Consider the following 55,020-nt stretch of genomic DNA (forward strand, 5'->3'; position numbering starts at 1 on the left):
CGCCCTGATAGTCGCCTGTGAGTTCTGCTCCCTGTGCTATCAGCCGAGCGACCTGGAGGTGGGAAATCTCCTCTCGAACGGCCTGTTCGGTGACGGTGTGGCCGCCGCCGTCGTCCGGGGGCGCGGCGGCATCGGCATCGAACTGCGGCGCAACGGCTCGTACATCATTCCCAGGACGGAGGACTGGATCGCGTACGAGGTCAAGGCCACCGGGTTCCACTTCAGGCTCGACCGACGCGTTCCCGGCACCATGGAGCCGCTCGCCCCGGTGCTGAAGCAGCTGGCCCACGCACATGGCTGGGACGCCTCCGCCTTGGATTTCTACATCATCCATGCCGGTGGCCCGCGGATCCTCGACGACCTCAGCAAGTACCTCGGTGTGGCACCCGAAGCATTCCGCTTCAGCCGGGCCACACTGACCGAGTACGGCAACATCGCGAGCGCCGTCGTCCTGGACGCGTTGCGCCGGCTCTTCGACGACAACGGCACCCCCGACACCGCGCGAGGTCTCCTGGCGGGGTTCGGCCCGGGCATCACCGCCGAGGTCTCCCTGGGCAACTGGAGCACGGGGCGAGAGACCGCATAGGCAAGGCCACTCAGGCGAGAGACCGCGTCACGGAGGAATCGGAACGATGCTGAGGGACGGCCCCGACACCTCGCAGCCACCCATCACGCAGTGGCCCGCCCTGGACCTGGACGGGGTCGACTTCGACCCCGTCCTCGCCGGACTGATGCGGGAGGGGCCGGTGACACGCATCAAGCTTCCCAACGGAAGCGGGTGGGCCTGGCTCGTCTGCCGGTACGACGACGTGCGGATGGTGACCAACGACCCCCGGTTCAGCCGCAAGCTGGTCGTCGAGCACGACGTCACCCGTTTGGCCCCTCACTTCATCCCCGCCCCCGGCGCGGTCGGCTTCGAGGACCCGCCCGACCACACACGACTGCGTCGCGCCGTCGCCGGGGCCTTCACCGCCGGCGGTGTGGAGCGCCTTCGTACGCGGGCGCGGGAGATTCTCGGCGAACTCGTCGACGGGATGCTGCGCGACGGACCGCCCGCGGACCTGACCGAGCGCCTGCTCGCACCCTTCCCCCTCGCCGTCGTATGCGAGCTGATGGGCATCCCGGAGGCCGACCGTCCCACGGTGCACGCGTGGACCGCCCTGATCCTGTCATCGGCCAAAGGCGCGCAACGCAGCGAGCAGGCCAAGACGGAGATGCTGGCCTACCTCGGCGAACGCCTGCGCGAGGGGCGCGGAACGGGCGGTGACACCGTCATCGGGCTCCTCGTCAAGGCCGTCGAAAGCGGAGAGGTCACCGCGGAGGAAGCCACCGGCCTTGCCCTGCTCATCCAGATCGGTGGCGAGGCCGTCACCAACAACGTGGGCAACATGGTCTACATCCTGCTCACCCGGCCCGACCTGCTCGAGCGGCTGCGGAACACACCCGAGCTGCGGCCCTCGGCGCTCAACGAACTCCTGCGCTACATCCCGCACCGCAACGCCGTCGGGCTCTCCCGGATCGCCCTCGAAGACGTCACGATCGCCGGCCACCGCATCCGCGCGGGTGAAGCGGTCTACGTCTCCTACCTCGCCGCCAACCGCGACGCGGAGGTCTTCCCCGACCCCGACGAGCTGCGGCTCGACCGCAGCCCCAACCCGCACGTCTCCTTCGGGTACGGACCGCACTACTGCCCCGGCGCCGTGCTGGCCCGCCTGGAGTCCGAACTGCTCATGGACGCGGTGCTCGACCGCTTCGCGGAGCTGCGGTTCACCATCCCCCCGGACGAACTGCGCTGGCGCCCCGGAGCGCTCATCCGAGGGCCCGAGGGTCTCCCCGTGACCTGGTCATGACCGCGCACCTGGCCCGTCCGGGACTGCTCGTACCCCCTGGCCACGGCCGGACCCTGATCACCGCCGCCCAGCAGGTCACGTTCAAGGTCACCGGGGAGCACTCCCGGGTGAGCTCCAGCTTCGAGGTCGTCGTACCGCCCGGCTTCGACGTCGGGGCGCACCTGCACACGCGCAGCGAGGAGCTGTTCTACGTCCTCGAAGGCGAACTCGACGTGATGGCGTTCGAGCCGCGCGTCCGCACCGGGGACGACTGGCGGCACTGGCGGGCACTCGACGGCCGCCGGGTCGTCCGTGCGACTCCCGGAACCGTCATCGTGGTTCCGCCCGGCTGCCCGCACGCCTTCGCGAACCCCACGGGCGAACCGGCCCGCATGTTCTTCCAGGCCTCACCGCCACCGGATCACGAGCGGTACTTCGAGGAGCTCCTCACCCTGCTCGACTACGGCGACCCACCGGACCCCGCGGCGATCCAAGAACTGCGGGCCCGCTACGACATCGAGCAGCTCACTCCGCTGCGCCACGGCCTGTCCTGACCACCGGGACACCCTCTTCACGACGACAAGATCACCACGGGCGCCGTGCAGGGCCGGCCCGGCACGTACCAGCGCGGCGGAGGCCAGGTGTTCGGCAACGACGGCATCCGCCGGTCGACGCGTGCTTTTCCGCCCGTGGGTTCCGTTGTCATGGTGGTACTCCGTGATGTGCGCGGGCTCGGCCTGAGACCCATCTGACCTGCTGCGACGGCGCACCGCATCTCGGCGCCCGTGGCCACGGAGTGCGCGCAGGGCCGCGTCAGGGCCGCGCCCGGCGCAGGCGGTGGCGGAACGCACGCTGGGCCAGCGGGCCCAGGTCCTCAACTGCCGTCACCAGGAGGGACAGTTGCTCCAAAGCATCCAGCGCCCTGTTCGCCCCATCGGGATCCACACCTTCGTACAGCTCGATCCCCACGAAGGACGCCGCCAGCGCCTTGGCAAGACCGGACGGATCGGTGAACTCCCCCAGGGGGGTTGCAGAAAGGACCCGGGTCAGGACCTTCTCGATCTCCTCGATCCACAGGGCCAGGCCCGCCGCCGTGGCGGGGGCGAGGCGGGGCTGCGTCTGGGCCCCGGCAAGGAGCTGGCCAAGCACGGCGACATGACCGGCGGCCCGCTCCTCCACGTGCATCTCCCGCCCGAACTCCAGGAGTTCGGAGAGGGAGGACACCTCCGCCAGGCGGTCCCGGTAGCGGGACACCCGCTGCTCCGCCCCGTGCCGGCACGCCGCCGCCAGCAACTCGTCCACCGACCCGAAGTGGTAGAAGACCAGCGCCTGATTCACCCCGGCGGCAGCCGCGATCGTGCGCGCCGACGTCTTGGCGATGCCCTGTTCGATGAGGGTGCGCAAGGTGCCCTCGAGCAGCTTCGTCTTGGTGTCGGCGCTCACGCCCGCGCCTCCTCGCGGACAGGCCGAAGGCCCGCCCGTACACCGCGGGCGCGGACATCGGCGTACGTGGCCGTGAAGGAACCCTCGTACCCGAAGAGCGGCCCGAAGTACCGGTTCACCACCCGGACTTGGATGCGGAAGCGGCCCGTCCTGTCGTCGAAGGACTCCCGGACCTCGGCGTCGCCGCCGATCAGCGGGGCAACGCGGACGTCCACCGGCCCCTCCCGGAAGCGGTGCTCTCCGGAGCGGATGAGCAGCGAGCCGTCCGGCTCCACCCGGGGATGGAGGTCGCTCGCGAGGTGCTGGTGGGTTCCCAAGTAGTCGAGGATCCGGTCCCGGCTCGGCGCGAGGACCATCTGGGCGTCGAAGCGCCGGGAGCGGCCCGGCAGGTCGAAGGTGCGCACAAAGGTCACCGTCTCACGGCCGAACGAGTCGGTGTACGGCACGTTCTCGATGGTGAAGGGGACGTTCCGGCCCGCCCTCGGGACGAGGATGTTGCGCGTGCCGCCGACGGCCAGGAAGGGCTTCACGAAATCCCTGCCGTGCCAGATGCGGTCCATCACCCCTCGGCCCGTGCACGCCTCACCGCTCGCGAGGCCCACGGAGAAGCGGCGCTGGAGCTGCGGGTGCAGCCGGTCGAAGTCGGGGCCGAGCACGGTGCGGAAGATCGACGGCGTCATGACGGCTGCTCCTGGAGGGTGGTCAGAATGCGGGGTGCACGCGTGCGTGGCGGTGGCGTACGAAGGCACCGGCGCGCCGCCGGCGTCACGGGCAGCGGCGGCACGAGGAACGCGAGGGCCAGCACCGCAAGGGCCACCACGGGCGCGGCGAGCACCGCCGCGAGCACGCAGCCGGCCCGGAAGCCGACCTCGCCGAGCGCGTGCAGCAGCTGCCGCTCGGGGGTGATCCCCCGCTCAAGCCACAGCCGCAGCCGGTCGAAGGACCAGGCCGTGGCCCAGCCCATCAGCGGCCGGAAGAGGGCCCGGTCGGCACAGGCACCGAAGCGGCCCCAGCGCGACCGGTAGTCGTACCCGGTGAGGAAGCGGACGCCGCCGTCCGGGGCGGGTACGTAGCGCCAGTAGCCCGAGCCCTCCTCCAGCAGCGACAGCGGATGCGGCGATGCGAACCGCAGCGCCGACGTCCTGGTGCCGTCGGGGCGGCGCTTCTCGCCCGCGGAGATCCCGGTGCCCGCGATGGTGAGGAAGGGCAGTACGCGCGTGCCGTACCGGAAGTGCTGCGGCTCCCCCGCCACCTGCGGCAGGTAGTCGATCTCGGTGAAGCGCAGGTCCCAGCGCTGGTGCTGGGAGGGCTCCTGCGTACGCGTCCAGAGCTCGTCGAGGTCGGCGGCTATGTGCGCTTCGACGTACAGGCTCACGGCGTATCCCCCAAGTCAGTGCATGCATGTCTGGCATGTTTGAGCGACTGCCCAAACAGACGGTACGGGGATTTGAGCAGTCGCTCAAGTCCGTCGCGTCGACCACGGAGACACAAGAAAGCCCCCGCCGTTGCCGGCGGGGGCTCTCAGAAATCGCGGGGCGTCACTGCGAAAGGTGGCGCTCCACCGTCTCGACCTTCGACGTCATGCCGTCCGTCACCCCGGGGCGGATGTCCGCCTTCATGACGACGGAGACGCGCGGCGCACGCGCCTCGACCGCCGCGACGGCGCGCTTGACGACGTCCATCACCTCGTCCCACTCGCCCTCGACGGAGGTGAACATCGCGTCCGTCCGGTTGGGCAGCCCTGATTCGCGGACGACGCGGACCGCGTCGGCGACGTACTCGCCCACGTCCTCGCCGACGCCGAGCGGCGTCACGGAGAAGGCGACGATCATGCGCCGACGACCCCCTCGCGGCGGGCGCGCGACGCGATCACGGCGGCCTCGGCCTCACGCTTCAGCTTGCGTTCGGCGAAGAAACCGCCGGTCGGCAGGACGGAGAGGACGAAGTAGAGGGCGGCCGTCTTCGCGTTCCACTTCGTGCGGTTCCAGGCGTCGAGCCAGAAGAGCACGTAGAGGACGAAGAGCACGCCGTGGATCATGCCCATGGCCGGCACGGCGTTGAAGTCCGTGGTCCGCTTGAGCACCGAGCAGACGAGCAGCAGCAGGAAGGAGACGGCTTCGGGGGCCGAGACCAGGCGGAGGCGGCGGAGTGCGGATGCGGTCTTGATGTCCACGGATCACCTTCGGGGGAGGACGGAGGGGGTGAGGGCGGGCCGCTCGCCGCGATCTTGTGAATGCGCGCACAAGCGACCCCCATTGTGACATCGGGGTGTTCTCGGGGTTCGCTCAGGGGCCGTTGCCCTGTTCCGGGCGCATATCCGACGGCTACCGTCGATACGTGGCAACGTTCCGACTGCAAGGCAGCAGGGTGCTCGCCGTGGACATGTCCGGCGACGCCGTCAAGGCGAAGAACGGCTCGATGGTCGCGTACGACGGCCAGATGGCCTTCAAAAAGATGTCCGGCGGCGGCGAGGGCATACGGGGCATGGTGACCCGCCGCCTCACCGGCGAGCAGATGACGGTGATGGAGGTGAAGGGGCACGGCACCTGCTGGTTCGCCGACCGCGCCACGGAGATCAACCTCGTGGAGCTGCGCGGCGAGAAGCTCTTCGTCGAGTCGAGCAACCTGCTCTGCACCGACGCGGGCCTGCACACGGGCACCAGCTTCACCGGGCTGCGCGGCGCCTCACAGGGCAACGGCCTGTTCACGACGACGGTCGAGGGCTCGGGCCAGGCGGCGATCATGTCCGACGGGCCCGCGGTGGTCCTGCGCGTCAGTCAGCAGTACCCCCTGACCGTGGATCCCGGGGCGTACATCGCCCATCAGGGAAACCTCCGCCAGAACCTCCAGTCGGGCGTCACGTTCCGTACGTTCATGGGCGAGGGCGGCGGCGAGGCCTTCCAGATCCGCTTCGAGGGCGACGGCCTGGTCTACGTCCAGCCCAGCGAGCGGACCACGATGGCGGGGGACGTCTGACATGCCCTTCCGAGAGATCAACTCGAAGGTGGTCGAGGCGACGGTCCTGCCGGGCCAGAAGCTGTTCAGCCAGCGCGGCGCCATGCTCGCCTACAAGGGGGACGTCTCCTTCACGCCCAACATCCAGGGCGGGCAGGGCGGCCTCGCGTCCATGATCGGGCGACGGGTGGCGAACGAGGCGACGCCGCTGATGACCGTCGAGGGCAGCGGCACCGTCCTCTTCGGGCACGGCGGGCATCACATCCAGGTGATCGCCCTCTCCGGAGACACCCTCTATGTGGAGGCGGACCGGCTGCTCGCGTTCGACGGCACCCTCCAGCAGGGCACGATGTTCATGGGCTCGCAGGGCGGCGTGATGGGCATGGTGCGCGGCCAGGTCACCGGGCAGGGACTGTTCACGACCACCCTCAAGGGACAGGGCGCGGTCGCCGTCATGGCGCACGGCGGGGTCGTCGAGGTGCCGATCACCCCGCAGCGCCCGGTGCACGTGGACCCGCAGGCCTATGTCGCGCACCACGGCGACGTGCGCAACAAACTCTCCACGGCGCTCGGCTGGCGCGACATGGTGGGGCGGGGCTCGGGCGAGGCGTTCCAGCTGGAGCTGTCAGGGAGCGGTGCGGTGTTCGTCCAGGCGTCGGAGGAGAAGCTGTGACCCCCTCAATGCCCGCGGGCGGACCCGCGGTGTTCGACCCGATGACGCTGCCGAGCGACGACAGCGTGAACGCGTACACGTTCTGCGTGGAGCTCAAGGGAAGCCAGTGGTTCCTGCAGAAGGGGAAGATGATCGCCTACTACGGGTCGATCGACTTCAACGGCATCGGGCACGGCCGTCTGGACCGCCTGGTGCGCACGAGTTTCCATTCGCCGCTGCACGCGAGCGACTGGGTCGTGGCGGAGGGCCAGGGCAAGATGCTCCTCGCCGACCGGGCCTTCGATGTGAATTCGTACGACCTCGATGACGGCAACCTGACCATTCGCTCGGGCAACCTCCTCGCTTTTCAGCCAACTCTCGCCCTGAAGCAATCAATTGTTCCGGGCTTTCTGACCCTGATCGGAACCGGGAAGTTCGTGGCCGCGTCGAACGGTCCGGTGGTGTTCATGGAGCCGCCGATCCGCGTCGATCCGCAGGCCCTCGTGGGCTGGGCGGACTGCCCGTCGCCCTGCCATCACTACGACCACGGATACCTGACGGGGGTCATCGGGGGCGTGCGGGCACTGACCGGGATCGGCGGAACCTCGGGCGAGGAGCACCAGTTCGAGTTCGTGGGGGCGGGGACGGTGCTGCTGCAATCCTCGGAGATGCTCATGGCAGACCAGGCGACGGGTGCGGTGCCGCAACAGGCGGGGGTGCCGGGCACCGGGGGTGCGCCCGGTCAACACGGACAGCAGCCGGGACAACCACGCCTTCCCGGACAACTGGGGGACCTCCAGCGTCGCTTCGGCCTGTGAGCGGTAGTCTGCGGAGTGTGACGACGAACGTCTGTGCCCCTCCGTGACATGGAGGGTGAGAGGCGCGTGTCACACGCCCACATTCGTTCACCTTTCAACTTCTTAGGTAGAATCGATTTCATGGAGACCGATACGGCCCCGCAGTGGCTGACCAACGAGGAACAGTGCGCCTGGCGCACCCACGTGGAGGTCAACAGGATGCTGACATACCAGCTCGAGAAAGACCTCCAGCCGTTCAACCTGACCATGAACGACTACGACATCCTCGTACATCTCTCCGAGTCGGACGAGAAGCGGATGCGTATGAGCGATCTCGCGGCCGCCACGCTGCAGTCCAAGAGCCGCCTGTCCCATCAGATCACCCGCATGGAGAACGCGGGCCTGGTCCGCCGGGAGAACTGTGAGTCCGACCGGCGCGGCCTCTACACCGTGCTCACCGACGAGGGCATGGAGACCATGAAGAAGGTCGCCCCGCACCACGTGACCTCGGTCCGCCGGCACTTCATCGATCTGATCTCGCCCGAGGCGCTCGGCGAGCTCCACAAGGCACTGACCCCGATCGCGGAGCACCTGCGCGCGCAACGGGGCAAGCCCTGACGCTCAGCCGGACCGCGGCACGAGGGGCACCCTGAGTTCGAAGAGCGCTCCCCCGCCGGGAGCCTCCTGGACCGTGAGCGTGCCGCCGTGCCGTTCGGCCACGTCGCGCGCGATGGCGAGGCCAAGACCGGCCCCGCCGTCATCACGGGCGCGTGCGTCGTCGAGCCGTACGAAGCGCTCGAAGACGTGCTCGCGCTCGCTCTCCGGCACACCGGCCCCGTCGTCGGAGACCGCGAGGACCGCCCAGGCCCCTTCGGCTCGGGTGGCGACCGTGACGTGGGTACGGGCGTGGCGCTGCGCGTTGTTCACGAGGTTGCCGAGCACGCGCGCCAACTGGCCGCGCGATCCGGCGACTTCGGCGCCCTTCAGGTCGCTCCGCACCTCGACGCGGTCCCTCGTGCGCTGGGACAGCTCCTCGCGGGCGAGGGCCGCCAGGTCCACCCGCGTCGCGCCGGGCTTCTCCCCGGCGTCCAGGCGGGCGAGCAGGAGCAGGTCGGCGGCCAGCTCCTGAAGGCGCACGGTGTCCTCGACGGCGCCGTCCACATCCAGCAACTCCGGGTGTGCCGCGCCCACTTCGAGCTGGGTGCGCAGGGACGCGATGGGGCTGCGCAGTTCGTGCGACGCGTCGGCGACGAAGCGGCGCTGGCGTTCCACCGACGTCTGCAGGGCGGCCAGCGTCTCGTTCGTGGTCCGGGCCAGGCGGGCGACCTCGTCATGCGTGTCCGGCTCGGGCACGCGCCGCGCGAGGTCCTCGGAGGCGGTGATCGCCGCCATCTCGGAGCGGATCGCGTCCACCGGGCGCAGGGCGCGCCGCGTGACCAGCCAGGTCACCGCGGCGATCACGGCGAGCAGCAGCGGGAAGCCGATGAGCAGCGATGTCAACGCCGTTGACATCGCGCTCTGTTCGGACTCGAGCGAACCGCCCGCGTACACGGTGAGATCGCCCTTCCCCTCGACGCTCACCTCGACCGCGGCGAAGCGGTAGTCCGCCGTCTCGCCGTCGACGGTCGCCGAGCCGTCGGTGAACTTCTTGTCGTCGGACAGCTCACCCTGTTCGAGCGGGTCCTCCGCACTGTCGTCGTCATCGTCGTCATCGTCGCCGCCGGGCGCGGGGGACGCCTGCTCGGGCTTGACCGCGGCGGTGCCCGTGCCGCTGATGCGCTCCAGGTCCTCGCTGGCCGCGACCAGCCGGCCGTCGGCGTCGACGATCTGCACGGGGTTGTCCTCACCCTCGGGCAGATCCAGCTTGTCGTACGCGATGGTCGGGTCAATCTGCGAGGCCACCCGCCGGGCGGCCGAATCGGCGTCGGCCTCCGCCTCGCCGATGAGGCTGAACCGCAGCGAGAGCAGCACGGCGGCGCCCGCCGCGACCAGCGCGACCGCGACGACGAGGCTCGCGCCGAGGGTGGCTCTGGCCCGGACCGAACTGAACAAGCGGCTCATCGGGGGGCCTCCAGGCGGTAGCCGGCGCCGCGCACCGTCTTGATCAGCCGCGCCCCCAGCTTGCGCCGCAGGGCGCTCACGTACACCTCGACGATGTTGGGGTCGCCCTCGTACGCGAAGTCCCAGACGTGCTCCAGGATCTCGCCCTTGGAGACCACCTCGCCCCGGCGCAGGACGAGCTGCTCCAGGACGGCGAACTCCTTGGCGGTGAGGGTCACTTCATCGCCGTCGTCGTTGCCGTCGCCACCACGGAAGACGCGGCGCGCGGCGGTGTCGACCTTCAGGTCGCCGAGGGTGTGGACCGGGGACGGGCCCGCGTTGCCGCGGCGGCGCAGCAGCGCCTTCACGCGGGCCACGAGCACGACGTACGAGAAGGGCTTGGTGAGGTAGTCGTCGGCGCCCGTGTCGAGCCCCTCGGCCTCGTCGTACTCGCCGTCCTTCGCGGTGAGCATCAGGATCGGTACGTCGTGACCGGCCGCGCGCAGGGTGGCGCAGACGCGGTAGCCGTTCATGCCCGGGAGCATGATGTCGAGGATGACCAGGTCGTACGTTCCCTCGCTCGCGCGGTGCAGTCCGTCGACGCCGTCGTGGACGACGTCTACGGCGTAGCCCTCGGCGGTCAGGCCCTTGGCGAGCGACAGGGCAAGCCGCTTCTCGTCCTCCACGATCAACAAACGCATGCGCTCAGGGTCGCAGAGCCAACCTGAAGAGTTCTTCAGGCACCTTCAGGCTGGCTTCAGCATCACTCAGCCAGATTGTTCCTCGTCGAAAGCGAACGGCCGCAGAGCGGTCGGACCGACTCGGGAGGAACCCTCATGAAGCGCAACATCGTCATCGCCACCGTCGCCGCCGTGGCCCTGATCGGAGGCGGCACTGCGACAGCCATGGCCGTCACCGGCGACGACGAGTCGACCGCCGCCAAGCAGTCCAGTGTCCAGGTCAAGGACGACGACCGGCAGGACGACGCCGCGGAGAACAAGGCGGAGACGAAGGCCGCGAAGGTGACCGCCGCCGACGCGATCAAGGCGGCGCTCGCGAAGCAGTCCGGTACGGCGGTCTCCGCCGAGCTGGACGACGAGGACGGCGGCAGCCTGTACTGGGACGTCGACGTGCTCGGCAAGGACGGCAGCTGGCACAGCGTCCAGGTCGACCCCGGCACCGGCAAGGTGCTCGGCTCGCACACCGAGCGGGACGAGGACGGCGACGCCGAGCGGGTGGCCGCCGTCCTGAAGGACGCCTCCACCACGGCCGAGGACGCGGCGAAGGCCGCGGCGGCCAAGGGCACGGTGACGTCCGTGGACCTGGATGACGACGGGACGGCTACCGCCTGGGACGCGGAGACGGTCGCCTCCGGCGGGGTTGAGTCGGACTGGCAGGTGGACCTGCGGTCGGCCGCGGTGACCGCTGACCGCGGTGACAGCGCCGACCACGACGACAGCGACGACTCGGCGCACGACGACCACGACGGCCAGGACGACTGACGTCACACCTGCCGCTTGAACCACGGGGCCCGCGCTCTCTCCCCCGGAGGGCGGGCCCCGTTTGCGTCGCGGAGGGCTGGCCCCGTTTGCGTCGCGGAGGGCGGGCCCCGTTTGCGTCGCGGAGGACGGGCCCGTTCCTGCGCCTTCGCGCCGGAGCCCAGGCCGCCGCTCCGCGGCGGATCTTTCCCACCCACCCACCCGATCACCCCGCAGGGCAACGGGTGGGTGGGTGGGAGACCGACCGCGGAGCGGGAAAACCCCCGGCACCCGCCCGGCTCAGGGGCAGCCCCAGCCTGCGTTGCCGGCACCGCGGGATCAGCCCAAGCCCAGCCGGGCGCCCACGCCGGCACCCTCAGCCCGAGGTCAGCCCCGCGACCAGCTCGTCCGCCGCCGCATAGGGATCCAGCTCGCCCGCGACAATCCGCTCCGCCAGCGCCGAGAGACGCCGGTCGCCGTGCAGATCCGCGATCCGCTCCCGCAGGGCCGTCACCGCGATGGTCTCCACCTCACGGGCGGCCCGCGCCGCCCGGCGCTCCGCGAGGACCCCCCGTTCCTCCATCCACGCCCGGTGCTTCTCCAGGGCCTCGACGACCTCGTCGATCCCCTCGCCCCGCGCGGCCACCGACTTCACGATGGGCGGGCGCCAGTCCCCCGCGCCGCGGGACTCCCCGAGGCCCAGCATGTGGTTCAGCTCGCGCGCCGTCGCGTCCGCGCCGTCGCGGTCCGCCTTGTTCACGACGTACACATCGCCGATCTCCAGGATTCCGGCCTTCGCCGCCTGGATTCCGTCGCCCATGCCGGGTGCGAGCAGCACCACCGACGTGTCCGCCTGCGAGGCGATCTCCACCTCGGACTGGCCGACGCCCACCGTCTCGACCAGGATCACGTCGCAGCCCGCCGCGTCCAGGACGCGGATCGCCTGCGGCGCCGACCACGCGAGGCCGCCGAGGTGGCCCCGCGTCGCCATCGAGCGGATGTAGACGCCGGGGTCGGACGCGTGCTCCGACATGCGGACCCGGTCGCCGAGCAGGGCGCCCCCGGAGAAGGGGGAGGAAGGGTCGACGGCCAGGACGCCGACCCGCTTCCCCGCCCGCCGGTACGCCGACACCAGCGCCGACGTCGAAGTCGACTTGCCGACACCCGGCGAACCGGTGAGGCCCACCACGTACGCATGGCCCGCCAGCGGAGCCAGCGCCGCCATGACCTCACGGAGCTGCGGTGACGCCCCCTCGACCAGTGAGATCAGCCGGGCCACGGCACGCGGCCTGCCCTCGCGGGCCTGCGCCACCAGGGAGGGGACGTCCTGCATGTCAGACAGCTCCGTTCCAAGACGTAGGGAAGGTGTGCACGCGCAAACGCGTCAGGCCTTGGCCACCTTCACGATCAGCGCGTCGCCCTGACCGCCGCCACCACACAGCGCGGCCGCACCCACGCCGCCGCCGCGCCGCTTCAGCTCCAGGGCGAGGTGCAGCACGACCCGCGCGCCGGACATCCCGATCGGATGACCCAGCGCAATGGCCCCGCCGTTGACGTTCACCTTTTCCGAGGACACCCCGAGGTCCTTCATTGACTGCACCGCGACCGCGGCGAAGGCCTCGTTGATCTCGATCAGGTCCAGGTCCTCGACCGCCAGGCCCTCCTTCTTCAGGGCGTGCTGGATGGCGTTGGACGGCTGCGACTGGAGCGAGTTGTCCGGGCCGGCCACGTTGCCGTGCGCCCCGATCTCGGCGATCCAGTCAAGGCCGAGCTCCTCGGCCTTGGCCTTGGACATGACCACGACCGCGGCCGCGCCGTCGGAGATCTGCGAGGACGTGCCCGCGGTGATCGTGCCGTCCTTGGCGAAGGCGGGGCGCAGCTTGCCCAGGGACTCGGTGGTCGTCTCGGCGCGGATGCCCTCGTCCTTGGCGAAGAGGACCGGGTCGCCCTTGCGCTGCGGGATCTCGACCGGGGTGATCTCGGCCTCGAAGATGCCGTTCTTCTGGGCGGCCGCGGCGCGCTGGTGGGAGGCGGCGGCGATCGCGTCCTGCTCGGGGCGTGCGATGCCAAGGCGGGTGTTGTGCTTCTCCGTGGACTCGCCCATGGCGACGTTCTCGAAGGAGTCGGTCAGACCGTCGAACGCCATCGAGTCGAGCATCTCGATCGCGCCGTACTTGTAGCCCTCGCGGGACTTGGGGAGCAGGTGCGGCGCGTTGGTCATCGACTCCTGGCCGCCGGCGACGACGATGTCGAACTCGCCGGCGCGGATCAGCTGGTCGGCGAGCGCGATCGCGTCGAGCCCGGAGAGACACACCTTGTTGACGGTGAGTGCGGGGACGTTCATGGGGATGCCCGCCTTGACGGCGGCCTGGCGCGCCGGGATCTGCCCTGCCCCGGCCTGGAGCACCTGGCCCATGATCACGTACTGCACCTGGTCACCGCTGATGCCGGCCCGGTGGAGCGCGGCCTCGATGGCGAAGCCGCCCAGGTCGGCGCCGGAGAAGGACTTCAGGGAGCCGAGCAGGCGGCCCATGGGCGTGCGCGCGCCCGCGACGATCACTGAGGTGGTACCGGTCGTTCCAGACATGTGAACGGCCCCTTGGGAGGAGAGGTTAATGAGGGTTTACTTGAATGTACTGAGCGGTACGCCGTGCGTCATCGGGCGTTGGGTGTGATCGCGCGCACGTTGCGTAATCGCCGCCGGAAGGGCTGCACTTAAACCATGCTGACGCGAATCGATCACATCGGGATCGCCTGTTTCGACCTCGACAAGACCGTCGAGTTCTACCGGGAGACTTACGGCTTCACGGTGTTCCACACCGAAGTCAACGAAGAGCAGGGCGTACGCGAGGCCATGCTCAAGATCAATGAGACGAGTGACGGCGGGGCTTCCTACCTGCAACTCCTCGAACCCACCCGCGACGACTCCGCCGTGGGCAAGTGGCTGGCCAAGAACGGCGAGGGCGTGCACCACATCGCCTTCGGCACCGCCGACGTGGACGGCGACGCCGCGGCCATCAAGGACAAGGGCGTACGGGTCCTCTATCAGGAGCCCCGGATCGGGTCGATGGGGTCGCGCATCACCTTCCTGCACCCCAAGGACTGCCACGGCGTGCTGACCGAACTCGTCACCTCGGCAGCTCAGGAGTCACCGGAGCACTGACCTCCGCATACTTGGGCCGGTAGGGTTGGGGTCGGCCGTCCGAAATCTGGGCGGCCGGTCGTCCGTACGCTGGGCGGCCGCGTGCCGGGGTCCGGGTTTCGGGGGACGAGCGTCGGGGCAGCAGCCCATGCTCCGCTGTTGATCTGACACCATTCCCCCGGGGGCCCCGTTCGGCGGATGGACAGGGCTCGTACTTCAGAGACTTGCGACCAGGGGACGGATGGGACCGCGCAGTGCGGGGCTACGAACGCCAAGAGAGCTCGCGGGCTGAGACGGACCATCTTTCGCGGTTCGAGGCCGAGATGGACCGGCTGAAGACCGAACGAGAGAAGGCTGTTCAGCACGCCGAGGACCTCGGCTACCAGGTCGAGGTGTTGCGCGCCAAGCTGCACGAGGCGCGCCGCAACCTCGCGTCCCGCCCTGCCTACGACGGCGCGGACATCGGCTACCAGGCCGAGCAGTTGCTCCGTAACGCCCAGATCCAGGCCGATCAGCTGCGCCAGGACGCCGAGCGCGAGCTGCGGGACGCCAGGGCGCAGACCCAGCGCATCCTCCAGGAGCACGCCGAGCAGCAGGCCCGGCTCCAGTCGGAGCTGCACTCCGAGGCGGTGTCGCGCCGTCAGCAGCTCGACCAGGAGCTGTCGGAGCGCCGCCAGACCGTCGAGTCGCACGTCAACGAGAACGTGGCGTGGGCCGAGCAGCTGCGCGCGCGTACGGAGCAGCAGGCACGCCGTCTGCTCGACGAGTCCCGCGCCGAGGCCGAGCAGTCGCTCGCCGCCGCCCGCGCCGAGGCCGAGCGCGTCGCCGAAGAGGCACGCCAGCGCATGTCGAGCGACGCCGAGTCCGCCCGCGCGGAGGCCGAGTCGATCCTGCGCCGGGCCCGCACGGACGCCGAGCGTCTCCTGAACGCCGCGTCGACGCAGGCCCAGGAGGCCACCGACCACGCGGAGAGCCTGCGCTCGACCACGGCCACCGAGTCCGAGCAGGCGCGCCGCCAGGCCGCCGAGGCGAGCCGGGCCGCCGAGCAGCGGATGGCGGAGGCCGAGACGGCGCTGCGCGAGGCGCGCACGGAGGCGGAGAAGCTCGTCGCCGAGGCGAAGGAAGCCGCGGCCAAGCAGCTGTCGGCCGCCGAGGGCGCCAACGAACAGCGCACGCGTACGGCCAAGGAGCAGGTCGCCCGCTTGGTCGGCGAGGCCACCAAGGAAGCCGAGGCCACGAAGGCCGAGGCCGAGCAGGTCGTCGCCGACGCCCGCGCCGAGGCCGAGAAGCTGATCAAGGACGCCGCCGAGAAGGCGCGCACGATCACCGCCGAGGAGACCGCGGGCCAGCTCGCCAAGGCGGCCCGTACAGCGGAGGACGTACTCGACAAGGCTTCGAAGGACGCCAAGGAGACGACGAAGGCCGCCACCGAGGAGGCCGAGCGGATCCGCTCGGAGGCCGAGGCCGAGGCGGACCGTCTTCGCGGCGAGGCGCACGACATCGCCGAGCAGCTCAAGGGCACGGCGAAGGACGACACCAAGGAGTACCGCGCCAAGACGGTCGAGCTGCAGGAAGAGGCGCGCAGGCTGCGCGGCGAGGCCGAGCAGCTGCGGGCCGACGCGGTCACCGAGGGCGAGCGGATCCGGGGCGAGGCCCGGCGCGAGGCCGTCCAGAAGATCGAGGAGGCGGCCAAGTCCGCCGAGGAGCTGCTCGCCAAGGCGAAGGCCGACGCGGACGAGCTGAAGACGGCCGCGACCGCCGAGAGCGAGCGGGTCCGCACCGAGGCCATCGAGCGCGCCACGACCCTGCGCAAGCAGGCCGAGGAGACGCTCGAGCGCACCCGCGCGGAGGCCGAGCGGCACCGCGAGGAGGCCGCCGAGCAGGCCGAGGCCACGAAGTCCGAGGCCGAGGAGGCCGCTCGGGCGCTGCACGACGAGACCGAGCGGGCGATAGCGGCACGGAAGTCCGAGGCCGCCGACGAGCTGACGCGCCTTCACACGGAGGCCGAAGAGCGCCTGGCCGCCGCCGAGCAGGCGCTGACCGACGCCCGCGCGGAGGCCGAGCGCATCCGCAAGGAGGCCGCCGACGAGACGGACCGGCTCCGCACGGAGGCCGCCGAGCGGATCCGCACCCTGCAGGCGCAGGCCGAGACCGAGGCCGAGCGGCTGCGCACCGAGGCCGCTTCGGACGCCTCGCAGGCGCGCGCCGAGGGCGAGAGCGTCGCCGTACGGCTGCGTTCGGAGGCCGCCGCCGAGGCGGAGCGGCTCAAGTCGGAGGCCCAGGAGTCCGCGGACCGGGTCCGCGCGGAGGCCGCCACCGCCGCCGAGCGCATCTCCACCGAGGCCGCGGAGGCGCTCTCCGCCGCCCAGGAGGAGGCCGCGCGGCGCCACCGCGAGGCCGAGGAGACCCTCAGCTCCGCGCGCGGCGAGGCCGACCAGGAGCGCGAGCGGGCCCGCGAGCAGAGCGAGGAGCTGCTCGCCTCCGCCCGCAAGCGCGTCGAGGAGGCCCAGGCCGAGGCCGTCCGCCTGGTCGAGGAGGCCGACCGCAGGGCGACCGAAATGGTGTCCAGCGCCGAGCAGACCGCCCAGTCCGTACGGGACTCCGTGGCCGGCCTGCACGAGAGCGCGCAGGACGAGGTCGCGGGCCTGCGCAGCGCCGCCGAGCACGCGGCTGAGCGTACGAAGACCGAGGCGCAGGAGGAGGCCGACCGCGTCCGCGCGGACGCCTACGCCGAGCGTGAGCGCGCCACGGAGGACGCCAACCGCACCCGGCGCGAGGCGAACGAGGAGGCCGAGGCCGCCAAGTCCCTTGCGGAGCGCACGGTTTCGGACGCGATCGCGGAGGCCGAGCGGCTGCGTTCGGACGCCACCGAGCACGCCCAGCGGTCGCGTACGGAAGCGTCGGACGCGATCGCCTCGGCCGAGCAGGACGCCTCACGCACGCGTGCCGATGCCCGCGAGGACGCCAACCGCATCCGCAGCGACGCCGCGAGCCAGGCCGACCAGCTGATCGGCGAGGCGCGCAGCGAGGCCGAGCGGCTGCAGACGGAGACGACCGCCGAGGCCGACCGGCAGCGCACGGAGTCCGTGGCGAAGGCCGAGAAGCTCATCTCGGACGCCACGGGCGACGCCGAGCGGCTTCGTGCGGACGCCGCCGAGACGGTGGGCTCGGCCCAGCAGCACGCCGAGCGCATCCGGTCCGAGTCCGAGCGCGTCAAGGCGGAGGCCGCGGCCGAGGCCGAGCGGCTCACCTCGCAGGCGCGGGAGGAGGCGGAGCGCACCCTGGACGAGGCGCGTCAGGCGGCCAACAAGCGCCGCTCGGAGGCCGCCGAGCAGGTCGACACGCTCATCACGGAGGCGGCGGCCGAGGCCGAGAAGCTGACGTCCGACGCCCAGGAGAAGGCGCTCAAGGCGACCACGGACGCGGAGGCGCAGGCCGACACGATGGTCGGCGCGGCCCGCACGGAGGCCGACCGCCTTGTCTCCGAGGCGACGGTGGAGGGCAACTCCCTGGTGGAGAAGGCCCGTACGGACGCGGACGAACTGCTCGTCGGCGCCCGCCGCGACGCGACCGCCATAAGGGAGCGCTCCGAGGAGCAGCGCGACCGTCTGACCGCCGAGATCGAGGAGCTGCACGAGCGTGCGCGCCGCGAGTCCGCCGAGGCGATGAAGTCCGCTGGCGAGCGCTGCGACGCCCTTGTGAAGGCTGCCGAGGAGCAGCGTGCGGAGGCCGAGGCGAAGGCCAAGGAGCTGGTGTCGGACGCGAGTTCCGAGGCCGCCAAGGTGCGTATCTCCGCCGTGAAGAAGGCCGAGGGTCTGCTCAAGGAGGCCGAGACGAAGGTGGCCGGGCTGGTGCGCGACGCCGAGCGGGTCAAGGCGGAGGCGGAGGCCGAGGCCGAGCGGATGGTCTCCGAGGGCAAGCGCGAGCTCGAAGTGCTTGTCCGGCGGCGCGAGGACATCAACGCCGAGATTTCCCGTGTCCAGGACGTGCTCGAGGCGTTGGAATCTTTTGAGGCCCCTGCGGCCGGCGCGAAACAGCCGTCGAACGGCGGCTCCGGCGCGGGGGGCGTCAAGGCCGGTGCGGCGGCGGGGTCAACTCGATCGGGTGGCAAGACGTCTGAGGGCTAGCCAAGGAGCTTCTGCCGTGCTTTGAAAGGACCTTCGGCACTGTCCCTGGCAAGTGCTCTGGCGGTTAGCCACTCAAAAGGGGTGTCATTCTCCAGATCAAACGGGCATCTGCTCGATGACACGCCGCTTGGACCCCTAGGATTCCCTCTATCACCTCACCGGTCTCATTCGACAGGAACCCCATGAGCGACACTTCCCCCTACGGCTTCGAGCTTGTGCGGCGTGGGTACGACCGCGCTCAGGTGGACGAACGTATCTCCAAGCTCGTCTCCGACCGTGACAGCGCTCTCGCACGTATCACTGCTCTGGAAAAGCGCATCGAGGAACTGCACCTCGAGACGCAGAACGCCCAGGCCCAGGTAGCCGACGCCGAGCCGTCGTACGCCGGTCTCGGTGCCCGCGTCGAGAAGATCCTCCGCCTCGCCGAGGAGGAGGCGAAGGACCTGCGCGAGGAGGCCCGTCGCGCGGCTGAGCAGCACCGCGAGCTCGCCGAGTCGGCGGCCCAGCAGGTGCGCAACGACGCCGAGTCGTTCGCCGCCGAGCGCAAGGCCAAGGCGGAGGACGAGGGCGTCCGGATCGTCGAGAAGGCCAAGGGCGAGGCGGGTGCGCTGCGCACCGAGGCGCAGAAGGACGCGCAGTCCAAGCGCGAGGAGGCGGACGCCCTCTTCGAGGAGACCCGCGCGAAGGCCGCCCAGGCCGCCGCCGACTTCGAGACGAACCTCGCCAAGCGCCGCGAGCAGTCGGAGCGGGACCTGGCCTCGCGTCAGGCCAAGGCCGAGAAGCGGCTCGCGGAGATCGAGCACCGGGCCGAGCAGCTCCGTCTTGAGGCGGAGAAGCTGCGGACCGACGCGGAGCGTCGCGCGCGTCAGACCGTTGAAACCGCTCAGCGTCAGGCCGAGGACATCGTCGCCGATGCGAACGCCAAGGCTGACCGGATCCGCTCGGAATCCGAGCGGGAGCTTGCGGCGCTGACGAATCGTCGCGATTCGATCAACGCTCAGCTCACCAATGTGCGGGAGATGCTGGCCACCCTCACGGGTGCGGCCGTCGCCGCGGCGGGTACGCCTGCCGAGGATGAGCCCATCAGCCGTGGGGTGCCTGCTCAGCAGACCCGATAGCGTCGTGGGGACACTGCGGGTCCGCTCTGGCTTGTCGCGCAGTTCCCCGCGCCCCTAAGGGGGCGCTCCCCCCGAGGCGCGCATAGAGCCCCCTGTCCAAGTGGCAGGGGGCTCTAGCCCGTTTTAGCGTTGGCGCATGATCGAGCTCGAGGGGCTGACCAAGCGGTTCGGCGAGAAGGTTGCCGTCAACCATCTGACCTTCACCGTGCACCCGGGCATCGTCACCGGCTTTCTCGGCCCCAACGGCGCGGGCAAGTCCACGACCATGCGGATGATGCTCGGGCTCGACAATCCCTCGGCGGGGAACGTCCGTATCGACGGCAGGCGGTACGCGCAGCTGAAGGACCCGCTGAAGTACATCGGCGCCCTCCTCGACGCCAAGGCCATGCACGGCGGGCGCAGCGCCTTCAATCACCTTCTCTGCCTCGCGCAGAGCAACGGCATCCCGCGCGCCCGCGTCCACGAGGTCCTGGACACCGTCGGCCTGACCCAGGTCGCCAGGAAGAAGGCCAAGGGCTTCTCGCTCGGTATGGGCCAGCGCCTTGGCATCGCGGGCGCGCTGCTCGGCGACCCCGAGATCCTGATGTTCGACGAGCCGGTCAACGGCCTCGACCCCGAGGGCATCCACTGGATCCGGAATCTGATGAAGTCCCTCGCCTCACAGGGCCGTACGGTCTTCGTCTCCTCGCACCTGATGAGTGAAATGGCGCTGACCGCCGACCATCTCGTCGTCATCGGCCAGGGCCGGCTCCTCGCCGACACCTCCATGTCGGACTTCATCCAGCAGAACTCACGCTCGTACGTCCGACTGCGCTCCCCGCAGCGCGAACAGCTCCTCGACGTGCTGCACCAGGAGGGCATCACCGCCGTCGAGACGGGCAACGGCTCCCTGGAGATCGACGGCATGCCCCCGGAGAAGCTCGGCGAACTCGCCGCCCGGCATCAGCTCGTCCTCCATGAACTGAGCCCTCAACAGGCCTCGCTGGAAGAGGCGTTCATGCAGCTGACCGCGGAGTCGGTGGAGTACCACGCGCACGCCGACCACGAAGGGCCCGTCGCACCGCCGCCCCCACAGCAGGCCGAAGGCTGGGGCGACAGCTGGGCGCAGAAGAAGGGGTCCTGAGCGATGGCCGCGACGCAAGTCCTGAAGTCGGAGTGGACCAAGATCCGCTCGGTCGCGTCGACCGTGTGGACGCTGGGGCTCGCCGTGGTCGTCACGGTCGGGCTCGGCCTGCTGATCAGCATCCTGGCGAAGAACGACTACGACAGCCTCAACGCCCAGGACCGCAGGGTCTTCGACCCGACCTTCACCAGCTTCGCCGGGATGAGCCTCGGCCAGCTCGCGATGATCGTCTTCGGTGTGCTCGTCGTCTCGAACGAGTACAGCACCGGCATGATCCGCACCTCGCTCTCCGCGGTCCCGCAGCGCGGCACCTTCATGTTCAGCAAGGTCGCGGTCGCCACCCTGCTCTCGCTTGTGGTCGGCATCGTGACGAGCTTCATCGCGTTCTTCGTGGGGCAGGCGATGCTCGGTGAGCACAGGGCCGAGATCGGCGACGACGGTGTGCTGCGCGCGGTCATCGGCGGCGGGCTCTACATGGCGCTCATCGCGATGTTCTCGATGGGCGTCGCCACGATGCTGCGCAGCCCGATGCTCTCGCTCGGCATCCTGATGCCGTTCTTCTTCCTGATCTCCAGCATCCTGGGCAACGTATCGGCCACGAAGAAGGTCGGCCGCTACCTCCCCGACCAGGCCGGAAGCAGAATCATGCAGGTGAAGACGCCGCTGGACGACGACACCCCGTACGGTCCGTGGGGCGGGCTCGCGATCATGGTGGCGTGGGTCGTGGTCGCCCTGATCGGCGGCTACGCACTGCTGAAGAAGCGGGATGCCTAGCCTCACGGCGCTCGGCCTCGACGAGGTGCCCGCCCTGCTGCCGCTGACGTATCCGGGGCGTCCGGTCCCCTGGCCCGCCCTTCTGGCCGGCGACGAGCTGCTTCCCCTCGGTGTACGTCCGCTGCCGCTCGGCCAGTGGCCCGTGGCGGGGCTGACGCTCGACGAGACGCTGAGCGGGCGGGGCGAGGCGCCCACCGGCCGCAGGCACCCCGTCATCGCCGTGGGATCGAACGCCTCGCCCGCGCAGGTCGCGTACAAACTGGCCCGGCGCGGCATCACCTCCGCCGTGCCGATGGTCCCGATGCGGGTGCGCGGCATCGCGGTGGGCTGCTCGGCGCACATCGGGCGTGCCGGGTATGTGGCGGCCGCCCCTTACCTGGACCCGGCGGTCGAAACCTCCCTCGTCGTGAGTTGGCTGGATCAGGACCAGTTCCGCGCGGTCGACGACACGGAGCTGCCCAACTACCGGCGGGCGCTCCTTCCGGGCGGCGACTTCGCGATGACGCTGCCGTCCGGTGAGCGGCTCGACGGCGCGTATCTCTACGTCAGTACGTACGGTGTCCTCGCCGATCCGCGGTCGGGCCTGCCACGCCCCGGCGGCGGCGACCAGGCGGCGCTGCTCGCCTCGCTCATCGGGGATTCGGCCGCCCTGCGCGGGCTGCTCGGGCCCTCTCCCGCCGACTGGGTGCACAAGGCCGCCGCGGACCGCGAGCTGCGCGATCACGGCAGGCGGGCCTTCGCCGAGGCGGGCTGGGCGCTGCTACAGCCGGGGTTTCCGTGATGCCCGCACTTTTACCCTCTCTTGGCTGGAACCGTCAGCTCGGCTATATCCTCCTAACCCTTACGGGGGCGTGTGCCCCGACGTCCTGAACCATTCGATGGGTGCGGAGAATGATCGAGGCAGTCGGCCTGACGAAGCGCTATGGCGCCAAGACAGCCGTGTACAACCTTTCCTTTCAGGTGCGACCCGGCACCGTCACCGGCTTCCTGGGCCCCAACGGCTCCGGCAAGTCGACGACGATGCGCATGATCCTCGGGCTCGACCAACCCACCACGGGCCAGGTGACGATCGGCGGCTACCCGTACCGCAAGCTCCCCAACGCCCCGCGCCAGGTCGGCGCCCTGCTCGACGCCAAGGCGGTGCACGGCGGCCGGCACGCCCGTAACCACCTCCTGTGCCTGGCGCAGCTCTCCGGCATCCCGGCCCGCCGGGTCGACGAGGTGCTCGGCGTCGTGGGCCTCCAGGACGTGGCGAAGAAGCGCTCCAAGGGCTTCTCGCTCGGCATGGGCCAGCGCCTGGGCATCGCGGCCGCCCTCCTGGGCGACCCGCAGGTGCTGCTCTTCGACGAGCCGGTCAACGGCCTCGACCCCGAGGGCATCCTCTGGGTCAGGAACCTGATGAAGTCGCTCGCGGCCGAGGGGCGTACGGTCTTCGTCTCCTCGCACCTGATGAGCGAGATGGCGCTGACCGCCGAGCACTTGATCGTGATCGGCCGCGGGCAGCTGCTCGCGGACATGAGCGTCAAGGACTTCATCTCGCACAACTCCGCCGACTTCGCCCGGGTGCGTACGCCGGACAGCGAGCCGCAGCAGCGCGAGAAGCTGACGGCCGCGCTGACCGAGGCCGGCGGCCAGGTCCTGCCCGAGCAGGACGGCGCGCTCCGGGTCACCGGGCTTCCGCTGCCCCGCATCAGCGACCTCGCGCACGGCGCGGACGTCCGCGTGTGGGAGCTCTCCCCGCACCAGGCCTCGCTGGAAGAGGCGTACATGCGGATGACGCAGGGCGCCGTCGACTACCGCTCCACGGTCGACCAGCGGGCGGGCCTGCAGCAGCCCGTGCAGCAGGGCGCGATGCCCGGTGGCATGCCGCCGCAGGGCCAGATGCCCGTGCCCGGCCAGGGCCAGCCCGGGTGGTACGCACCGCCGCCGCCCCAGCAGGGCGGTCAGCCCTTCGCGATGCAGCAGCCGCAGGACGCGTCCGGGACGCCGAACCCGTATGCCGCCGCCCCGCAGGCACCCGCATCTTCCCCCGTCCCCGACATGACCAAGCGCGACAGCGAGGACTCCCGATGACCACGCCTCCGACTCCGCAGCAGCAGCCGCAGGCGCAGCCCCAGCAGGCCCCGCAAGCCCAGCAGCCCCAGCAGGCGTACGCACAGGCCGGCGCCCCCGTGCAGGGCGCGCCCATGGGCGCCCCGATGGCTCCCCCGCCCGCCGCGCCCGCGCCGCCCTCCGCCTGGCAGCAGGCGATGAGCAACGCCTACACCTCGCCGATCCCGGTCAAGAAGACCCACATCGGCAACGCCCTGGCCTCCGAGTGGACGAAGATCAAGTCGGTCCGCTCGACGATGTGGACGCTCGGCGTCTTCCTCCTCCTGGTCATCGGCATCGGCCTGCTCGTCGCCGCGCAGACGGAACCCCGTGACTACATGGACGTGCCGTTCACCATCCCGGCGTTCTTCGGTCTGGTCCTCGGCCAGATCTGCCTGATCACGCTCGGCGTCCTGGTGACCTCGTCCGAGTACGGCACGGGCATGATCCGTACGACGTTCACGGCGTCGCCGCAGCGCTACCGCGTCCTCGCCGCGAAGATCGTGGTCTTCTTCGTGATCGCCTTCGTCGTCTCGGCGGCGTCCATCTTCCTGGTGGGCGCCATGACGTCGGGGATGCACAGCGGCGGCGCCGAGGCGGGCGACGTGGCGTGGGGCGGCACGGTCCTCAAGGGCGGCCTCTACGTCTCGCTCCTGGGCGTCCTGGCCCTCGCGGTCGGCTCGATGCTGCGCCACTCGGCGGGCGCGATCACCGCGATGCTGGGCCTGGTCCTGGTGCCCGCGATCCTGCCCGCGTTCCTGCTGATCTCGGAGAGCACCCGCAGCGTGGGCGAGAAGATGATGGACTACAACGCGCCCAACTCGCTCGCCAAGATCTTCCAGCTCGACACCGGCTCGGGCAACGGCAACTCACAGCTGGTGCTGCTGATCGTCGTGACGCTGGCCGCGATCGTCGGCGCGTTCGCGCTTCTGGAGAAGCGCGACGTCTGACCCTCAGTACCGAGGCGCGTTACGGGACCGCTGCACCCGCGAGGTGCGGCGGTCCTTCGCGTTCCAGCAGGCCTTGTGCCAGTGCCTGCGCTCGTCCACGCCCGAGTGCTCGGGCCAGGCCACCACATGCGCCATGCCGGACGGGATCTCCTGGTCGCAGCCCGGGCAGCGGTAGGTCTTGCCCGCCGCGCTGGCGCCCGCGACATGGCGCACGCTCCACTGCTCGTCCTGCCAGCTCTCGGCCCGCTGGAAGCCGCCGTAACGGCCCGACGGCCCCGCGTCCGCACGCGGACTGTCTTCTCCGGCTCCGGCGCCCTTGGGGCGGTTGCGACGCGGGGACACAGGACACCTCACTGGATGTACGGGGTTCAGGGGTGTGTCCAGCCTACGCGCCGCGCTCATGGGTAGGCGTCCTGCACCAATCCCCACAGATCCCCCCTGCATTGCGCAGAAAATCCGTCAATCTTCATGCCAGGCCGTGCCTTTGGCACGTGTCACGCGTTGTTGCCCGTAGGGGGAGTGCCTGCGTCGGCGCCAAGGAGGCAGGAGTGCGATGCGTGTAGGTAGTTTTGTTCTGGCCGCCCAGTTCCCCGGACAGGGGCAGGGGGAGGCGCTGCACCGTGCGGTGCGGTCCGCCGAGGTGGCCGAGGAGGCGGGTCTGGACGAGGTCTGGCTCGCCGAGCACCACTTCGTGCCGTACGGCACGTGTCCGTCCGCTGTGACCCTCGCCGCGCTCCTTCTCGGGCGTACGCGACGCATCCGCGTCGGCACCGCCGTGAGCGTCCTTCCGACCGCTCATCCCGTCGCGCTCGGCGAGCAGGCGGCACTGCTGCACGTGACGTCCGGCGGGCGCTTCTCGCTGGGCGTGGGGCGCGGCGGGCCATGGGTGGACCTGGAGGTCTTCGGCTCCGGTCTCGACGCGTACGAGAAGGGCTTCCCGGAATCCCTCGATCTGCTGCTGCGGTGGCTGACCGAGCCCCGGGTCGCGAGCGAGTCGGGCCGCTTCGCCTTCCGCGAGGTCGCCGTGGTGCCCCGCCCGCAGGAGGCCCTGCCCGGCTCGGACGCCGCGGACGCCTCGGGCGCCGACACCCCGGAGGCGGTGGGCGGCCCGGAGGTGATCGTCGCCTGCACCTCGCCGTCGAGCGTGCGGCTCGCCGCGGAGCGCGGTCTGCCGATGCTGCTCGGCATGCATGTCGGCGACGAGGAGAAGGCCGAAATGGTGGCGTTGTGGCGCAGGCACGCGCGCGCCTCGGGGCGCACGCCGGAGGAGATCCACCGCGCCGCGCACGTCTCCGCCGGGGTCGCGCAGATCGCGGACCGGCGCCTGGAAGCGGCGGAGACGCTGCAGAAGGCGATGCCGGGCTGGCTGAAGCAGGGGCTGGACGCCCATGTCACGGTCGACGGCAGGGCGCGGGCGATGCGGGACCCGCTCGCGTACACCGAACTGCTCTGCGGCATCCACCCGGTGGGCACCCCCCAGGTGTGCGCCGACCGGATCGCGGCGACCTCGGAGCGGACGGGCATCACACGCTTCGCGCTGCTCGTCGAGGGCTCGGGAGATCTGTCCACGACGGAGGAGAACGTCCGCAGGCTGGGCGCCGAGGTGCTGCCCCAGCTGGGCTGAGCCGCCGGGCGGGGAGCTGCCGCTCCGGTACTAGAACACCTCCCGCGTACGGAGCGGCAGCAACAGGCGTCAGCAGTCCCGCAGTTCGGGGGACTGATTGAGCAACTGACCTCGGATCGAGGTGAATCGGGCCAACCGGTCGTCCACGGAAGCATCCAGGGGGAACACCGCCACGCGGTGGCAGTTCTGGAATGCCAGGCGCACGCCGAAGTGCCGTTGCAGCGCACCGCGGATCGCGTCGCTCGCGAGTGCGCGCAGCAGCTGGCCACGCGCCTGCTCGTCGGGCGGCGGCGTCTGGTTGTCGGCGAACTCTCCGCCGTCAACCTTCAGCTGGGCCACCAGGGAGCTGATCATCTCCCATGCGTAGGGCAGGGAGGTCCGGACGCAGTCGACGAATTCCGCTTCGTCGACCTCGCCTCGCTCGGCCTGTTCCAACAGTGCCGGTGAGACGTCGAGCGACATGGGTTCTCCTCTCGCACCCCCGGGGAGCGGGGGCTTACGGACAGGGAAGAAGTCCGCATACGCAGAGTGCACGCATGACGACCTCCTGCTTATACGGTAAGCACCGGATCGGCACCGCACCAGGAGATTGGGCACATAACCGGCCAGGATCGAACAGCCCCATCGACGGCGAAATCGCGCGCACCACCTGGTGTCGAGTAGCGTTGCGCCCCATGCGTCTCGTCATTGCCCGATGCTCCGTGGATTACGCGGGCAGGCTCACCGCCCATCTCCCGTCGGCCCCCCGCCTGATCCTTGTGAAGGCGGACGGCAGTGTCTCGATCCACGCTGACGACCGGGCCTACAAACCCCTCAACTGGATGTCCCCGCCCTGCACGTTGAAGGAGGGTTCGGGGGACGACGCCGGCGTCTGGACCGTCGTGAACAAGGCGGGCGAGAAGCTCATCATCACGATGGAGGAGATCCTGCACGACTCCTCGCACGAACTCGGCGTCGATCCCGGCCTCATCAAGGACGGCGTAGAAGCACACCTTCAGGAGCTGCTCGCCGACCGGATCGAGACCCTCGGCGACGGCTACTCCCTGATCCGCCGCGAGTACATGACGGCGATCGGCCCGGTGGACATCCTCTGCCGTGACGCCGACGGACAGACCGTCGCCGTCGAGATCAAGCGGCGCGGTGAGATCGACGGCGTCGAGCAGCTCACCCGCTATCTGGAGCTCCTCAACCGCGACCCGCACCTCGCACCGGTCAAGGGCATCTTCGCCGCCCAGGAGATCAAGCCCCAGGCGCGCGTGCTCGCCACGGACCGGGGCATCGGCTGCGCGGTCCTCGACTATGACGCGATGCGCGGCATCGAGGACGACAAGCTGCGGCTCTTCTAGTTCTCCGTACGTACGCAGTTCTCCGTACGTACGAAAAAAAGGGGGCCGGGTCCTGGTGGACCCGGCCCCCCTTTACGTCCCTTGACGTCAGATCACCGACTCACTGCTCGTGGCCGGGCTGCTCGCAGGGCCGCTCGCCGAGTCCGAGGTGTCCGGGGACGACGGCGGATCCGGGGTCGGGTCCGTGGTCGTCGGCGGCGGCGTCGTCGGAGGCTTCGTCGTGGGCGGCTTGGTCGATGTCGGAGGCTTCGTCGTGGGCGGCTTGGTCGACGTGGGCGGCTTCGTCGTGGGCGGCTTGGTCGTCGTCGGCGGCTTCGTCGTCGGGTCCTCCGACGGCTTGCCACTGTCGCTCGGCTCGTCCGACGGCTCACCGCTGTCGCTCGGCTGCCCCTCGTCCGACGTGCCGGGCACACCCTGGTCGGTGTCCTCCGGACGGCTCGTGGAGTCCTTCGCCGGCTTGTCGGCCGTCAGGCCGTCGTCGTCGCGGTCCTCGCTCGCCGACTGCTCCGTCTTGACCTTGTCCGGCGGCGGATCGTCGTTCCCGGACGTCGCGCCCAGCGTCACCACGGTGCCGAGCACGGCGGCAAGGAGGGCTCCCGCGCCCGCCGCCACCAGGTTGCGCCGGGTGCCGCTCACGATGGAGCGGCGGGTCGGCGCCGCGCCGGAGCCCACGGCGGGCGTGGCCTTGCGGGTCACCAACGTCTCGGGCTCCGGGGGCGGCCCAGGCAGCGAGAACGCCGCAGGGACGCCGCCCGGGGGCGACGCCGACTCCTCGTAGCGCGCGTCGGGCACTTCCTCGCCCGCGGCCGTGCGCCCGCCGGGCAGCGCGCCGCCGGAGCGGTCGGCGACCAGCGCGAGGGCCCTGCGGCCCGCGATCATGCCGCGCTTGTCGGCGAGGGCGCCGCGCAGGCCGATGGAGGCCTCAAGCTCGGCGCGGGCCCGGTCGAGGTGGCCGCCGCAGAGCGCGAGGATGCCGAGCTCGTGGTGGAAGTACGCCTCCTCGGCGACCTCACCGGCGGTGCGTGCGGCCTCCTGTCCCGACCGCAGGGCACGCTCCCACGCGCCCCAGTTGAGCCCGCCGGCGAAGGCGGGCGCGACGGTGCGGGCGAGCAGCACTGCGGCGCTCTGCTCGCCTCCCACGGCGCCTGAGGTCTGCCCCGGCCGCCCGGTGACCAGGACGCCGAGCGCGGCGAGCACGGCGTCCGCCTCGGCCGCGACCCGCTCGGGGCTGACCGAGGGGTGCCCGGCCCACCAGGCGTAGTGCTGGGCGGCGCTCTGGGCGCGCTCGGCCATGTCGTCGGCGTACCCGGAAGTCTCCAGCTGGGTGCGCACGCCTGCGGCGAGGCGGTAGTGCGCGCCGACCGGTGTGACGAGCGCGGTGGAGACCAGCTCGGCGAGGGCCGCGTCCGCGTGGGTGTCCCCCACCAGGGCCGGCAGATGCGCCTGATGCGGCAGGTCGCCGCCGAGCGCGACGGCGAACCGCAGGGTGGTGCGGGCGGACGGGCTCAGCCGGGAGGCGAGCAGGGCCGCGGGCGCGGCTCCGTCGGCGAGCGAGGGCAGCGGGACGTCGTGGCCCTCGGCGTCGAAGGGCGCGTCGACCGGGCCCTCGGCGTAGTAGCCGTACTCGTCGAAGGCGTTGGGGTCGGCGCGCAGCTGGTCGCGCTGGCGCAGCAGGGCGCCGGCCTGCACGAAGCGCAGCGGCAGGCCCTCGGACTCGAACCACAGGTCGCCCGCCCAGGCCGCCTCGTCGTCCGTCAGGACGCGGCCGACGCCACGCTCGAGGAGCTCGACGCCGCCGCTGCGGCCGAGGCCGCCGAGGAAGACCTCTTCGAGGTGCGAGCCGGCGGAGGGTGCCGCGACGTCGGGCGTCGCGGATATCAGGAAGGCACACTCGGGCGTCGCGTCGAGCAGCTCCTCAAGGCCCGAGCCGCCGAACTCCAGGTCGTCCAGGACGACGACCGCGCCGATCTCGTGGACGAGTTCGAGCAGCAGGGTGCGGTCGGGGCGGTGCAGCGGTGCGTTGTAGACGGCCCCGAAGAGGTCCTGGAGCAGGTCTCCGGGGCTCTTGTGGTAGCCGGAGAGGCGGACGACGCCGTCCGGTGCGAGGTCGGCGCAGTCCTCCGCGACGGCGTTCAGGAGCGCCGTGCGCCCCGAGCCCGCGGGACCGGTGAGCCGGACCGAGCGCCCGCGCGCGAGCAGGCGTACGAGCCGCTCGCGCTCCTCCTGGCGCTCGAGGAGCGGCATCCGGGGCAGCGCCGGACCCGGCGGTAGGGGCGGCACCGCGGCGCGGCGCAGCTCGGCCCGCTCGGCGGCGGAGCGCTTGACGGGGCGCGCGGGCCGCTCGCCCGGCGGGCAGGGCTCTATCTCGCTGCCGTCGACCGGGTTCACCGTGAGCAGGAAATCGCCCGAGATGAGCTGGACGGTGCGGGCTAGCGCGGGTGCGGGCTGCCCGAAGTCGGGTGTCAGAGGATCGCGGGGTGGTCGCGATCGGCGCGCCGAATCGTCGTCGTTCATGCCGTCTTGGCCATACTCTTCCGGTCCCCGGTTCATCGGGTCCATGGTCAAAGCCCCCCAGATGCGTGGTGTACACAGCCCCCTCCGGCCTTGTGCACACTGCGCTGTCGCTTCTGGTCCGGTGCCCCCGCTCGGGTTCTCACATCGGTGGCGACCGAACCCTAGACCTTCGCTCAGTATCTACGAACGGGCGGGGTACCGCCCCGTCCGAGACGTCACAGTCTCGTGAGGATTGTGCGCGAGATGCGTTTCTTACCGGATCGCCGGGGATCCCCGGCGATCACACACGGGGAAGCGATTCCACCCCGATGCCACCCTCGATCGCGAGGATCCGGTGCAGCCGGGTGGCCACCAGCAAACGCTGCATCTGGGGCGGTACATCACGCAGCACGAGCCGGCGTCCGCACCGTCCGGCGCGCCGGTGCGCGCCCATGATCACGCCGAGTCCCGTGGCGTCCCACGAGTCGAGTTCGGACAGGTCGAGCACCAGGTCGCCGGCTCCGTCGTCGACGGCCGAGTGCAGGACCGTACGGGCGTCCGCCGCGCTGCGTACGTCGAGGCGTCCCCCGACGACCAGCTGGGCCTGGTCGCCCCTGATGTGCATATGCGCTCCCCGAGAGTGCCGAGTTTCCTGTGACGTCTGTTCCGTAAGGCGTCTGCGTATGTCACTGCAACTGACTGCCGCATGGACAAGGAAGTTGCCGTCTGTAAGCGAACCGATACCGAATTCACTCCGAGGGGTGACCCCGCAAGGGAGGAGGTGGCGTCAGTGCTTGTAGAACCCCTGCCCGCTCTTGCGTCCGATGTCACCGGCGTCAACCATCCGGCGCATCAGCTCGGGCGGTGCGAACTTCTCGTCCTGGGACTCCGTGTAGATGTTGCTGGTGGCGTGCAGCAGGATGTCGACGCCCGTCAGATCGGCGGTCGCGAGCGGTCCCATGGCGTGCCCGAAGCCGAGCTTGCAGGCGATGTCGATGTCCTCGGCGGTGGCGACACCCGACTCGTAGAGCTTGGCGGCCTCGACGACGAGCGCGGAGATCAGACGGGTCGTCACAAAGCCGGCCACGTCGCGGTTCACGACGATGCAGGTCTTGCCGACGGACTCGGCGAACTCCCGGGTGCGGGCGAGGGTCTCGTCGCTGGTCTTGTAGCCGCGGACGAGTTCGCAGAGCTGCATCATCGGTACCGGCGAGAAGAAGTGCGCGCCGACGACCCGCTCCGGACGCTCCGTCACGGCCGCGATCTTCGTGATCGGGATGGCGGAGGTGTTGGAGGCGAGCACCGCGTCCTCGCGCACGATCTTGTCGAGCGTACGGAAGATCTCGTGCTTGACCTCGAGCTTCTCGAAGACGGCCTCGACGACGATGTCCGCGTCCGCGACCGCATCCATGTCGGTGCTCGTCGTGATGCGCCCGAGCGCCGCCTCGGCGTCCTCGGCGGCCAGCTTGCCCTTGCTCACGAACTTGTCGTACGACGCCTTGATCCCCTCGGTGCCACGGGTCAGGGCCTCGTCGGTGACGTCGCGCAGGACGACGTCCCAGCCCGCCTGTGCGGAGACCTGTGCGATACCGGACCCCATGAGTCCGGCTCCGATGACGGCGAGCTTCCCTGCCACTGTTCCGACTCCCCTACCGCTTATCACGCCTGGCTTACACGCTGTTTACGTCTGCCTGTTCGCCGGACATTAGCGGTCGTGAGCGCCCAGGTGGCGGCGAAGAGATGCGCGTCACGTCTCAGATGACGGACATCACACTGGTACGGCTCATTCGGCGTCCCGCACCGCGTAGTTGAGGACCTTTTCGCTCAGTAGGTCCTCCATCTCGTCGAGGAGTCCGAGGGCATCGCGGGACACCTCGGCCGGCTTGCGGCACTTGACCATCTCGTCGCCGATCCAGGCCATGAGCGTGCTGTGGACCCAGGAGAGCTGACCCGCGATCAGTCCGGGCATGGGGTCGCCTTCGGCGGCCTTCGCCTCTTCGGCGAGGGTCGTCGTGAGGTGCGCGAGCGCCTGCTGCTGGATCTCCCAGAGCCGGGAGCGCAGCGCGTGTGCCTCGTGGATGACCTTCATGAAGTCGGCCCAGCCCGTGAAGAGGCCGATGGTGGGCGAGACGCTCTCCACGTCCGAGCGCAGCGCACGCAGGACGGCATGGGCGGCGGACTCCCCCGCGCGACGGGCGCGTACGTAGCCGGAGAGCCGGTCGACGACGGCCTCGCCGCGGTCGAGGAACAGGTCCTCCTTGGCGGGGAAGTAGTTGTAGACGGTGTTCACGGAGACGTCCGCGGCCTCCGCGACCTCCGCGACCGTCACCGTGACGAAGCCGTGCTCCAGGAACAGCCCCGTCGCGATGTCCGAGATCCGCTGCCTGGTCTGCCGCTTCTTGCGTTCCCTGAGCCCTTCAGCCATGAGCCCACCCTACGACCCCCTGCTTGGGCAACTGAAAAATTGGGGCCGTTGCAAAATTTAAGAGACTCTGTTTTTGTGGTCGCCATGGCAATCATCAGCACGGCTGGGCTCACCCAGACCTTCCGCACCAAGCGCGGCCCCGTGGAGGCGGTGCGGGGCATCGACCTGACCGTCGCACCCGGCGAGATCGTCGGCCTCCTCGGGCCGAACGGCGCGGGCAAGACGACGACGCTGCGCATGCTCACCACGCTCCTGCGGCCCACCGGCGGCGCCGCCACCGTCGCGGGCCTCGACCTGGCCGGCGACCCGGCGGGCGTCCGACGCAGGATCGGTTACGTCGCCCAGTCCGGCGGCGTCGACCCCAACATCTCCGTACGTGAGGAACTGGTCACCCAGGGGCGCCTCTACCGCCTGACGAGGACTCAATCGGCCGCCCGCGCCGAGGAGTTGGCACGCGACCTGGGCCTCGCCGAGCTGCTCGACCGCAAGTGCGCCGCGCTCTCCGGCGGCCAGCGGCGGCGGCTCGACGTCGCCATGGGGCTGCTGCACCGGCCCGATGTGCTCTTCCTCGACGAGCCGACCACGGGGCTCGACCCGGGCAGCAGGGCCGACCTGTGGGCGCTGGTGCGACGCCTTCGCGACGAGCACGGCACCACCGTGGTGCTCACCACGCACTACCTCGACGAGGCGGACGCGCTCTCCGACCGCCTGGTCGTCATCGACAAGGGCCTCGTGGTCGCCGAGGGCACGCCGAGCTCGCTCAAGCTCCAGTACGGCGGCTCGATCGACGCCTCGCTCCAGGACACCTTCCTCGCCATCACCGGGCGCGACATCGCCCCCAAGGACACGGCGCCGGTCGCCGTCTGAACCCCAGGACCTCTTATGTCTGCGTTTCTCTCCGACACCGCCCTGATCTTCGGGCGGTACGCGCGCCAGACCCTGCGCTCCAAGTTCCAGATCCTCTTCGGCGTCCTGATGCCGCTGCTCTATCTGCTCTTCTTCGGCCCCCTCCTGACCGATCTGCCGCTCGGTTCGCGCGGCGACTCCTGGCAGGTGCTCGTTCCGGGGCTGCTGCTCCAACTCGGCCTGTTCGGCGCCTCGTACAGCGGATTCGCGATCATCATCGAGAAGCAGTTCGGGGTGGTGGAGCGGATGCGGGTGACGCCGGTGAGCCGGCTCGCACTCCTGCTCGGCCGTGTACTGCGCGATGCCGCGCTCTTCGTCTTTCAGGCGGTGCTGCTCGTCCTCGCGTCCCTGGCGATGGGGCTGCGGGCGCCGCTGGCCGGCATCCTCATCGGCTTCGCCTTCGTGGCGGTGCTCACCGTGGTCCTCGCGTCCCTGTCGTACGCGCTGGCGCTGCTCGTCCCCAAGGCGCACGAGTTCGGTCCCGTCATCAACGCGGTGAGCATGCCCTCGATGCTGCTCTCCGGCCTGATGCTGCCGATGGCGCTCGCGCCGGGCTGGCTGGACGTGCTCTCGCACTTCATGCCGTTCCGCTATCTCGTGGACGCGGTGCGGGCCGCCTATGTGGGCGACTATGCGAGTACGGCGATGCTGTACGGCGTGCTGACGGCGGCCGCGCTCACCCTGGTGTCCGTGACGGTCGGCACACGTGTCTTCCGGACGGCGGGCGCGTAACTAGGCTGGCCCCATGGTCAATCTGACGCGCATCTACACCAGGACCGGCGACCAGGGCACGACGGCCCTCGGCGACATGAGCCGCACCGCCAAGACCGATCTGCGGATCGCGGCGTACGCCGACGCCAACGAGGCCAACGCCGCCATCGGCACGGCGATCGCGCTCGGCGGGCTCGACGAGGAGGTCGTGAAGGTCCTGGTCCGGGTCCAGAACGACCTCTTCGACGTGGGCGCGGATCTGTCCACGCCGGTCGTGGAGGACCCCGAGTACCCGCCGCTGCGCGTCGAGCAGTTCTACATCGACAAGCTGGAGGCGGACTGCGACCGCTTCAACGAGCAGCTGGAGAAGCTGCGCAGCTTCATCTTGCCGGGGGGCACAGCGGGTGCGGCGCTGCTGCACCAGGCGTGCACGGTCGTTCGGCGGGCGGAGCGGTCCACTTGGGCTGCTTTTGAAGTCCACGGGGAGGTCATGAATCCGCTGACCGCCACGTACCTCAACCGCCTCTCCGACCTCCTGTTCATCCTGGCGCGTACGGCCAATAAGGAGGTCGGAGACGTGCTGTGGGTACCCGGGGGCGAGCGCTAGGCACCCCGCCGGGAGGTCTGTACCTCTTCTGCGGGTGCGTCGTGGCTTGTCGCGCCGTTCCCCGCGCCCCTTTGGGGCCCGACCGTCGGCGGTGCCTTCTTCGGGAAGACCGTGTACGTCGCGGCGATGATCACGTTGATGCCGATCAGCCACAGCATCTTCTGCTGCCACATCCGCAGTGAGTCGATGTCGCCGTCGTCGCCCACGTACCAGGCCGCCCCCTGCAGCAGCGCCATCGCGATCAGACCGGCGAGTACCCAGCGGGCGGCGATCTTCCATTCGTCGATCGCCTTGGCCGTGCCGTAGAGCTTGACGGGCGGCGGGCCGCCCGCGAAGCGGTGGGCCACGCGGACGTCGACCCACTTGATCGTGTAGTGGCCGAGCGCGATCGAGTAGCCGATGTAGACGGCGGCAAGACCGTGCTTCCAGTCCGGCTCGGCGCCGTTCTTCAGGTCGATCGCGGTGACGACGAAGAGGACGACCTCCAGGATCGGCTCACACAGCAGTACGGCGATGCTCGCGCGCGGCATCTTCGCCCAGTAGCGCAGGGCAAGGCCGCCGGCCAGCAGCAGCCAGAAGCCGGCCTCGCAGATGATGATCAGCGTGACGATCACGGTTCGCTCCTCTCGGTCACCTTTCCAGGCTCCCGTCGCGGCGGCCGCGGATCATCGTCGGCAGTGACGAAGTGGGACTGCATCCTTCGATGTACCGGACGGTTCCTCCCTCAGAATCAGGCACGGCCACGGCGCGCCGTGTTGGATGGAGGGCATGGCCCTGTCCCTGCCCCGCCCGCAACGCGTCGACGTACAGATCGCCGTGGGCAGCCTGCTCAGCGGGCTCGCGCTGTGGGCGCTCGGACTGCATACGCAGACGGACCGGCCGCTCGGGAGCGGCTGGTCGCTCGTCCCGCTCTTCGTGCTGGGCGGGCTCGAACTGCTGCGCAGTTGCATGCCCCAGACCGCGCTGAACCTTGCGACGATCGCGATCGTCCTCGACCAGTTCACGGCGGGCAACCTGGTGTCGATCCTGATGTTCACGGACATCATGTACGCGGCTGTCGTGTACGGAACACCGGCTGCCGCCCGCCGTATCCCGCTCACCGCCGGAGTCATCACGGTGGCGATGACCATCGGTTTCCTGGCGTGGTGGCAGGAGCCGGAGGCCGTGCTCATCGGTGTCGCCACCGGCATCATCGCGTTCGGCCCCGCCGCCACCGGCGTCCTGGTGCGCAACCACCGCGAGGCCGCGGCCGCGGCCAGGCTCCGCGCCGAGCAGACCGCGCTGCTCGCCGAGATGGACCGCGTCCAGGCGGTCACGTCGGAGCGCGCCCGGATGGCCCGCGAACTGCACGACATGGTCGCCAACCATCTGTCGGCCATCGCCATCCACTCCACGGCCGCGCTCTCCCTCGACGACCCGAAGACCACCCGGGACGCGCTCTCCGTCATCCGGGAGAACAGCGTCGAGGGCCTGGCCGAGATGCGCCGCCTGATCGGCATCCTGCGGGACTCCAGCGACGACCGTGAGCCCGCGGCCGCGCCCACCCTGGACGGCCTCGACTCCCTGCTCGCCAACGCCCGCACCAATGGTCTGGACGTCGTGCTCGACGACGACCGCGCCACCGACGGGGCCAAGCTCCCCGCCCCGGTCGAGCTCGCCGCTTACCGCATCGTCCAGGAGTCCCTGACCAACGCCCTCAAGCACGCGTCCCCCGGCCTCGTCACCGTGGCCCTCGCCCAGGAACCCCGCGCGCTCACGGTCCGCGTCACCAGTCCCTGCGGCGATCCGTCGGGTCCCCGCGCCCCCGGCTCGGGAGCGGGCCTCGTCGGCATGCGCGAGCGAACCGAACTCCTCGGCGGCACCTTCGAGTCGGGCCCCGAGAGCAGCCCTGAGAGCAGCCCCGACGGCAAGGTGTGGATCGTCTCCGCCACGCTGCCCGTCGACCCCGCAGACAAGGAAGTGACCGAATGATCCGCGTGCTCGTCGCCGAGGACCAGTCCGCCGTACGCGCGGGACTTGTCCTGATCCTCCGCAGCGCGCCCGACATAGAGGTGATCGGCGAGGCGTCGGACGGCGAGGAGGCGGTGGCGCTCGCCCGTGAACTGAGGCCCGATCTGATCCTCATGGACATCCAGATGCCGCGCCTCGACGGCGTGTCCGCGACCCGTCAGGTCGTCGCCGAAGGCCTCGCGGACGTGCTCGTCCTGACCACCTTCGACCTGGACGAGTACGTCTTCGGGGCGCTGCGCGCGGGCGCGTCCGGGTTCCTCCTGAAGAACACCGAGGCCAAGGACCTCCTGGAGGCGGTCCGTACGGTGGGGCGCGGCGAGGGCCTGATCGCGCCGGCCGTCACCCGGCGGCTGATCGCCGAGTTCGCCGCCCCGAAGACGAAGCCCGTACGCCGCGAGAACGGACCCGATCCCGCCATCCTCGACACCCTCACGCGCCGCGAGCGCGAGGTGCTCGCCTGCCTCGGCGAAGGGCTGTCGAACGCGGAGATCGCGAGCCGTCTGGACATGGCGGAGGCGACGGTGAAGACGCATGTCAGCCGGTTGCTGGGCAAGCTGGAGCTGCGCAGCCGGGTCCAAGCGGCCGTCCTCGCACAGGAGTTGGGCGTATAAATCGCGAGATCGCGGTCCCGACCGATGCAATTCGGCCAATGGTTCAGACCTCTTGACCGCTGGTCCAGACCTTTCTATTCTCACCGCACTGCGGTGAGCACTCCCCCACGTGTTCCACGTGCTCACGGGCGGCGCAGGGTCCCACCCCTAACCCCCGTAACTCACCCGAGGAGCACACCGTGCGCTTCAGACACAGAGCCGTGGCAGGCCTCACCACCCTGCTGCTCCCGCTCGCCACCCTGGTCGCCCTCACGGGCCCCGCCGAGGCAGCACCCGAAGCCGCCCCGGCCGCCACCGCCACGTACGCCAAGACGCAGGACTGGGGCAGCGGCTTCGAAGGCAAGTGGACCGTCAAGAACACCGGCACCACCTCCATCAGCTCCTGGACCGTCGCGTGGGACTTCCCCGCCGACACCAAGGTGACGTCCGCCTGGGACGCCACCGTCACCAACTCCGGCACCCGCTGGACCGCCAAGAACCTCGGCTGGAACGGGACGCTCGCCCCCGGCGCCTCTGTCTCCTTCGGGTTCAACGGCTCGGGCCCCGGATCGCCCGCCAACTGCACACTGAACGGCGGCAGTTGTGACGGCGGCAGCGTCCCCGGCGACAACCCGCCGAGCGCCCCCGGCACCCCGACCGCCTCCGACATCACCAACACCTCGGTGAAGCTCGCCTGGAGCGCGGCCACCGACGACAAGGGCGTCAAGAACTACGACGTGCTGCGCGACGGCGCCAAGGTGGCGACCGTGACCGGGACTTCGTACGCCGACAGCGGTCTGACCGCGGGCACCGACTACTCGTACACGGTCCAGGCCCGCGACACCGCGGACCAGACAGGACCGGCGTCCGGCGCCGTCAAGGTGCACACCACGGGCGGCACCGGCCCCGGCCCCGGCGGCAAGGTCAAGCTCGGCTACTTCGCCCAATGGGGCGTCTACGGCCGCAACTACCACGTGAAGAACATCGACACCTCGGCATCCGCCGCCAAGATCACGCACATCAACTACGCCTTCGGCAACGTCCAGGGCGGCAAGTGCACCATCGGCGACGCCTACGCCGACTACGACAAGGCGTACACCGCCGACCAGTCCGTCGACGGCGTCGCCGACACCTGGGACCAGCCGCTGCGCGGCAACTTCAACCAGCTGCGCAAGCTCAAGGCCAAGCACCCGAACCTCAAGGTCCTGTGGTCCTTCGGCGGCTGGACCTGGTCCGGCGGCTTCACCGAAGCGATGAAGAACCCGGCGGCCTTCGCCAAGTCCTGCCACGACCTGGTGGAGGACCCGCGCTGGGCCGACGTCTTCGACGGCATCGACCTGGACTGGGAGTACCCGAACGCCTGCGGCCTGACCTGTGACACCAGCGGCGCCGCCTCCATGAAGAACATGATGTCCGCGTTCCGCACCGAGTTCGGCAAGGACGCCCTGGTCACCGCCGCGATCACCGCCGACGCCTCCAACGGCGGCAAGATCGACGCGGCCGACTACGGCGGCGCCGCGCAGTACGCCGACTGGTACAACGTGATGACGTACGACTTCTTCGGCGCGTGGGCGGCGAAGGGCCCGACGGCCCCGCACTCCCCTCTCACCTCCTACGCCGGCATCCCGCAGGACGGCTTCAACTCCGCCGACGCGATAGCCAAACTGAAGGCGAAGGGCGTCCCCGCCGCCAAGCTGCTCCTTGGCATCGGCTTCTACGGGCGCGGGTGGACCGGGGTTACTCAGAAGGAACCCGGCGGCACGGCTACTGGCGCCGCGCAGGGGACGTACGAAGCAGGCATCGAGGACTACAAGGTGCTGAAGAACTCCTGCCCCTCTAACGGCACCATCGCAGGTACCGCCTACGCGCACTGCGGCAGCAACTGGTGGTCGTACGACACCCCGGCGACGGTCAAGAGCAAGATGGCCTGGGCGAAGGGGCAGGGTCTTGGCGGTGCGTTCTTCTGGGAGTTCAGTGGGGACACCACCAACGGTGAGCTGGTGAGCGCCATCAACGACGGCCTCAAGTAGCTCCCCCGAGAACGAAGCCGGGGAGACAGGAACGCCCCCTGTCTCCCCGGCTTCTTCATGCGTACGAGGCCCTGCTAGGCCACGTTGACCCGCTGGCCCGGAGGCGCCGCCTCCAGCCATGCCAGGAAACCCGTCAGCGCGTCCTCGCCCATCGCCAGTTCGAGGCGTACGCCCCGATGCAGGCAGCCGAGGACGATCGCGTCGGAGAGCAGGGCCAGCTCTTCCTCGCCGTCCGGGGCGCGCCGGTCCACGACCTCGATGGCCGAGCGCTCGAGGACCCGGCGCGGCCGGGGAGCGTACGAGAAGACGCGGTACCACTCGATCCGGTCGCCGTTGTAGCGGGCCACCCCGTAGCCCCAGCCCTTGCCGGAGGTGTCGCCCTTCTCCGGGGCGTTCCAGCGCAGGCTGCAGTCGAAGGTGCCGCCGGACCGCTGGATCAGCCGGCGGCGCAGTCCGAAGACGAAGAGCCCCACCAGTACCAGCGCGACCAATACGAGTCCGCACACGAGCAGAGTGAGGATCATCGGCACCGACCTCCTCGCCTCTTCGAAACGGACCAACAGAATTGCACCCGCATTGCCTCAGCCGCGACCCGCTCCGGATTGCTCCGGATCAGGCCGCGGCTGAGTCACGTCAACGCCGACACGCTGGGTTCAGCGCGTCGCCACCGCCCGCAGTCGGACGTCCGCGCGACGCTCGGCGGAGGCGTCGGCCTCCGACTTCGCGCGCTCGAGCGCCCGCTCCGCGCGCTGGACATCGATCTCGTCCGACAGCTCGACGATCTCAGCAAGCAGTGACAGCTTGTTGTCCGCGAAGGAGATGAATCCTCCGTGGACGGCGGCGACGACAGTGTTGCCGTCGCTCGTACGAATGGTCACCGGGCCCGACTCCAGCACACCCAGAAGCGGCTGGTGACCGGGCATGACGCCGATGTCGCCGGACGTGGTGCGCGCGACGACCAGGGTGGCCTCGCCGGACCAGACACTGCGGTCCGCGGCGACCAGCTCGACATGCAGCTCAGCAGCCAAGGGTGGCTCCTCGGGTCACCACCCGGCGGCTTCGCCGGGTGTTGGGTCAAATTCTAGTGGGCGTACCGGGAGGGGCGGGACGCGCCCACCCCTCCCGTGAGTCAAGGACTCAGGAGACGCCGAGCTCCTTGGCCTTCGCCTTGAGGTCCTCGATGCCACCGCACATGAAGAACGCCTGCTCGGGGAAGTGGTCGTACTCGCCGTCGATGATCGCGTTGAACGCGGCGATCGACTCGTCGAGCGGCACGTCCGAACCGTCCAGGCCGGTGAACTGCTTGGCGGCGTGGGTGTTCTGCGACAGGAAGCGCTCCACGCGACGGGCGCGGGAGACGACCAGCTTGTCCTCTTCGCTCAGCTCGTCGATACCGAGAATCGCGATGATGTCCTGGAGGTCCTTGTACTTCTGCAGGATTCCCTTGACGCGCATGGCGGCGTCGTAGTGGTCCTGCGCGATGTAGCGCGGGTCCAGGATGCGGGACGTCGAGTCCAGCGGGTCCACCGCCGGGTAGATGCCCTTCTCCGAGATCGGACGCGACAGCACGGTCGTCGCGTCGAGGTGCGCGAAGGTCGTGGCCGGGGCCGGGTCGGTGAGGTCGTCCGCGGGGACGTAGATCGCCTGCATCGAGGTGATCGAGTGACCACGCGTCGAGGTGATGCGCTCCTGGAGGAGGCCCATCTCGTCGGCCAGGTTCGGCTGGTAACCCACCGCGGAGGGCATGCGGCCGAGCAGGGTCGAGACCTCGGAGCCGGCCTGCGTGAAGCGGAAGATGTTGTCGATGAAGAACAGCACGTCCTGCTTCTGCACATCGCGGAAGTACTCCGCCATGGTCAGACCGGCAAGGGCGACACGCAGACGCGTGCCCGGCGGCTCATCCATCTGACCGAAGACAAGGGCGGTCTTGTCCAGAACGCCCGACTCTTCCATCTCGTCGATGAGGTCGTTGCCCTCACGGGTGCGCTCGCCGACACCGGCGAACACGGAAACGCCCTCGTGCAGCTTGGCCACACGCATGATCATTTCCTGGATGAGGACGGTCTTGCCGACGCCCGCACCACCGAACAGACCGATCTTTCCACCCTTGACGTACGGGGTGAGAAGGTCGACGACCTTCAGGCCGGTCTCGAACATCTCGGTCTTGGACTCGAGCTGGTCGAAGGCCGGGGCCTTGCGGTGGATCGGCCAGCGCTCGGTGACGTCCTTCTCGGCCTCCGGCTCGTTCAGGATCGCGCCGAGGGTGTTGAACACCTTGCCCTTGGTGATGTCACCGACGGGGACGGTGATGCCGTTGCCCGTGTCGGTCACCGCGGCCTGGCGGACCAGACCGTCGGTGGGCTGCATGGAGATCGCGCGGACCACGCCGTCACCCAGGTGCTGGGCGACCTCGAGGGTCAGCGTCTTCTTGGCGCCGTCCAGAGCCGGGTCTGCGACCTCGACGTGCAGGGCGTTGTAGATGTCCGGCATCGCGTCGACGGGGAACTCCACGTCGACGACCGGGCCGATCACCCGGGCGACGCGGCCCGTGGCAACGGCCGTATCAACAGTGGTCGTCATTACTTGTCACTCCCCGCGGTCGCGTCGGCCAGGGCGCTGGCGCCACCGACGATCTCGCTGATTTCCTGGGTGATTTCGGCCTGGCGGGCCGCGTTGGCAGAGCGGGTGAGCGCAGTGATCAGATCACCCGCGTTGTCGGTCGCCGACTTCATCGCGCGGCGCGTGGCGGCGTGCTTGGAAGCAGCCGACTGGAGCAGCGCGTTGTAGATACGGCTTTCGACGTAGCGCGGCAGCAGGGCGTCGAGGACGTCCTCCGCCGACGGCTCGAAGTCGTACAGGGGACGGGCCTCGTCCGTCGTGCCCGCCTCCTTCGCCACCTCGTCGAGGCTCAGCGGGAGCAGCCGGGAACCGACCGCGTCCTGCGTCATCATCGAGATGAACTCGGTGTAGACGATGTGGAGTTCATCCACGCCGCCCTCGGCCGATTCCTTCTCGATGGCCTCGATCAGGGGTCCGGCGATCGCCTTGGCGTCCGCGTAGGAAGGGGCATCGGTGAAGCCCGTCCACTGCCCGGCGATCTTGCGCTCACGGAAGTTGTAGTGCGCGATGCCACGGCGGCCGACGATGTACGTGTCGACCTCCATGCCCTTGCCCTGCAACTTCGCGGTGAGCTGCTCCGCACTCTTGATGGCGTTGGAGTTGAAGGCGCCGGCCAGACCGCGGTCGCTCGAGAGGAGCAGGACAGCGGCCCGGGTCGGAGCCTCGGCCTCGGTGGTCAGCGGGTGCTTGTCGCTCGCACCCGTGGCCACCGCGGTGACCGCGCGCGTGAGCTCGGTCGCGTACGGAGTGGAGGCCGCCACCTTGCGCTGTGCCTTGACGACACGCGAGGCGGCGATCATCTCCATCGCCTTGGTGATCTTCTTGGTCGCGGTGACGGATTTGATGCGACGCTTGTAGACCCGGAGCTGGGCTCCCATGAGTCAGGTCCCTTCCGTCGTCACTTGGACGCGTCGACGGCGGCCGGAGCGTCCTCGCCGAGCAGCTTGCCGTCCGACGTCTCGAACTGCTTCTTGAACTCCGCGACGGCGTCGGCGATGGCCGTGATCGTGTCGTCGGACATCTTGCCGCCCTCCTTGATGGAGGTCATGAGGCCCTGCTCCTTGCGGTGCAGGTGCTCAAGGAGCTCGCTCTCGAAGCGGCGGATGTCGTTGACCGGAACCTCGTCCATGCGGCCCGTGGTGCCGGCCCAGATGGAGATGACCTGGTCCTCGGTGGCCATCGGCTGGTACTGCGGCTGCTTGAGCAGCTCGACCATCCGCTGACCGCGCTCGAGGGAGGCCTTCGACGCGGCGTCCAGGTCGGAACCGAAGGCGGCGAACGCCTCGAGCTCACGGAACTGGGCGAGGTCCACGCGGAGGCGGCCGGAAACCTGTCGGATCGCCTTGTGCTGTGCGGAACCACCGACTCGGGAGACGGAGATACCGACGTTCAGCGCGGGGCGCTGACCGGCGTTGAACAGGTCCGACTCCAGGAAGCACTGGCCGTCGGTGATGGAGATGACGTTGGTCGGAATGAACGCCGACACGTCGTTCGCCTTGGTCTCGACGATCGGGAGACCCGTCATCGAGCCCTTGCCCATCTCGTCCGACAGCTTCGCGCAGCGCTCGAGCAGACGCGAGTGCAGGTAGAAGACGTCACCCGGGTAGGCCTCGCGCCCCGGCGGGCGGCGGAGCAGCAGGGACACGGCGCGGTAGGCGTCGGCCTGCTTCGAGAGGTCGTCGAAGACGATGAGGACGTGCTTGCCCTCGTACATCCACTGCTGGCCGATTGCCGAACCGGTGTAGGGCGCCAGGTACTTGAAGCCCGCCGGGTCGGACGCCGGGGCGGCGACGATGGTCGTGTACTCGAGCGCGCCGGCCTCTTCCAGGGCACCGCGCACGGAGGCGATGGTGGAGCCCTTCTGACCGACGGCGACGTAGATGCAGCGCACCTGCTTGTTCACGTCGCCCGAGCGCCAGTTGTCGCGCTGGTTGATGATCGTGTCGACGGCCAGGGCGGTCTTGCCCGTCTGGCGGTCGCCGATGATCAGCTGACGCTGGCCACGGCCGATCGGGGTCATCGCGTCGACGGCCTTGTAGCCGGTCTCCATCGGCTCGTGCACCGACTTGCGGTCCATGACCGTGGGGGCCTGCAGCTCGAGGGCGCGGCGGCCGGACGTCTCGATCTCGCCGAGGCCGTCGATCGGGTTGCCGAGCGGGTCGACGACGCGGCCGAGGTAGCCCTCGCCCACCGCGACGGACAGGACCTCGCCGGTACGGGTGACCGGCTGGCCCTCTTCGATGCCGCTGAACTCGCCGAGGACGACGGCGCCGATCTCGCGCTCCTCAAGGTTGAGGGCGAGACCGAGGGTGCCGTCCTCGAACTTCAGCAGCTCGTTGGCCATGGCCGAGGGGAGGCCCTCGACCTTCGCGATGCCGTCACCGGCAACGGTGACCGAACCGACCTCCTCGCGCGAGGCCGCGTCCGGCTTGTACGCCTGGACAAAGTTCTCCAGTGCGTCCCGGATCTCCTCCGGCCGGATCGTGAGCTCCGCCATCTGGGTTCCCTGCTCTCCTTGTTGGGCCCGAAGTTTCACTTTGGGGGTCTGGGGACTCCCCCCAAGTAAGAGGTGAATCCTCTGCACGGCCCAACTAGGGCCGTAATTACTACGTCTTGCGTTACTGCTAGCTCGCCATGCGGCGGTGCGCGTCCTCGATGCGGTCCGCGATGCTGCCGTTGATGATCTCGTCGCCGACCTGCACCGTGATCCCGCCGAGGACCTCGGGGTCCACGTCGAGGTTCAGGTGCATCTGCCGGCCGTAGACCTTCGCCAGGACAGCGCCGAGGCGCTGCTTCTGCTGGTCCGAGAGCGGCACAGCAGAGGTGACGACGGCGACCATCCGGTTCCGGCGGTCCGCGGCCAGCTTGGAGAGGGACTCGAGTCCGTCTTCCAGGCTACGTCCACGGGGCGCGGTCACAAGGCGCTCGACGAGCCGCTCGGTCACCGCATTGGCCCGGCCGCCGAGCAGGCTGCGCAGCAGCTCGCTCTTGGCCGCGCCGGTGGCGCCGCGGTCGGTGAGCGCGGACCGGAGGGCGGGGTTCGAGGTGACGATCCGGCCGAACCGGAACAGCTCGTCCTCGACGTCGTCCAGCGCGCCGGACTTCTGCGCACCGGTCAGGTCGGCGAGGTTGGCGAGCTCCTCGAGGGCGTCCACCAGGTCACGCGACTGCGACCAGCGCGAGCGGACCATGCCGGCCACCAGGTCGGCGGTCTCGCCGCCCACCTGCCCGCCGAGCAGCCGCCCGGCGAGCTCGGCCTTGGCCTCGCCGCTCTGCGACGGGTCGGTCAGGACCCGGCGCAGCGAAACCTCACGGCCCAGGAGCGCGGTGACAGCGGCCAGCTCGTCCGCGAGCTTCTTCGCGTCGACCGACGTGTTGTCGGTCAGCGCGTCGAGGCGCTCGCGCGCGGCGGCCGTGGCCTCGCGGCTAGCTCCGTGCGCTGTCATCGAGTGGCCTCGGCCTTCTCCTCGAGCTCGTCGAGGAAACGGTCGATCGTGCGGCTCTGCCGGGCGTGGTCCTCGAGGGACTCGCCGACGAGCTTGCCGGCCAGGTCGGTGGCCAGCTGGCCCACGTCCTGACGCAGCGTCTGCGCGGCGGCCTTGCGGTCGGCGGCGAGCTGCGCGTGACCGGCGGCGACGATCTCCTCGCGCTGCCGCTGGCCTTCGGCACGCATCTCAGCGATGAGCTGGGCGCCCTGCTCCTGCGCCTCCTGGCGCAGACGCGCGGCCTCGTGCCGAGCCTCGGCGAGCTGAGCCTTGTACTGCTCAAGAACGCTCTGGGCCTCGGTCTGAGCGGCCTCGGCCTTTTCGATACCGCCTTCGATCGCCTCGCGGCGCTCGTCCAGAACCTTGTTGATGTTCGGGAGGAGCTTCTTCCAGAAGAAGAAGAAGACGACAGCGAAGGCCAGTGCGCCGACGAGCAGCTCAGGACCCGGCGGGATGAGCGGGTTCTGCTCTTCCTCGGCCGCCAGCTGAACCAGGTTGGCGATCACATCAGTGCCTTTCGTCGAAAAGTGTCAGCAAGCAGTGATTACTTACCGAACACGAACGGCATGACGATGCCGATGAGGGCGAGCGCCTCACAGAAGGCGAAGCCGAGGATCTGGTTCGAACGGATCAGGCCGGCAGCTTCGGGCTGACGGGCCAGGGCCTCGGTGCCCTTACCGAAAACGATGCCGACGCCGATGCCGGGGCCGATCGCGGCGAGGCCGTAGCCGATGGAGCCGAGGGAGCCGGAGACGCCTGCGGCGAGTTCGAGGGTCGCGGACATGCCGTTACTTCCTTCTCTTTCATGGACCGGTGGGGGTTGGCCACCGGGCGATCTGGGGGCTAGAAAGCCGGGGGTCACTCAGTGGTGCTCGGCGAGAGCGCCCTGAATGTAGGTGGCGGAGAGGAGCACGAAGACGTACGCCTGGACCGCCTGCACGAAGAGCTCGAAGAGGATCATGGCGATGGTCATCACGAAGGACACACCAGCGGCCGGGATCATGAAGCTGTTCAGCAGGTACCAGGAGGCGACGGTGAACATCACCAGCATCAGGTGACCGGCGAACATGTTGGCGAACAGTCGCACCGAGTGCGTGAACGGCCGGACGATCAGGTTCGAGAAGAACTCGATGAACGCCACAAGCCACTTGATCGGGCCGAGCGAATTGTCGTAGCCGGTGATGTTCTTCCAGCCGCCGACGAATCCGTGCCGCTTGAAGGTCAGGGGCACCCAGATGAAGTAGACGATCGCGGCGAGCACGACCGGGTACGCGAAGACCGAAGAGACCGGGAACTGGGTCAGCGGGATCACGGACCAGATGTTCATGATCCAGATGAAGAAGAACATCGAGACCATCAGGGGGACGTACTTCTCGCCCTCCTTCTTGCCCATCGTCTCGTAGACGATGCCGCGGCGTACGAAGTCGTAGCCGGCCTCACCGATCATCTGCAGCTTGCCCGGGACGACCTTGGCCTTGCCGAACGCCGTGTAGAAGAAGGTGACGACGACGAGCGTGGTCAGCAGGGCGAGCAGCATGACCTTGTTGAACTCGAACCCGCCGACCTCGAAGATCGGCTTGAAGAGGAACGAGTGCAGGCCCGGAGCCGGGAAGCCACAGCCGTTGTCGGACATGATCCGACAGCTCCAGTCAAAGGCGAGCTCAGTTTGGTCAGCACTCACCGCGGGCTCCTTCGGCGTGACGCATAGGTACGGCAACCTCGTTGTCGTGTCGGCGCGGCGCGCAGCCGCGATTCGGCACCAGACTGGTGTTTCGGATGTGGGCGCGGCGTTCAGGCATCGAGCCTCGCGATCGTGCAGGCGTCAGCTCAGATGCCCGCGCCAGCAGTGCCGCAGTTGGCACCGGACGATAGCAGCATCTCGAACGGGCATTTATCCCGGCCCTACCCTTCACGTCGAGGACCCCGACTTCTCCGGCTTGTCCTTCTGCTCGGAGTCGGGATCGACGTAAAGGATCTTGGCCTTCATGTGCGCGCGGGCCTGCGACGCCATCCATACGACGGTCGCCACCACAAGGCCCACGGCGAAGGCCTTGGGGTTGAACAGCGTGGTGTCCTTGAACAGGGCCACGAATACGAGAAGCAACAGGAGTTGAACGACGTAGAGCAGCAGACCCATCATCTGGAACAGATGCGGGAGCGCCTTCGCCGTTCGCTGCAGCGCGAACATCCCGAGCCCCATGAAAGCGATGACCACCAGAGTGCCGACGACCGCACCGAGTGCTCCCTTGCCGCCCGCGACCACGGCACTGACGATGGCGACGATCGCGCCCGCGGCAGCCGTGGGTACGGCGGTCTGAAGGAGTGTTCGGGTGTCTTGAGACGGCATGGCGGCAGCTCCGCTTACTGATGGGGGCAGGGTGTCGTCATGGACGAGCGTAGTCCGGGGTCGAGAGCGTCCCTCGGGCCAATGAACCGTCGCACTACGGTCCTTCGGCGCTATCCCCTGGTTTCGTGAACGGTATCACAAACTATTTGATGAGGTCTTTACCTGCCAGGTGTGCTCGCCGTCACACATGAGAGTGAGTCTGCGCGTCTGTGCATTCAGCGAGGCGAGTTGTCTGGTATTGGGCGAGTTTGACCTCGACCCGTCAGCTCGACGAGCCGGCCTTGCGCCGATCCTCGAGGCGCGAGCGGGTGCCGACGGCGGTCGCTCCGTTGACGCCTGCGCCGACCGGAGGAGGCGAATCCGCCTTCGCTTCGGTCTCTCCCTGCGCATCCGTCCCGGCTGTCACGTTCGTCTCATCACCCGCGTCGGCACCGGCTCCGGCGGCCCGGCGGCGGCGCCGGTAGCGCGGCGGCACGAACGACTCCGCCCAGCGCGGAATGTGCGGGGTGAAGCGCGGCAGCAGGAGCAGCACCAGGCCCACGGAGCTGAGCGCGACGATGCCGAGCAGGATCCACATGCTCGTGGAGTGGACCGAGTACGCGACCGTCCCGAAGGCGATGAGCGCCGACCAGAAGTACATGATCAGCACCGCGCGGCTGTGCGAGTGGCCGATCTCCAGGAGCCGGTGGTGCAGGTGCCCGCGGTCGGCGGCGAACGGCGACTTTCCGTTCCACGTACGGCGGACGATGGCGAGCACCAGGTCGGCGAACGGGATCGCGATGATCGTCAGCGGCATGAGCAGCGGGATGAAGACCGGGAGCATCGCGTGGGTGGCGTCGCGGGTGCCGCCGAAGTTCAGCTTCAGGGCGTCACCGTCGATCTGCCCGGTGGCGGAGATCGCCCCCGCCGCCAGGATCAGGCCGATCAGCATCGAGCCCGAGTCCCCCATGAAGATCCTGGCGGGATGGATGTTGTGCGGCAGGAAGCCCACACACATGCCGATCAGGATCGCGGCGAAGAGCGTCGCGGGGGCCGCGGCCTCGATGCCGTAGCCGTACCAGAGGCGGTACGCGTAGAGGAAGAACGCCGATGCGGCGATGCACACCATGCCCGCGGCCAGGCCGTCGAGGCCGTCCACGAAGTTCACGGCGTTGATGGTGATGACGACGAGCGCGACCGTCAGGAGCGTGCCCTGCCCCTGGTCCAGGAGGACCATGCCGTAGCCCGGGACCGGGATCCACAGGATCGTCAGACCCTGGATGACCATGACGCCCGCGGCGATCATCTGGGCGCCCAGCTTGATCAGTGCGTCGATCTCGAACTTGTCGTCGAGCACACCGATCAGCCAGATCAGCGCGGCGCCGGAGAGCAGCGCGCGCGGCTCGTTGGAGCGCTCGAAGACGTCGTTCAGATTCGGCAGGTGATCGGCGACGAGCAGCCCCGCGCACAGCCCGAAGAACATCGCGATCCCGCCGAGCCGGGGCGTCGGCTCCCGGTGCACGTCGCGGGCGCGGATCTCCGGCATGGCGCCGGCCACGATCGCGAACTTCCGCACCGGGCCGGTCAGCAGGTAAGTCACCGCGGCCGTGATGCAGAGCGTAAGGAGGTATTCACGCACGGGCTTCCCCACAGGTATCGCTGGCCATCTCAGCCCCACAGCCTAGCTCTGCGGGCATATGGCTGGGGACTTCCGGGTAGCGACGATGGTTGCACGAGAACGCACCTCTTCCGGACGCGTCTACCCCGACCTAGCCCGGATACGGCGGAAATCTGCCCACCAATGCGCGCACTTCCTCTCGTACGCCCGGGTCCTCGCGCACCGCTTCGGCGAAGAGCCCGGCGATGCGGACCATCTCCGCGTCGGTCATGCCCTGTGTGGTGACGGCGGCCGTGCCGAGCCGCAGTCCCCGGCTGTCGCCGTAGGGCAGGGCGCAGGTGTCGAGGACCAGGCCCGCCGCGGAGAGACGGCCGCGTGCGGTGCTCGCGTCGACGCCCAGCGGGGCCGGGTCGGCCAGGATCAGGTGGGTGTCGGTGCCGCCGGTGCTGATCACGCAGCCCGCGGCGGCCAGCGCCTCGGCGAGGATCCGCGCATTGGCGACGACGTCATGGGCGTACGCCGTGAAGGCCGGGGTGGCCGCCTCGCCGAAGGCCACGGCCTTGGCGGCGATCGTGTGCATCTGGGCGCCGCCCTGGGTGAAGGGGAAGACCGCCCGGTCGATACGTTGCGCGAGCTCGGCCCCGCACAGGATCAGGCCGCCGCGCGGGCCGCGGAGCACCTTGTGGGTGGTGGCGCAGACGACGTCCGCGTACGGCACCGGGCTGGGGGCCGCTCCCCCGGCGACCAGGCCGATGGGGTGGGCGGCGTCGGCGATGAGATAGGCGCCCACGTCGTCGGCGATGTCGCGGAAGGCCGCGTAGTCGATGTGCCGGGGGTAGGCGATGGAGCCGCAGACGATCGCCTTCGGCTGGTGCGAACGGGCGAGGGCGTGCACCTGTTCGTAGTCGATGAGGCCGCTCTCGGGGTCGACGCCGTAGCCGACGAAGTCGAACCAGCGCCCCGAGAAGTTCGCGGGCGAACCGTGCGTGAGATGGCCGCCGAACGGCAGGCCCATGGCGAGGACGGTGTCGCCGGGGCGCAGCAGCGCGGCGTACGCGGCGAGCACGGCGGACGATCCGGAGTGCGGCTGCACATTGGCGTGCTCGGCGCCGAAGAGTGCCTTGGCGCGGTCGATGGCGATGCGCTCGGCGACGTCCACCAGCTCGCAGCCGCCGTGGTGGCGGGCGCCGGGGTAGCCCTCGGCGTACTTGTTGGCGAGGGGTGAGCCGAGGGCTTCGAGGACGGCCGGTGAGGTGAAGTTCTCGGCGGCGATGAGCTGGAGGCCGCTCGCCTGGCGTTCGGCTTCGGCGAGGAGGACCTCGGCCATCTGGGGGTCCTCGCGGCGGAGCGCGTCAGCCCCCACGGTGGGCGGTTGTTCGGTGGTGACCGGCATCGTGGGCTCCGGGCCTGGCGGGGGTTGAAGTCCCTCCAATGTAGGCCTGCCGCACGCGGCACGCGCGGTGTCCGCCCCCGGAGGGGAAAGGTTCAGGCTTTGGCGCGTACGCCGGTCAGCGCCGTCACCACCGGGTCGAGCGCCTCGTTGATCTCGTCGCCCACCGAGCGGAAGAAGGGCAGCGGCGCCCCGTAGGGGTCGTACACCTCGTCCGCCTCGACGCTCGGCGCGAGCAGCCAGCCGCGCAGCGCCGCGGCCGCCCGCACCAGGGCACGCGCACGCTCCACCACGCCCTCCCCGTCGGGGTCGGGCAGTGTGGCCGGGTCTATGGCCCGCACCAGACGGGTGAACTCCTTCAGCGTGAACGTGCGCAGTCCTGCCGAGTGGCCCATCGAGATGACCTGCGCCCGGTGGTCCCGCGTCGCCGTCAGGACGAGGTCCGCCCGGATGACGTGGTCGTCGAGCAGCTCACGGCCCATGAAGCCGGAGGCGTCCGCCCCGAAGTCCGCGAGGACCGTCTCGGCGTTGGTCTCCATGGGGGCGCCCTCGTGCCCCCACGTACCCGCGCTCTCCACGATCAGGCCGCCCGTGAACGGATCGCCGAGGCGGTCCGCCAGGGCATGCCGCGTCAGCCGCTCGGTGATCGGCGAGCGGCACACATTGCCGGTGCTGACGTGGAGGATGCGGAACGAATCTCGACAAGCCGCTATGCCACGCCCCGTCTCAGGGGCTGTCAATTCGCCACCTCGAGGTCGGGTACCACCTTGCGGAGCTCCTCCGCGGTCAGGGCACCCGCGCGCAGCAGTACCGGCACCTTGCCGGTGACGTCCACGATCGAGGAGGGAACGATGCCCGGCGTCGGACCGCCGTCCAGATACACGGAGACGGAGTCCCCGAGCATCTCCTGCGCGGCGTCACAGTCCTCGGGGGCCGGGTGGCCCGTGAGGTTGGCGGACGAGACGGCCATCGGCCCGACCTCGGTGAGCAGCTCGATGGCGACGGGGTGCAGCGGCATGCGGATGGCGACCGTGCCGCGGGTGTCACCGAGGTCCCACTGGAGCGACGGCTGCTGCTTGGCGACCAGCGTCAGCGCGCCCGGCCAGAAGGCGTCGACGAGCTCCCAGGCCGACTCGGAGAAGTCGGTGACCAGGCCGTGCAGGGTGTTCGGGGAGCCGATGAGGACAGGGGTGGGCATATTGCGGCCACGGCCCTTGGCGTCGAGCAGATCGGCGCAGGCCTCCGGGGTGAAGGCGTCGGCACCGATGCCGTAGACGGTGTCGGTGGGCAGCACGACCAGCTCGCCACGGCGGACGGCGGACGCGGCCTCGCGCAGACCGGTCGTACGGTCGGTCGCGTCGTTGGTGTCGTATCGCCGTGCCATTTAGCGGGCCTCCTCGTACACGTACTGCTGGCTTGAAGTCTTGGTCCTCACGGCATCGCCTTACGGGCGGTCGCGAAGCGCGGGCGGTTGTTGAGGTCCGGGTGGTCGGCCGCGTCGGCCCAGCCCCGCTCCTCGGTGAAGATCCACGGGACCTGGCCGCCCTGGGTGTCCGCGTGCTCGACGACGACGACACCGCCGGGCCGAAGGAGGCGGTGAGCGGTGCGCTCGATGCCGCGGATCAGGTCGAGGCCGTCCTCGCCGGAGAAGAGGGAGAGCTCGGGGTCGTAGTCGCGGGCCTCCGGGGCGACGTACTCCCACTCCGTGAGCGGGATGTACGGCGGGTTGGAGACGACGAGGTCGACCTGGCCGTCGAGCTCGGGGAACGCGTCACGCGCGTCGCCCTGGGAGAGCTTGACCCTGGACCCCTCGACGTTCTTCCGCGTCCACTTCAGCGCGTCCTCGGACAGCTCCACGGCGTGCACCCGCGAGCGCGGCACCTCCTGCGCCATGGCGAGCGCGATGGCGCCGGAGCCGGTGCACAGGTCGACGATGAGCGGCTCGACGACATCCATCGCGCGCACGGCGTCTATGGCCCAGCCGACGACCGACTCGGTCTCGGGGCGCGGCACGAACACACCGGGGCCCACCTGCAGTTCGAGGTAGCGGAAGAAGGCACGCCCGGTGATGTGCTGGAGCGGTTCGCGGGCCTCGCGGCGCGCGATCGCCTCCCAGTAGCGTGCGTCGAAGTCCGCGTCCTTGACGGCGTGCAGCTCGCCCCGCTTCACGCCGTGCACGAAGGCGGCGAGCTCCTCGGCGTCGTTGCGCGGCGAGGGCACGCCGGCGTCGGCCAGCCGCTGGGTGGCCTGGGCCACTTCCGCGAGCAGCAGGTTCACGCTGGTCCTCCGGGGGCAGTGCGGTTGTCGGGTGCTTACGCGGCCGCGAGCTTGGCGGCGGAGTCCGCGTCGACGCAGGCCTGAATGACCGCGTCGAGTTCTCCGTCGAGCACCTGGTCCAAGTTGTACGCCTTGAAGCCGACGCGGTGGTCCGAGATCCGGTTTTCCGGGAAGTTGTACGTACGGATCTTCTCGGAGCGGTCAACCGTGCGGACCTGGCTGCGACGGGCGTCCGCCGCCTCCTTCTCCGCTTCCTCCTGGGCCGCGGCAAGGAGCCTGGAGCGCAGGATACGCATCGCCTGCTCCTTGTTCTGCAGCTGGCTCTTCTCGTTCTGGCAGGAGGCGACGACTCCGGTGGGAATGTGCGTGATGCGCACCGCGGAGTCGGTGGTGTTGACGGACTGGCCGCCGGGGCCCGACGAGCGGTAGACGTCGATGCGGAGGTCGTTCGCGTGGATCTCGACGTCGACCTCCTCGGCCTCCGGCGTCACCAGGACACCGGCCGCGGAGGTGTGGATGCGGCCCTGCGACTCGGTCGAGGGAACGCGCTGCACGCGGTGTACGCCGCCCTCGTACTTCAGTCGCGCCCAGACGCCCTGTCCTGGCTCGGTCGCGCCGTTGCCGCCCTTGGTCTTCACGGCGACCTGGACGTCCTTGTAGCCGCCGAGCTCGGACTCGGTGGCGTCGATGATCTCGGTCTTCCAGCCCACGCGCTCCGCGTACCGCAGATACATGCGAAGGAGGTCGCCGGCGAAGAGCGCCGACTCGTCGCCGCCCGCGCCCGCCTTGACCTCGAGGATGACGTCCTTGTCGTCGGACGGGTCCCGGGGCACGAGCAGCAGCCGCAGCTTCTCGGTGATCTCCTCGCGCTGCTTCTCGAGGTCCTTGACCTCGGCGGCGAACTCCGGGTCCTCCGCGGCCAGTTCACGGGCCGTCGCGATGTCGTCGCCGGTCTGCTTCCAGGCGCGGTACGTCGAGACGATCGGGGTGAGCTCGGCGTAGCGCTTGTTGAGCTTGCGCGCGTTGGCCTGGTCGGCGTGGACCGCGGGGTCCGCGAGCTTCGTCTCCAGATCGGCGTGCTCGCCGATCAGTTCCTCGACCGCCTCGAACATCGGGGGCTCCTGGTTTCGTACGCGAATTTCGTTCGCGGAGTGGCGCTTGCGTCAGACGGCAAAGCGCCGGTCCCGGCCACCCCCTCCCGAGGGCGGCCGAAGACCGGCGCAGTGGCTCGCTACTTGTTGGAGCCGGCAGCCTTGCCGAAGCGGGCCTCGAAGCGGGCCACACGGCCACCGGTGTCGAGGATCTTCTGCTTGCCCGTGTAGAACGGGTGGCACTCGGAGCAGACCTCGGCGCGGACGGTGCCGCTGGAGATCGTGCTGCGGGTGGTGAACGACGCGCCACAGGTGCAGCTGACCTGCGTCTCGACGTACTCGGGGTGGATGTCGCGCTTCAAGGTGTCTCCTAGTTTCGGGAGGGCACCGGGTCGTACGCGCGGATTGCTCGTACGTGAACCGGGGCCGACGTACCAGTCTGCCAGGACTGGTCGCATCTGCCCAAACCGGGGTGGGCGCTCATCTATTCCCCGAGGGCGGGCGAACGGCTCAGTTGCTGCTCACGACGTCGTCCGCGCCGCCCTTGTCGCCCGCGGACTGCTCGGTGGCGGACTTGGGGATCGCCTTGTCGGCCCTGAGCGCGGCCCAGACCTGGCGGTCGGCCTTCTCCAGGGGGAGTACGCGGTTGGGGTCGGCCGGGTCGTACTGGATGGGCAGGGTGACCATGTGCATGTCGCCCGCGCCGATGCCCTTGAGGCCGCCCGCGAAGCCCGCGAGGCTCTTGACGTCGTTCAGTTCCGAGTCCGTGGTGATGGCGCTCGTCGCGTCGTCCGCGAGGTCGTAGAGCTTCTTCGGGTTGCTGAACACGCCGACGTCGTTGACCTGGTTGATCAGGGCCTTGATGAACGCCTGCTGGAGCTGGATGCGGCCGAGGTCGCTGCCGTCGCCGACGCCGTGCCGGGTGCGGACCAGGCCGAGTGACTGCTCGCCGG

Annotated in this window: 58 protein-coding genes (2 of these 58 running past the window's edge); 24 read left to right on the forward strand and 34 right to left on the reverse strand. The window is 69.7% G+C overall.

From position 1 onward, the window contains the following. The 3 genes in view from AB0G47_RS11165 to AB0G47_RS11175 are tightly spaced (at most 46 nt apart) and all read left to right on the forward strand, a layout consistent with a single transcriptional unit that may run on beyond the window. Positions 1-586, forward strand: partial view of a type III polyketide synthase gene (locus AB0G47_RS11165; RefSeq protein WP_360767022.1) — the 3' portion only. Its footprint begins 476 nt before the window's first position; only the last 586 of its 1,062 coding nucleotides appear in the window; the start codon falls outside the window, past its left edge; the stop codon is at positions 584-586. Between the two features lie 46 nt (positions 587-632). After that, positions 633-1,850: a cytochrome P450 gene (locus AB0G47_RS11170; RefSeq protein WP_360767025.1), complete on the forward strand. Its 1,218-nt coding sequence runs from the start codon at positions 633-635 to the stop codon at positions 1,848-1,850. Beyond that, positions 1,847-2,383 (forward strand): cupin domain-containing protein, encoded by a 537-nt coding sequence (locus AB0G47_RS11175; protein WP_360767028.1) that lies wholly within the window; start codon positions 1,847-1,849, stop codon positions 2,381-2,383. Before AB0G47_RS11170 ends, AB0G47_RS11175 begins: the two co-directional genes overlap by 4 nt. 259 nt (positions 2,384-2,642) lie before the next feature. Here AB0G47_RS11175 and AB0G47_RS11180 read toward each other — a convergent pair whose 3' ends face one another. From AB0G47_RS11180 to AB0G47_RS11200, 5 genes are all read right to left on the reverse strand, one after another. Continuing rightward, positions 2,643-3,272 (reverse strand): helix-turn-helix domain-containing protein, encoded by a 630-nt coding sequence (locus AB0G47_RS11180; RefSeq protein ID WP_360767031.1) that lies wholly within the window; start codon positions 3,270-3,272, stop codon positions 2,643-2,645. Next, positions 3,269-3,952, reverse strand: coding sequence for a DUF4166 domain-containing protein (locus AB0G47_RS11185; RefSeq protein ID WP_360767034.1), 684 nt, complete (start codon positions 3,950-3,952; stop codon positions 3,269-3,271). Before AB0G47_RS11185 ends, AB0G47_RS11180 begins: the two co-directional genes overlap by 4 nt. Further along, positions 3,949-4,647 (reverse strand): hypothetical protein, encoded by a 699-nt coding sequence (locus tag AB0G47_RS11190; protein ID WP_360767037.1) that lies wholly within the window; start codon positions 4,645-4,647, stop codon positions 3,949-3,951. The genes AB0G47_RS11185 and AB0G47_RS11190 overlap by 4 nt, the downstream gene beginning before the upstream one ends. 163 nt (positions 4,648-4,810) lie before the next feature. Next, entirely contained in the window at positions 4,811-5,104 is a 294-nt protein-coding gene (locus tag AB0G47_RS11195; RefSeq protein WP_135330232.1) for an MTH1187 family thiamine-binding protein, read from the reverse strand. Then, complete coding sequence (locus AB0G47_RS11200) at positions 5,101-5,445, reverse strand: DUF3817 domain-containing protein (protein WP_360767041.1); 345 nt, start codon at positions 5,443-5,445, stop codon at positions 5,101-5,103. Before AB0G47_RS11200 ends, AB0G47_RS11195 begins: the two co-directional genes overlap by 4 nt. 164 nt (positions 5,446-5,609) lie before the next feature. On the opposite strand from AB0G47_RS11200, the gene AB0G47_RS11205 reads away from it, so the two are divergent. The 4 genes from AB0G47_RS11205 (at position 5,610) to AB0G47_RS11220 (ending at position 8,294) form a co-directional block, all read left to right on the forward strand. Further along, positions 5,610-6,248, forward strand: a complete 639-nt coding sequence (locus tag AB0G47_RS11205) for an AIM24 family protein (RefSeq protein WP_360767044.1) — start codon at positions 5,610-5,612, stop codon at positions 6,246-6,248. Between the two features lies 1 nt (position 6,249). After that, on the forward strand, positions 6,250-6,900 hold the full coding sequence (locus tag AB0G47_RS11210; RefSeq protein ID WP_360767047.1) for an AIM24 family protein: 651 nt from the start codon (positions 6,250-6,252) through the stop codon (positions 6,898-6,900). Between the two features lie 8 nt (positions 6,901-6,908). Next, positions 6,909-7,697 (forward strand): AIM24 family protein, encoded by a 789-nt coding sequence (locus AB0G47_RS11215; protein WP_360767983.1) that lies wholly within the window; start codon positions 6,909-6,911, stop codon positions 7,695-7,697. Positions 7,698-7,817: 120 nt separating this feature from the next. After that, on the forward strand, positions 7,818-8,294 hold the full coding sequence (locus AB0G47_RS11220; RefSeq protein ID WP_266870842.1) for a MarR family transcriptional regulator: 477 nt from the start codon (positions 7,818-7,820) through the stop codon (positions 8,292-8,294). Positions 8,295-8,297: 3 nt separating this feature from the next. Here the strand turns inward: AB0G47_RS11220 and AB0G47_RS11225 are convergent, their stop codons facing one another. Further along, positions 8,298-9,737, reverse strand: a complete 1,440-nt coding sequence (locus AB0G47_RS11225; protein WP_360767051.1) for a HAMP domain-containing sensor histidine kinase — start codon at positions 9,735-9,737, stop codon at positions 8,298-8,300. Further along, positions 9,734-10,417 (reverse strand): response regulator transcription factor, encoded by a 684-nt coding sequence (locus AB0G47_RS11230; protein WP_266870839.1) that lies wholly within the window; start codon positions 10,415-10,417, stop codon positions 9,734-9,736. Before AB0G47_RS11230 ends, AB0G47_RS11225 begins: the two co-directional genes overlap by 4 nt. Before the next feature lie 135 nt (positions 10,418-10,552). Here AB0G47_RS11230 and AB0G47_RS11235 point away from each other — a divergent pair, with 135 nt between their 5' ends. Continuing rightward, positions 10,553-11,218, forward strand: a complete 666-nt coding sequence (locus AB0G47_RS11235) for a PepSY domain-containing protein (protein ID WP_360767055.1) — start codon at positions 10,553-10,555, stop codon at positions 11,216-11,218. A 352-nt stretch (positions 11,219-11,570) separates the two neighbouring features. On the opposite strand, the gene meaB is transcribed toward AB0G47_RS11235, so the two are convergent. Together meaB and AB0G47_RS11245 are read right to left on the reverse strand one after the other, a co-directional pair. Then, positions 11,571-12,527, reverse strand: coding sequence for a methylmalonyl Co-A mutase-associated GTPase MeaB (gene meaB / locus AB0G47_RS11240; RefSeq protein WP_360767058.1), 957 nt, complete (start codon positions 12,525-12,527; stop codon positions 11,571-11,573). Between the two features lie 51 nt (positions 12,528-12,578). Then, entirely contained in the window at positions 12,579-13,781 is a 1,203-nt protein-coding gene (locus tag AB0G47_RS11245; protein WP_360767061.1) for an acetyl-CoA C-acetyltransferase, read from the reverse strand. A gap of 135 nt (positions 13,782-13,916) precedes the next feature. Between AB0G47_RS11245 and mce the strand changes: the two genes are divergently transcribed. The 8 genes from mce (at position 13,917) to AB0G47_RS11285 (ending at position 24,519) form a co-directional block, all read left to right on the forward strand. Continuing rightward, positions 13,917-14,357: a methylmalonyl-CoA epimerase gene (gene mce, locus AB0G47_RS11250; protein WP_249587713.1), complete on the forward strand. Its 441-nt coding sequence runs from the start codon at positions 13,917-13,919 to the stop codon at positions 14,355-14,357. A 233-nt stretch (positions 14,358-14,590) separates the two neighbouring features. Further along, on the forward strand, positions 14,591-18,463 hold the full coding sequence (scy, locus tag AB0G47_RS11255; protein ID WP_360767065.1) for a polarized growth protein Scy: 3,873 nt from the start codon (positions 14,591-14,593) through the stop codon (positions 18,461-18,463). A gap of 182 nt (positions 18,464-18,645) precedes the next feature. Beyond that, on the forward strand, positions 18,646-19,581 hold the full coding sequence (locus tag AB0G47_RS11260) for a cellulose-binding protein (RefSeq protein ID WP_360767068.1): 936 nt from the start codon (positions 18,646-18,648) through the stop codon (positions 19,579-19,581). A 136-nt stretch (positions 19,582-19,717) separates the two neighbouring features. Beyond that, positions 19,718-20,704 (forward strand): ATP-binding cassette domain-containing protein, encoded by a 987-nt coding sequence (locus AB0G47_RS11265; RefSeq protein WP_360767071.1) that lies wholly within the window; start codon positions 19,718-19,720, stop codon positions 20,702-20,704. 3 nt (positions 20,705-20,707) lie between these two features. Beyond that, on the forward strand, positions 20,708-21,478 hold the full coding sequence (locus tag AB0G47_RS11270) for an ABC transporter permease subunit (protein ID WP_360767074.1): 771 nt from the start codon (positions 20,708-20,710) through the stop codon (positions 21,476-21,478). Continuing rightward, positions 21,471-22,259 (forward strand): hypothetical protein, encoded by a 789-nt coding sequence (locus AB0G47_RS11275; RefSeq protein WP_360767077.1) that lies wholly within the window; start codon positions 21,471-21,473, stop codon positions 22,257-22,259. Before AB0G47_RS11270 ends, AB0G47_RS11275 begins: the two co-directional genes overlap by 8 nt. Before the next feature lie 110 nt (positions 22,260-22,369). Then, positions 22,370-23,551 carry an ABC transporter ATP-binding protein gene (locus tag AB0G47_RS11280; RefSeq protein ID WP_360767080.1) on the forward strand — a complete coding sequence of 394 codons (1,182 nt, stop codon included), beginning with the start codon at positions 22,370-22,372 and terminating at the stop codon, positions 23,549-23,551. 176 nt (positions 23,552-23,727) lie between these two features. Then, on the forward strand, positions 23,728-24,519 hold the full coding sequence (locus tag AB0G47_RS11285; RefSeq protein ID WP_360767985.1) for an ABC transporter permease: 792 nt from the start codon (positions 23,728-23,730) through the stop codon (positions 24,517-24,519). A 3-nt stretch (positions 24,520-24,522) separates the two neighbouring features. On the opposite strand, the gene AB0G47_RS11290 is transcribed toward AB0G47_RS11285, so the two are convergent. Next, positions 24,523-24,861 (reverse strand): ATP/GTP-binding protein, encoded by a 339-nt coding sequence (locus AB0G47_RS11290; RefSeq protein WP_360767083.1) that lies wholly within the window; start codon positions 24,859-24,861, stop codon positions 24,523-24,525. A gap of 211 nt (positions 24,862-25,072) precedes the next feature. Here AB0G47_RS11290 and AB0G47_RS11295 point away from each other — a divergent pair, with 211 nt between their 5' ends. Beyond that, a complete protein-coding gene (locus AB0G47_RS11295) occupies positions 25,073-26,143 on the forward strand; it encodes an LLM class flavin-dependent oxidoreductase (RefSeq protein WP_360767085.1) in 1,071 nt (356 codons plus the stop codon). A 69-nt stretch (positions 26,144-26,212) separates the two neighbouring features. Here the strand turns inward: AB0G47_RS11295 and AB0G47_RS11300 are convergent, their stop codons facing one another. Next, positions 26,213-26,605 (reverse strand): SCO5389 family protein, encoded by a 393-nt coding sequence (locus tag AB0G47_RS11300; protein WP_266870828.1) that lies wholly within the window; start codon positions 26,603-26,605, stop codon positions 26,213-26,215. 212 nt (positions 26,606-26,817) lie between these two features. Between AB0G47_RS11300 and nucS the strand changes: the two genes are divergently transcribed. After that, positions 26,818-27,489 carry an endonuclease NucS gene (nucS, locus tag AB0G47_RS11305; RefSeq protein WP_360767088.1) on the forward strand — a complete coding sequence of 224 codons (672 nt, stop codon included), beginning with the start codon at positions 26,818-26,820 and terminating at the stop codon, positions 27,487-27,489. Between the two features lie 87 nt (positions 27,490-27,576). Here the strand turns inward: nucS and AB0G47_RS11310 are convergent, their stop codons facing one another. The 4 genes from AB0G47_RS11310 to AB0G47_RS11325 all read right to left on the reverse strand — a co-directional run bounded on the left by AB0G47_RS11310 (position 27,577) and on the right by AB0G47_RS11325 (position 32,407). Next, on the reverse strand, positions 27,577-30,048 hold the full coding sequence (locus AB0G47_RS11310) for an ATP-binding protein (protein WP_360767091.1): 2,472 nt from the start codon (positions 30,046-30,048) through the stop codon (positions 27,577-27,579). A gap of 235 nt (positions 30,049-30,283) precedes the next feature. Then, entirely contained in the window at positions 30,284-30,607 is a 324-nt protein-coding gene (locus AB0G47_RS11315; RefSeq protein ID WP_016643271.1) for an STAS domain-containing protein, read from the reverse strand. Between the two features lie 162 nt (positions 30,608-30,769). Further along, positions 30,770-31,618: a 3-hydroxyacyl-CoA dehydrogenase family protein gene (locus AB0G47_RS11320; protein ID WP_360767095.1), complete on the reverse strand. Its 849-nt coding sequence runs from the start codon at positions 31,616-31,618 to the stop codon at positions 30,770-30,772. A 147-nt stretch (positions 31,619-31,765) separates the two neighbouring features. Continuing rightward, positions 31,766-32,407, reverse strand: a complete 642-nt coding sequence (locus tag AB0G47_RS11325; RefSeq protein ID WP_360767098.1) for a TetR/AcrR family transcriptional regulator — start codon at positions 32,405-32,407, stop codon at positions 31,766-31,768. An 84-nt stretch (positions 32,408-32,491) separates the two neighbouring features. Here AB0G47_RS11325 and AB0G47_RS11330 point away from each other — a divergent pair, with 84 nt between their 5' ends. From AB0G47_RS11330 to AB0G47_RS11340, 3 genes are read left to right on the forward strand one after another with little or no spacing between them, the layout of a single operon-like run. Continuing rightward, a complete protein-coding gene (locus AB0G47_RS11330) occupies positions 32,492-33,274 on the forward strand; it encodes an ATP-binding cassette domain-containing protein (RefSeq protein ID WP_360767100.1) in 783 nt (260 codons plus the stop codon). 15 nt (positions 33,275-33,289) lie between these two features. Beyond that, positions 33,290-34,045: an ABC transporter permease gene (locus tag AB0G47_RS11335; RefSeq protein ID WP_360767103.1), complete on the forward strand. Its 756-nt coding sequence runs from the start codon at positions 33,290-33,292 to the stop codon at positions 34,043-34,045. Positions 34,046-34,058: 13 nt separating this feature from the next. Next, entirely contained in the window at positions 34,059-34,631 is a 573-nt protein-coding gene (locus AB0G47_RS11340) for a cob(I)yrinic acid a,c-diamide adenosyltransferase (protein ID WP_360767106.1), read from the forward strand. On the opposite strand, the gene AB0G47_RS11345 is transcribed toward AB0G47_RS11340, so the two are convergent. Then, positions 34,628-35,245, reverse strand: a complete 618-nt coding sequence (locus tag AB0G47_RS11345; RefSeq protein ID WP_360767109.1) for a hypothetical protein — start codon at positions 35,243-35,245, stop codon at positions 34,628-34,630. The two genes, AB0G47_RS11340 and AB0G47_RS11345, sit on opposite strands and share 4 nt — an antisense overlap. Positions 35,246-35,399: 154 nt before the next feature. Here AB0G47_RS11345 and AB0G47_RS11350 point away from each other — a divergent pair, with 154 nt between their 5' ends. The 3 genes from AB0G47_RS11350 to AB0G47_RS11360 all read left to right on the forward strand — a co-directional run bounded on the left by AB0G47_RS11350 (position 35,400) and on the right by AB0G47_RS11360 (position 39,261). Then, positions 35,400-36,602, forward strand: a complete 1,203-nt coding sequence (locus AB0G47_RS11350; RefSeq protein ID WP_360767111.1) for a histidine kinase — start codon at positions 35,400-35,402, stop codon at positions 36,600-36,602. Next, positions 36,599-37,252: a response regulator transcription factor gene (locus AB0G47_RS11355; RefSeq protein ID WP_360767114.1), complete on the forward strand. Its 654-nt coding sequence runs from the start codon at positions 36,599-36,601 to the stop codon at positions 37,250-37,252. The genes AB0G47_RS11350 and AB0G47_RS11355 overlap by 4 nt, the downstream gene beginning before the upstream one ends. A 179-nt stretch (positions 37,253-37,431) precedes the next feature. Beyond that, entirely contained in the window at positions 37,432-39,261 is a 1,830-nt protein-coding gene (locus tag AB0G47_RS11360; RefSeq protein ID WP_360767117.1) for a glycoside hydrolase family 18 chitinase, read from the forward strand. Between the two features lie 74 nt (positions 39,262-39,335). Here AB0G47_RS11360 and AB0G47_RS11365 read toward each other — a convergent pair whose 3' ends face one another. From AB0G47_RS11365 to AB0G47_RS11450, 18 genes are all read right to left on the reverse strand, one after another. Further along, the gene (locus AB0G47_RS11365; RefSeq protein ID WP_135331165.1) at positions 39,336-39,785 is read right to left on the reverse strand and encodes a DUF2550 domain-containing protein; all 450 of its coding nucleotides are present in this window, start codon (positions 39,783-39,785) and stop codon (positions 39,336-39,338) included. A 129-nt stretch (positions 39,786-39,914) separates the two neighbouring features. Next, on the reverse strand, positions 39,915-40,289 hold the full coding sequence (locus tag AB0G47_RS11370; RefSeq protein ID WP_266870814.1) for a F0F1 ATP synthase subunit epsilon: 375 nt from the start codon (positions 40,287-40,289) through the stop codon (positions 39,915-39,917). 109 nt (positions 40,290-40,398) lie between these two features. Then, a complete protein-coding gene (gene atpD, locus AB0G47_RS11375; protein WP_360767123.1) occupies positions 40,399-41,841 on the reverse strand; it encodes a F0F1 ATP synthase subunit beta in 1,443 nt (480 codons plus the stop codon). Next, positions 41,841-42,758, reverse strand: a complete 918-nt coding sequence (locus AB0G47_RS11380) for a F0F1 ATP synthase subunit gamma (RefSeq protein ID WP_360767126.1) — start codon at positions 42,756-42,758, stop codon at positions 41,841-41,843. The genes atpD and AB0G47_RS11380 overlap by 1 nt, the downstream gene beginning before the upstream one ends. A gap of 20 nt (positions 42,759-42,778) precedes the next feature. After that, entirely contained in the window at positions 42,779-44,377 is a 1,599-nt protein-coding gene (gene atpA / locus AB0G47_RS11385; RefSeq protein WP_360767129.1) for a F0F1 ATP synthase subunit alpha, read from the reverse strand. Between the two features lie 127 nt (positions 44,378-44,504). Further along, on the reverse strand, positions 44,505-45,326 hold the full coding sequence (locus AB0G47_RS11390; protein WP_360767131.1) for a F0F1 ATP synthase subunit delta: 822 nt from the start codon (positions 45,324-45,326) through the stop codon (positions 44,505-44,507). Next, entirely contained in the window at positions 45,323-45,871 is a 549-nt protein-coding gene (locus AB0G47_RS11395; protein WP_360767134.1) for a F0F1 ATP synthase subunit B, read from the reverse strand. The genes AB0G47_RS11390 and AB0G47_RS11395 overlap by 4 nt, the downstream gene beginning before the upstream one ends. A 38-nt stretch (positions 45,872-45,909) precedes the next feature. Then, positions 45,910-46,149, reverse strand: a complete 240-nt coding sequence (atpE, locus tag AB0G47_RS11400) for an ATP synthase F0 subunit C (RefSeq protein ID WP_360767137.1) — start codon at positions 46,147-46,149, stop codon at positions 45,910-45,912. Positions 46,150-46,227: 78 nt separating this feature from the next. Further along, the gene (gene atpB, locus AB0G47_RS11405; protein WP_360767988.1) at positions 46,228-46,998 is read right to left on the reverse strand and encodes a F0F1 ATP synthase subunit A; all 771 of its coding nucleotides are present in this window, start codon (positions 46,996-46,998) and stop codon (positions 46,228-46,230) included. A 276-nt stretch (positions 46,999-47,274) separates the two neighbouring features. Further along, complete coding sequence (locus AB0G47_RS11410; protein WP_360767140.1) at positions 47,275-47,712, reverse strand: hypothetical protein; 438 nt, start codon at positions 47,710-47,712, stop codon at positions 47,275-47,277. A 262-nt stretch (positions 47,713-47,974) separates the two neighbouring features. After that, positions 47,975-49,330, reverse strand: a complete 1,356-nt coding sequence (locus tag AB0G47_RS11415; RefSeq protein WP_360767143.1) for an MraY family glycosyltransferase — start codon at positions 49,328-49,330, stop codon at positions 47,975-47,977. 130 nt (positions 49,331-49,460) lie between these two features. Beyond that, a complete protein-coding gene (gene glyA, locus AB0G47_RS11420; protein ID WP_360767145.1) occupies positions 49,461-50,702 on the reverse strand; it encodes a serine hydroxymethyltransferase in 1,242 nt (413 codons plus the stop codon). Positions 50,703-50,794: 92 nt separating this feature from the next. Continuing rightward, positions 50,795-51,439 (reverse strand): protein-tyrosine-phosphatase, encoded by a 645-nt coding sequence (locus tag AB0G47_RS11425; protein WP_266870804.1) that lies wholly within the window; start codon positions 51,437-51,439, stop codon positions 50,795-50,797. Next, positions 51,436-52,083, reverse strand: a complete 648-nt coding sequence (locus tag AB0G47_RS11430) for an L-threonylcarbamoyladenylate synthase (RefSeq protein WP_135331177.1) — start codon at positions 52,081-52,083, stop codon at positions 51,436-51,438. Before AB0G47_RS11430 ends, AB0G47_RS11425 begins: the two co-directional genes overlap by 4 nt. A 47-nt stretch (positions 52,084-52,130) precedes the next feature. After that, positions 52,131-52,976 carry a peptide chain release factor N(5)-glutamine methyltransferase gene (prmC, locus tag AB0G47_RS11435; protein WP_360767148.1) on the reverse strand — a complete coding sequence of 282 codons (846 nt, stop codon included), beginning with the start codon at positions 52,974-52,976 and terminating at the stop codon, positions 52,131-52,133. A gap of 35 nt (positions 52,977-53,011) precedes the next feature. Continuing rightward, complete coding sequence (gene prfA, locus AB0G47_RS11440) at positions 53,012-54,088, reverse strand: peptide chain release factor 1 (RefSeq protein ID WP_360767151.1); 1,077 nt, start codon at positions 54,086-54,088, stop codon at positions 53,012-53,014. A 119-nt stretch (positions 54,089-54,207) separates the two neighbouring features. Then, positions 54,208-54,429, reverse strand: a complete 222-nt coding sequence (gene rpmE / locus AB0G47_RS11445; RefSeq protein ID WP_135331180.1) for a 50S ribosomal protein L31 — start codon at positions 54,427-54,429, stop codon at positions 54,208-54,210. A 148-nt stretch (positions 54,430-54,577) separates the two neighbouring features. Continuing rightward, a protein-coding gene (locus AB0G47_RS11450) for an LCP family protein (protein WP_360767155.1) crosses the window boundary here: on the reverse strand, positions 54,578-55,020 show its end. 679 nt of this gene lie beyond the right edge of the window; the window shows 443 of its 1,122 coding nt (coding positions 680-1,122); its start codon lies beyond the right edge, outside the window; the stop codon is at positions 54,578-54,580.

Source organism: Streptomyces sp. NPDC021622, assembly GCF_040640795.1.
Taxonomy (GTDB): domain Bacteria; phylum Actinomycetota; class Actinomycetes; order Streptomycetales; family Streptomycetaceae; genus Streptomyces.

What these genes read in the sequence shown, in the direction of transcription:
- AB0G47_RS11170 (WP_360767025.1), top strand. Translation starts at nt 633, where the DNA reads ATGCTGAGGGACGGCCCCGACACCTCGCAGCCACCCATCACGCAGTGG.
- AB0G47_RS11175 (WP_360767028.1), top strand. Translation starts at nt 1,847, where the DNA reads ATGACCGCGCACCTGGCCCGTCCGGGACTGCTCGTACCCCCTGGCCAC.
- AB0G47_RS11185 (WP_360767034.1), bottom strand. Translation starts at nt 3,952, where the DNA reads ATGACGCCGTCGATCTTCCGCACCGTGCTCGGCCCCGACTTCGACCGG.
- AB0G47_RS11195 (WP_135330232.1), bottom strand. Translation starts at nt 5,104, where the DNA reads ATGATCGTCGCCTTCTCCGTGACGCCGCTCGGCGTCGGCGAGGACGTG.
- AB0G47_RS11210 (WP_360767047.1), top strand. Translation starts at nt 6,250, where the DNA reads ATGCCCTTCCGAGAGATCAACTCGAAGGTGGTCGAGGCGACGGTCCTG.
- AB0G47_RS11215 (WP_360767983.1), top strand. Translation starts at nt 6,909, where the DNA reads ATGCCCGCGGGCGGACCCGCGGTGTTCGACCCGATGACGCTGCCGAGC.
- AB0G47_RS11220 (WP_266870842.1), top strand. Translation starts at nt 7,818, where the DNA reads ATGGAGACCGATACGGCCCCGCAGTGGCTGACCAACGAGGAACAGTGC.
- AB0G47_RS11225 (WP_360767051.1), bottom strand. Translation starts at nt 9,737, where the DNA reads ATGAGCCGCTTGTTCAGTTCGGTCCGGGCCAGAGCCACCCTCGGCGCG.
- AB0G47_RS11230 (WP_266870839.1), bottom strand. Translation starts at nt 10,417, where the DNA reads ATGCGTTTGTTGATCGTGGAGGACGAGAAGCGGCTTGCCCTGTCGCTC.
- AB0G47_RS11235 (WP_360767055.1), top strand. Translation starts at nt 10,553, where the DNA reads ATGAAGCGCAACATCGTCATCGCCACCGTCGCCGCCGTGGCCCTGATC.
- meaB (WP_360767058.1), bottom strand. Translation starts at nt 12,527, where the DNA reads ATGCAGGACGTCCCCTCCCTGGTGGCGCAGGCCCGCGAGGGCAGGCCG.
- AB0G47_RS11245 (WP_360767061.1), bottom strand. Translation starts at nt 13,781, where the DNA reads ATGTCTGGAACGACCGGTACCACCTCAGTGATCGTCGCGGGCGCGCGC.
- mce (WP_249587713.1), top strand. Translation starts at nt 13,917, where the DNA reads ATGCTGACGCGAATCGATCACATCGGGATCGCCTGTTTCGACCTCGAC.
- AB0G47_RS11260 (WP_360767068.1), top strand. Translation starts at nt 18,646, where the DNA reads ATGAGCGACACTTCCCCCTACGGCTTCGAGCTTGTGCGGCGTGGGTAC.
- AB0G47_RS11265 (WP_360767071.1), top strand. Translation starts at nt 19,718, where the DNA reads ATGATCGAGCTCGAGGGGCTGACCAAGCGGTTCGGCGAGAAGGTTGCC.
- AB0G47_RS11270 (WP_360767074.1), top strand. Translation starts at nt 20,708, where the DNA reads ATGGCCGCGACGCAAGTCCTGAAGTCGGAGTGGACCAAGATCCGCTCG.
- AB0G47_RS11275 (WP_360767077.1), top strand. Translation starts at nt 21,471, where the DNA reads ATGCCTAGCCTCACGGCGCTCGGCCTCGACGAGGTGCCCGCCCTGCTG.
- AB0G47_RS11280 (WP_360767080.1), top strand. Translation starts at nt 22,370, where the DNA reads ATGATCGAGGCAGTCGGCCTGACGAAGCGCTATGGCGCCAAGACAGCC.
- AB0G47_RS11285 (WP_360767985.1), top strand. Translation starts at nt 23,728, where the DNA reads ATGAGCAACGCCTACACCTCGCCGATCCCGGTCAAGAAGACCCACATC.
- AB0G47_RS11295 (WP_360767085.1), top strand. Translation starts at nt 25,073, where the DNA reads ATGCGTGTAGGTAGTTTTGTTCTGGCCGCCCAGTTCCCCGGACAGGGG.
- AB0G47_RS11300 (WP_266870828.1), bottom strand. Translation starts at nt 26,605, where the DNA reads ATGTCGCTCGACGTCTCACCGGCACTGTTGGAACAGGCCGAGCGAGGC.
- nucS (WP_360767088.1), top strand. Translation starts at nt 26,818, where the DNA reads ATGCGTCTCGTCATTGCCCGATGCTCCGTGGATTACGCGGGCAGGCTC.
- AB0G47_RS11310 (WP_360767091.1), bottom strand. Translation starts at nt 30,048, where the DNA reads ATGGACCCGATGAACCGGGGACCGGAAGAGTATGGCCAAGACGGCATG.
- AB0G47_RS11315 (WP_016643271.1), bottom strand. Translation starts at nt 30,607, where the DNA reads ATGCACATCAGGGGCGACCAGGCCCAGCTGGTCGTCGGGGGACGCCTC.
- AB0G47_RS11325 (WP_360767098.1), bottom strand. Translation starts at nt 32,407, where the DNA reads ATGGCTGAAGGGCTCAGGGAACGCAAGAAGCGGCAGACCAGGCAGCGG.
- AB0G47_RS11330 (WP_360767100.1), top strand. Translation starts at nt 32,492, where the DNA reads ATGGCAATCATCAGCACGGCTGGGCTCACCCAGACCTTCCGCACCAAG.
- AB0G47_RS11335 (WP_360767103.1), top strand. Translation starts at nt 33,290, where the DNA reads ATGTCTGCGTTTCTCTCCGACACCGCCCTGATCTTCGGGCGGTACGCG.
- AB0G47_RS11340 (WP_360767106.1), top strand. Translation starts at nt 34,059, where the DNA reads ATGGTCAATCTGACGCGCATCTACACCAGGACCGGCGACCAGGGCACG.
- AB0G47_RS11350 (WP_360767111.1), top strand. Translation starts at nt 35,400, where the DNA reads ATGGCCCTGTCCCTGCCCCGCCCGCAACGCGTCGACGTACAGATCGCC.
- AB0G47_RS11355 (WP_360767114.1), top strand. Translation starts at nt 36,599, where the DNA reads ATGATCCGCGTGCTCGTCGCCGAGGACCAGTCCGCCGTACGCGCGGGA.
- AB0G47_RS11365 (WP_135331165.1), bottom strand. Translation starts at nt 39,785, where the DNA reads ATGATCCTCACTCTGCTCGTGTGCGGACTCGTATTGGTCGCGCTGGTA.
- atpD (WP_360767123.1), bottom strand. Translation starts at nt 41,841, where the DNA reads ATGACGACCACTGTTGATACGGCCGTTGCCACGGGCCGCGTCGCCCGG.
- AB0G47_RS11380 (WP_360767126.1), bottom strand. Translation starts at nt 42,758, where the DNA reads ATGGGAGCCCAGCTCCGGGTCTACAAGCGTCGCATCAAATCCGTCACC.
- atpA (WP_360767129.1), bottom strand. Translation starts at nt 44,377, where the DNA reads ATGGCGGAGCTCACGATCCGGCCGGAGGAGATCCGGGACGCACTGGAG.
- AB0G47_RS11390 (WP_360767131.1), bottom strand. Translation starts at nt 45,326, where the DNA reads ATGACAGCGCACGGAGCTAGCCGCGAGGCCACGGCCGCCGCGCGCGAG.
- atpE (WP_360767137.1), bottom strand. Translation starts at nt 46,149, where the DNA reads ATGTCCGCGACCCTCGAACTCGCCGCAGGCGTCTCCGGCTCCCTCGGC.
- atpB (WP_360767988.1), bottom strand. Translation starts at nt 46,998, where the DNA reads ATGTCCGACAACGGCTGTGGCTTCCCGGCTCCGGGCCTGCACTCGTTC.
- AB0G47_RS11410 (WP_360767140.1), bottom strand. Translation starts at nt 47,712, where the DNA reads ATGCCGTCTCAAGACACCCGAACACTCCTTCAGACCGCCGTACCCACG.
- glyA (WP_360767145.1), bottom strand. Translation starts at nt 50,702, where the DNA reads ATGCCGGTCACCACCGAACAACCGCCCACCGTGGGGGCTGACGCGCTC.
- AB0G47_RS11430 (WP_135331177.1), bottom strand. Translation starts at nt 52,083, where the DNA reads ATGGCACGGCGATACGACACCAACGACGCGACCGACCGTACGACCGGT.
- prfA (WP_360767151.1), bottom strand. Translation starts at nt 54,088, where the DNA reads ATGTTCGAGGCGGTCGAGGAACTGATCGGCGAGCACGCCGATCTGGAG.